This is a genomic window from Arenibacter catalasegens, from assembly GCF_002909235.1.
Classification (GTDB): Bacteria; Bacteroidota; Bacteroidia; order Flavobacteriales; family Flavobacteriaceae; genus Arenibacter; species Arenibacter catalasegens.
The window spans coordinates 1-57,671 of record NZ_PHQQ01000003.1 but is presented as its reverse complement, the minus strand read 5'-3'; the positions used below and the strand labels follow the sequence as shown (position 1 = coordinate 57,671).

General features: G+C 37.5%; 53 protein-coding genes (1 of these 53 running past the window's edge). 23 read left to right on the top strand and 30 right to left on the bottom strand.

Going from position 1 to position 57,671, the window contains the following annotated elements; all coding sequences use genetic code 11:
• On the bottom strand, positions 1-735 hold the 5' portion of the coding sequence (locus tag CWD90_RS03975) for an SAM hydrolase/SAM-dependent halogenase family protein (protein WP_103474635.1). 96 nt of this gene lie to the left of the window's left edge; only the first 735 of its 831 coding nucleotides appear in the window; the start codon lies at positions 733-735; its stop codon lies beyond the left edge, outside the window.
• 129 nt (positions 736-864) lie between these two features.
• Here CWD90_RS03975 and CWD90_RS03970 point away from each other — a divergent pair, with 129 nt between their 5' ends.
• Both CWD90_RS03970 and CWD90_RS03965 read left to right on the top strand, forming a co-directional pair.
• Positions 865-1,818: a PhoH family protein gene (locus CWD90_RS03970; RefSeq protein ID WP_103474634.1), complete on the top strand. Its 954-nt coding sequence runs from the start codon at positions 865-867 to the stop codon at positions 1,816-1,818.
• A gap of 10 nt (positions 1,819-1,828) precedes the next feature.
• The gene (locus CWD90_RS03965) at positions 1,829-2,785 is read left to right on the top strand and encodes a phosphoribosylaminoimidazolesuccinocarboxamide synthase (protein WP_103474633.1); all 957 of its coding nucleotides are present in this window, start codon (positions 1,829-1,831) and stop codon (positions 2,783-2,785) included.
• Here the strand turns inward: CWD90_RS03965 and CWD90_RS03960 are convergent, their stop codons facing one another.
• Together CWD90_RS03960 and CWD90_RS03955 are read right to left on the bottom strand one after the other, a co-directional pair.
• Positions 2,786-3,451 (bottom strand): 3'-5' exonuclease, encoded by a 666-nt coding sequence (locus CWD90_RS03960; RefSeq protein ID WP_103474632.1) that lies wholly within the window; start codon positions 3,449-3,451, stop codon positions 2,786-2,788.
• Positions 3,448-5,370, bottom strand: a complete 1,923-nt coding sequence (locus tag CWD90_RS03955) for a DUF294 nucleotidyltransferase-like domain-containing protein (RefSeq protein WP_103474631.1) — start codon at positions 5,368-5,370, stop codon at positions 3,448-3,450. The genes CWD90_RS03960 and CWD90_RS03955 overlap by 4 nt, the downstream gene beginning before the upstream one ends.
• 873 nt (positions 5,371-6,243) lie before the next feature.
• Between CWD90_RS03955 and CWD90_RS03945 the strand changes: the two genes are divergently transcribed.
• Both CWD90_RS03945 and CWD90_RS03940 read left to right on the top strand, forming a co-directional pair.
• Positions 6,244-8,022, top strand: coding sequence for an SLC13 family permease (locus tag CWD90_RS03945; RefSeq protein WP_239986450.1), 1,779 nt, complete (start codon positions 6,244-6,246; stop codon positions 8,020-8,022).
• A gap of 173 nt (positions 8,023-8,195) precedes the next feature.
• Entirely contained in the window at positions 8,196-9,773 is a 1,578-nt protein-coding gene (locus tag CWD90_RS03940) for an FG-GAP repeat domain-containing protein (protein ID WP_103474629.1), read from the top strand.
• 116 nt (positions 9,774-9,889) lie between these two features.
• Here CWD90_RS03940 and CWD90_RS03935 read toward each other — a convergent pair whose 3' ends face one another.
• Positions 9,890-10,486: a YdeI/OmpD-associated family protein gene (locus CWD90_RS03935; protein WP_103474628.1), complete on the bottom strand. Its 597-nt coding sequence runs from the start codon at positions 10,484-10,486 to the stop codon at positions 9,890-9,892.
• A 58-nt stretch (positions 10,487-10,544) separates the two neighbouring features.
• Positions 10,545-11,768 (bottom strand): peptidase T, encoded by a 1,224-nt coding sequence (gene pepT, locus CWD90_RS03930; RefSeq protein ID WP_103474627.1) that lies wholly within the window; start codon positions 11,766-11,768, stop codon positions 10,545-10,547.
• A gap of 211 nt (positions 11,769-11,979) precedes the next feature.
• Between pepT and CWD90_RS03925 the strand changes: the two genes are divergently transcribed.
• Together CWD90_RS03925 and CWD90_RS03920 are read left to right on the top strand one after the other, a co-directional pair.
• Positions 11,980-12,396: a hypothetical protein gene (locus CWD90_RS03925; protein ID WP_103474626.1), complete on the top strand. Its 417-nt coding sequence runs from the start codon at positions 11,980-11,982 to the stop codon at positions 12,394-12,396.
• Positions 12,397-12,478: 82 nt separating this feature from the next.
• Positions 12,479-13,522 carry a quinone-dependent dihydroorotate dehydrogenase gene (locus tag CWD90_RS03920; protein WP_103474625.1) on the top strand — a complete coding sequence of 348 codons (1,044 nt, stop codon included), beginning with the start codon at positions 12,479-12,481 and terminating at the stop codon, positions 13,520-13,522.
• Between the two features lie 131 nt (positions 13,523-13,653).
• Here CWD90_RS03920 and CWD90_RS03915 read toward each other — a convergent pair whose 3' ends face one another.
• Positions 13,654-14,076 (bottom strand): Dabb family protein, encoded by a 423-nt coding sequence (locus CWD90_RS03915; protein WP_103474624.1) that lies wholly within the window; start codon positions 14,074-14,076, stop codon positions 13,654-13,656.
• A 782-nt stretch (positions 14,077-14,858) separates the two neighbouring features.
• Here CWD90_RS03915 and CWD90_RS03910 point away from each other — a divergent pair.
• The 6 genes from CWD90_RS03910 to guaB all read left to right on the top strand — a co-directional run bounded on the left by CWD90_RS03910 (position 14,859) and on the right by guaB (position 20,513).
• Complete coding sequence (locus CWD90_RS03910; protein ID WP_103474623.1) at positions 14,859-15,485, top strand: LysE family translocator; 627 nt, start codon at positions 14,859-14,861, stop codon at positions 15,483-15,485.
• A 30-nt stretch (positions 15,486-15,515) separates the two neighbouring features.
• Positions 15,516-16,382, top strand: a complete 867-nt coding sequence (locus CWD90_RS03905; RefSeq protein ID WP_103474622.1) for a hydroxymethylglutaryl-CoA lyase — start codon at positions 15,516-15,518, stop codon at positions 16,380-16,382.
• Between the two features lie 162 nt (positions 16,383-16,544).
• On the top strand, positions 16,545-17,723 hold the full coding sequence (locus CWD90_RS03900; RefSeq protein ID WP_103474621.1) for a hypothetical protein: 1,179 nt from the start codon (positions 16,545-16,547) through the stop codon (positions 17,721-17,723).
• Positions 17,724-17,938: 215 nt separating this feature from the next.
• Entirely contained in the window at positions 17,939-18,475 is a 537-nt protein-coding gene (locus CWD90_RS03895) for an FMN-binding protein (protein ID WP_239986449.1), read from the top strand.
• On the top strand, positions 18,475-18,975 hold the full coding sequence (locus CWD90_RS03890; protein WP_103474620.1) for a hypothetical protein: 501 nt from the start codon (positions 18,475-18,477) through the stop codon (positions 18,973-18,975). Before CWD90_RS03895 ends, CWD90_RS03890 begins: the two co-directional genes overlap by 1 nt.
• Before the next feature lie 65 nt (positions 18,976-19,040).
• Positions 19,041-20,513 carry an IMP dehydrogenase gene (gene guaB / locus CWD90_RS03885; protein ID WP_103474619.1) on the top strand — a complete coding sequence of 491 codons (1,473 nt, stop codon included), beginning with the start codon at positions 19,041-19,043 and terminating at the stop codon, positions 20,511-20,513.
• 113 nt (positions 20,514-20,626) lie between these two features.
• Here guaB and CWD90_RS03880 read toward each other — a convergent pair whose 3' ends face one another.
• Positions 20,627-21,088: a thioredoxin family protein gene (locus CWD90_RS03880; RefSeq protein WP_394335817.1), complete on the bottom strand. Its 462-nt coding sequence runs from the start codon at positions 21,086-21,088 to the stop codon at positions 20,627-20,629.
• A 133-nt stretch (positions 21,089-21,221) separates the two neighbouring features.
• Complete coding sequence (lysA, locus tag CWD90_RS03875; protein WP_103474617.1) at positions 21,222-22,463, bottom strand: diaminopimelate decarboxylase; 1,242 nt, start codon at positions 22,461-22,463, stop codon at positions 21,222-21,224.
• Between the two features lie 155 nt (positions 22,464-22,618).
• Here lysA and CWD90_RS03870 point away from each other — a divergent pair, with 155 nt between their 5' ends.
• The gene (locus tag CWD90_RS03870) at positions 22,619-23,257 is read left to right on the top strand and encodes an LON peptidase substrate-binding domain-containing protein (RefSeq protein ID WP_103474616.1); all 639 of its coding nucleotides are present in this window, start codon (positions 22,619-22,621) and stop codon (positions 23,255-23,257) included.
• A gap of 235 nt (positions 23,258-23,492) precedes the next feature.
• Positions 23,493-24,686, top strand: a complete 1,194-nt coding sequence (gene sucC, locus CWD90_RS03865; protein WP_103474615.1) for an ADP-forming succinate--CoA ligase subunit beta — start codon at positions 23,493-23,495, stop codon at positions 24,684-24,686.
• A 218-nt stretch (positions 24,687-24,904) separates the two neighbouring features.
• On the opposite strand, the gene CWD90_RS03860 is transcribed toward sucC, so the two are convergent.
• Positions 24,905-25,273: a DUF1456 family protein gene (locus CWD90_RS03860; RefSeq protein WP_103474614.1), complete on the bottom strand. Its 369-nt coding sequence runs from the start codon at positions 25,271-25,273 to the stop codon at positions 24,905-24,907.
• A 125-nt stretch (positions 25,274-25,398) separates the two neighbouring features.
• On the opposite strand from CWD90_RS03860, the gene CWD90_RS03855 reads away from it, so the two are divergent.
• Together CWD90_RS03855 and CWD90_RS03850 are read left to right on the top strand one after the other, a co-directional pair.
• Positions 25,399-25,800 (top strand): hypothetical protein, encoded by a 402-nt coding sequence (locus CWD90_RS03855; protein ID WP_103474613.1) that lies wholly within the window; start codon positions 25,399-25,401, stop codon positions 25,798-25,800.
• Between the two features lie 125 nt (positions 25,801-25,925).
• Complete coding sequence (locus CWD90_RS03850) at positions 25,926-26,351, top strand: Hsp20/alpha crystallin family protein (protein ID WP_103474612.1); 426 nt, start codon at positions 25,926-25,928, stop codon at positions 26,349-26,351.
• A 146-nt stretch (positions 26,352-26,497) separates the two neighbouring features.
• On the opposite strand, the gene uvrB is transcribed toward CWD90_RS03850, so the two are convergent.
• The 3 genes from uvrB to CWD90_RS03835 all read right to left on the bottom strand — a co-directional run bounded on the left by uvrB (position 26,498) and on the right by CWD90_RS03835 (position 30,497).
• Positions 26,498-28,486: an excinuclease ABC subunit UvrB gene (uvrB, locus tag CWD90_RS03845; protein WP_103474611.1), complete on the bottom strand. Its 1,989-nt coding sequence runs from the start codon at positions 28,484-28,486 to the stop codon at positions 26,498-26,500.
• Positions 28,487-28,735: 249 nt separating this feature from the next.
• Positions 28,736-29,569, bottom strand: coding sequence for an ABC transporter permease (locus CWD90_RS03840; protein WP_103474610.1), 834 nt, complete (start codon positions 29,567-29,569; stop codon positions 28,736-28,738).
• Positions 29,570-29,597: 28 nt separating this feature from the next.
• The gene (locus CWD90_RS03835; protein WP_103474609.1) at positions 29,598-30,497 is read right to left on the bottom strand and encodes an ABC transporter ATP-binding protein; all 900 of its coding nucleotides are present in this window, start codon (positions 30,495-30,497) and stop codon (positions 29,598-29,600) included.
• A 77-nt stretch (positions 30,498-30,574) separates the two neighbouring features.
• On the opposite strand from CWD90_RS03835, the gene CWD90_RS03830 reads away from it, so the two are divergent.
• The gene (locus tag CWD90_RS03830; RefSeq protein ID WP_103474608.1) at positions 30,575-31,654 is read left to right on the top strand and encodes a hypothetical protein; all 1,080 of its coding nucleotides are present in this window, start codon (positions 30,575-30,577) and stop codon (positions 31,652-31,654) included.
• Positions 31,655-31,814: 160 nt separating this feature from the next.
• On the opposite strand, the gene CWD90_RS03825 is transcribed toward CWD90_RS03830, so the two are convergent.
• The 8 genes from CWD90_RS03825 to CWD90_RS03790 all read right to left on the bottom strand — a co-directional run bounded on the left by CWD90_RS03825 (position 31,815) and on the right by CWD90_RS03790 (position 40,432).
• Positions 31,815-32,873, bottom strand: a complete 1,059-nt coding sequence (locus CWD90_RS03825; RefSeq protein ID WP_103474607.1) for a nucleoid-associated protein — start codon at positions 32,871-32,873, stop codon at positions 31,815-31,817.
• Between the two features lie 136 nt (positions 32,874-33,009).
• On the bottom strand, positions 33,010-33,507 hold the full coding sequence (locus tag CWD90_RS03820; protein WP_103474800.1) for an IS1096 element passenger TnpR family protein: 498 nt from the start codon (positions 33,505-33,507) through the stop codon (positions 33,010-33,012).
• A 26-nt stretch (positions 33,508-33,533) separates the two neighbouring features.
• Positions 33,534-34,568, bottom strand: a complete 1,035-nt coding sequence (locus CWD90_RS03815; RefSeq protein WP_103474606.1) for a COX15/CtaA family protein — start codon at positions 34,566-34,568, stop codon at positions 33,534-33,536.
• A gap of 115 nt (positions 34,569-34,683) precedes the next feature.
• Entirely contained in the window at positions 34,684-36,108 is a 1,425-nt protein-coding gene (locus tag CWD90_RS03810) for a CCA tRNA nucleotidyltransferase (RefSeq protein ID WP_103474605.1), read from the bottom strand.
• Positions 36,109-36,110: 2 nt separating this feature from the next.
• The gene (locus CWD90_RS03805; RefSeq protein WP_103474604.1) at positions 36,111-36,680 is read right to left on the bottom strand and encodes an L-threonylcarbamoyladenylate synthase; all 570 of its coding nucleotides are present in this window, start codon (positions 36,678-36,680) and stop codon (positions 36,111-36,113) included.
• Positions 36,681-36,689: 9 nt separating this feature from the next.
• Positions 36,690-38,510 carry a CDP-glycerol glycerophosphotransferase family protein gene (locus CWD90_RS23635; protein WP_103474603.1) on the bottom strand — a complete coding sequence of 607 codons (1,821 nt, stop codon included), beginning with the start codon at positions 38,508-38,510 and terminating at the stop codon, positions 36,690-36,692.
• Positions 38,507-39,193 (bottom strand): phosphocholine cytidylyltransferase family protein, encoded by a 687-nt coding sequence (locus tag CWD90_RS03795; protein WP_103474602.1) that lies wholly within the window; start codon positions 39,191-39,193, stop codon positions 38,507-38,509. Before CWD90_RS03795 ends, CWD90_RS23635 begins: the two co-directional genes overlap by 4 nt.
• A gap of 438 nt (positions 39,194-39,631) precedes the next feature.
• Complete coding sequence (locus tag CWD90_RS03790; protein WP_103474601.1) at positions 39,632-40,432, bottom strand: glycosyltransferase family 2 protein; 801 nt, start codon at positions 40,430-40,432, stop codon at positions 39,632-39,634.
• A 334-nt stretch (positions 40,433-40,766) separates the two neighbouring features.
• Here CWD90_RS03790 and CWD90_RS03785 point away from each other — a divergent pair, with 334 nt between their 5' ends.
• Positions 40,767-41,405, top strand: coding sequence for an adenylyltransferase/cytidyltransferase family protein (locus tag CWD90_RS03785; RefSeq protein ID WP_205161198.1), 639 nt, complete (start codon positions 40,767-40,769; stop codon positions 41,403-41,405).
• Here the strand turns inward: CWD90_RS03785 and CWD90_RS03780 are convergent.
• The 3 genes from CWD90_RS03780 to CWD90_RS03770 are packed head-to-tail and all read right to left on the bottom strand — an operon-like array spanning position 41,402 to position 43,201.
• Complete coding sequence (locus CWD90_RS03780) at positions 41,402-41,986, bottom strand: LicD family protein (RefSeq protein WP_103474600.1); 585 nt, start codon at positions 41,984-41,986, stop codon at positions 41,402-41,404. The two genes, CWD90_RS03785 and CWD90_RS03780, sit on opposite strands and share 4 nt — an antisense overlap.
• Positions 41,987-41,994: 8 nt before the next feature.
• A complete protein-coding gene (locus CWD90_RS03775) occupies positions 41,995-42,375 on the bottom strand; it encodes an HAD family hydrolase (protein WP_103474599.1) in 381 nt (126 codons plus the stop codon).
• 10 nt (positions 42,376-42,385) lie between these two features.
• Positions 42,386-43,201, bottom strand: coding sequence for a 2,3,4,5-tetrahydropyridine-2,6-dicarboxylate N-succinyltransferase (locus CWD90_RS03770; protein WP_103474598.1), 816 nt, complete (start codon positions 43,199-43,201; stop codon positions 42,386-42,388).
• A 102-nt stretch (positions 43,202-43,303) separates the two neighbouring features.
• On the opposite strand from CWD90_RS03770, the gene ruvX reads away from it, so the two are divergent.
• From ruvX to CWD90_RS03750, 4 genes are all read left to right on the top strand, one after another.
• Positions 43,304-43,714: a Holliday junction resolvase RuvX gene (gene ruvX, locus CWD90_RS03765; RefSeq protein WP_103474798.1), complete on the top strand. Its 411-nt coding sequence runs from the start codon at positions 43,304-43,306 to the stop codon at positions 43,712-43,714.
• A gap of 4 nt (positions 43,715-43,718) precedes the next feature.
• The gene (gene def, locus CWD90_RS03760) at positions 43,719-44,309 is read left to right on the top strand and encodes a peptide deformylase (protein ID WP_103474597.1); all 591 of its coding nucleotides are present in this window, start codon (positions 43,719-43,721) and stop codon (positions 44,307-44,309) included.
• 57 nt (positions 44,310-44,366) lie between these two features.
• Entirely contained in the window at positions 44,367-44,795 is a 429-nt protein-coding gene (locus CWD90_RS03755) for a DUF5606 family protein (RefSeq protein ID WP_103474596.1), read from the top strand.
• Positions 44,796-45,000: 205 nt separating this feature from the next.
• Complete coding sequence (locus CWD90_RS03750; RefSeq protein WP_239986448.1) at positions 45,001-47,580, top strand: carboxylesterase family protein; 2,580 nt, start codon at positions 45,001-45,003, stop codon at positions 47,578-47,580.
• 78 nt (positions 47,581-47,658) lie between these two features.
• Here CWD90_RS03750 and CWD90_RS03745 read toward each other — a convergent pair whose 3' ends face one another.
• The 5 genes from CWD90_RS03745 to CWD90_RS03725 form a co-directional block, all read right to left on the bottom strand.
• Positions 47,659-49,164, bottom strand: a complete 1,506-nt coding sequence (locus tag CWD90_RS03745; RefSeq protein ID WP_103474594.1) for a S10 family peptidase — start codon at positions 49,162-49,164, stop codon at positions 47,659-47,661.
• 111 nt (positions 49,165-49,275) lie between these two features.
• Positions 49,276-50,895 carry a family 20 glycosylhydrolase gene (locus tag CWD90_RS03740; RefSeq protein ID WP_103474593.1) on the bottom strand — a complete coding sequence of 540 codons (1,620 nt, stop codon included), beginning with the start codon at positions 50,893-50,895 and terminating at the stop codon, positions 49,276-49,278.
• A 46-nt stretch (positions 50,896-50,941) separates the two neighbouring features.
• Positions 50,942-51,592, bottom strand: coding sequence for a GDSL-type esterase/lipase family protein (locus tag CWD90_RS03735; RefSeq protein WP_103474592.1), 651 nt, complete (start codon positions 51,590-51,592; stop codon positions 50,942-50,944).
• Positions 51,593-51,698: 106 nt separating this feature from the next.
• Positions 51,699-52,586, bottom strand: coding sequence for an alpha/beta hydrolase (locus tag CWD90_RS03730; protein ID WP_103474591.1), 888 nt, complete (start codon positions 52,584-52,586; stop codon positions 51,699-51,701).
• Between the two features lie 11 nt (positions 52,587-52,597).
• A complete protein-coding gene (locus CWD90_RS03725) occupies positions 52,598-53,848 on the bottom strand; it encodes a serine hydrolase domain-containing protein (RefSeq protein WP_103474590.1) in 1,251 nt (416 codons plus the stop codon).
• Between the two features lie 113 nt (positions 53,849-53,961).
• Here CWD90_RS03725 and CWD90_RS03720 point away from each other — a divergent pair, with 113 nt between their 5' ends.
• Entirely contained in the window at positions 53,962-56,172 is a 2,211-nt protein-coding gene (locus CWD90_RS03720; protein ID WP_103474589.1) for a DUF5916 domain-containing protein, read from the top strand.
• 22 nt (positions 56,173-56,194) lie between these two features.
• Here CWD90_RS03720 and CWD90_RS03715 read toward each other — a convergent pair whose 3' ends face one another.
• Together CWD90_RS03715 and CWD90_RS03710 are read right to left on the bottom strand one after the other, a co-directional pair.
• Positions 56,195-56,518: an EthD family reductase gene (locus CWD90_RS03715; protein ID WP_239986447.1), complete on the bottom strand. Its 324-nt coding sequence runs from the start codon at positions 56,516-56,518 to the stop codon at positions 56,195-56,197.
• A 126-nt stretch (positions 56,519-56,644) separates the two neighbouring features.
• On the bottom strand, positions 56,645-57,541 hold the full coding sequence (locus CWD90_RS03710) for an SMP-30/gluconolactonase/LRE family protein (RefSeq protein WP_103474588.1): 897 nt from the start codon (positions 57,539-57,541) through the stop codon (positions 56,645-56,647).
• Positions 57,542-57,671: the final 130 nt, after the last annotated feature.

The window sequence follows — 57,671 nt, the reverse complement described above, 5'->3', positions numbered from 1 at the left end:
TTCCAAATAGCCGGAAGAGTTAAAAAGTGCCACCAACTCCCCAGGTGATTTACGTTGACTTTTTTCTAGTTTGTAATCTATAATGTCCCCGTATTTATTGTGGATTTCCCGTATTTTTTTATTTCTGGCCTGTAGTTCAAACGTTCTTCCCTTGCCAATAGTCTTGAAAATGTTCTGTTGAATGTTGGTGACCACATTACCATAGTTGTCAATATAAATGACACTGCCTGAAATAGTATTTTGGTTATCGGAAATTCTAGGATTAAACTCCCTAAGGTCTTTCAGGTCCTTAAAAGGTCTGCCTATGACCTCCAATTTTCCGCCACGAGCAATGTGACTTGCTGCCTTGACAAAAACATCCATTTCCGGAAACGAACTATCTAATGTATTCGGCAATTGTATTTCCACCACTTTTTCTGGAACTATTTCAGAAATTATGAGTCCTATTACGCCATTGTTGGCCATAATGAAATAGTGGTTGTCCACTAAAACAGCAATGTGCTGGTTTTCTGGGGATAATTCAGAATCCACACCAACTATATGGATACTGCCCTCTGGAAAATTTTTATAGGAGTTTTTTAGTATATAGGCACATTCTTGAATATTGAAAGGGGCAATGGAATGTGAAATATCAACAATACTTACATCTGACAATTCCTTGTGAATTGTACCTTTTATGGCGCCTACAAAATGATCTTTATGTCCAAAATCAGTAGTTAAAGTAATTATTGCCATAGAGGACTGTTGATATGTTTTTAAGTTGGTAAGTTATTTTTTTACTTAAGTTTGTTAAACAAAATTACGCAAAAAATTAGCGTAGCAAAATATATATTTTATATCTAAACCTAATAACACCTCTCTTCTTTGAACGAACTTATAATAGAACTTACAGATATTAGCCCAAGGGAATTTTTTGGACAGAATAATGAGAATATAGATTTATTAAAAAAACATTTTCCTAAGCTTAAGATTGTTGCCAGGGGCAACAAAATTAAAGTCTATGGCGATGAAGACTTATTGGACGAATTCGACCGAAGATTCGATCTTTTAACGTCCCACTACGCCAAGTATAATAAATTGGATGAAAATAGTATTGAACGACTTTTGGCTAGTAATGGTCAGGAAGAAATTCAATCCTCCGAAATTAGCGGGGAAGTTTTGGTCCATGGCGTTAGCGGAAGACTAATAAAGGCCCAAACCGTAAATCAACGAAGACTTGTAGATGCTTCAAGAAACAGTGATATGGTTTTTGCCGTTGGACCGGCAGGTACTGGAAAAACATATACTGGGGTAGCATTGGCCGTAAAGGCCTTAAAGGAAAAACAGGTAAAACGGATTATTTTAACCAGACCCGCTGTTGAGGCCGGTGAAAATTTGGGCTTTCTTCCAGGTGACCTCAAGGAGAAGCTGGATCCCTATATGCAACCTTTATATGATGCCTTAAGGGATATGATCGCGCCGGAGAAATTGGTCCATTATCTGGAAAATGGTACCATACAGATTGCCCCAATGGCTTTTATGCGGGGAAGGACCTTGGACAATGCATTTGTGATTTTGGATGAAGCGCAGAACACTACCCATGCCCAGATGAAAATGTTCTTGACCAGAATGGGAAAAAATGCAAAATTTTTAATCAATGGAGACCCAGGACAAATTGATTTGCCCAGACGTTTGATTTCTGGATTAAAAGAGGCTCTTTTGGTTCTGCAAAATGTTGAAGGTATAGAGATTATATATTTGGACGATAAGGATGTGATCAGACATAAACTGGTTAAAAAAGTTATAGAAGCGTATAAAGGAATTGAGCATAATAATTGAAAGTTGCAGAATGAGTAATACAATAATTGATACAAATTTTAATTTTCCGAAACAAAAAAGCCTTTACAAAGGAAAAGTGAGGGAAGTATATCATCTTGAAAATAATATTTTGGTGATGGTAGCTACAGATAGGCTATCTGCTTTTGATGTGGTCATGCCAAAAGGGATTCCCTTCAAAGGGCAAATTTTAAATCAGATCGCTACAAAAATGATGGCGGATACTGCAGATATAGTTCCCAATTGGTTGATGGCTACCCCAGATCCCAATGTCGCCGTTGGATTTGCTTGTGAGCCATTTAAGGTGGAAATGGTTATTAGAGGATACATGTCCGGACACGCCGCAAGGGAATATAAGCTGGGAAAAAGAGTGCTTTGTGGGGTTGCCATGCCGCATGGAATGAGTGAAAATGACAAGTTTCCTTCCCCAATTATTACCCCTGCCACCAAGGCTGAAATGGGCGACCACGATGAGGATATTTCTAGGGAAGCTATTTTGGAAAGGGGAATAGTTAGTGAAAAAGATTATTTGGTACTTGAAGCCTATACCCGGGCACTCTTCCAAAGAGGTACGGAAATTGCTGCAAAAAGGGGACTGATTTTGGTGGATACCAAATATGAATTTGGGAAAACCAAAGATGGAAAAATCGTACTGATCGATGAAATACATACGCCGGATTCTTCCCGCTATTTCTATGCTGAAGGCTATGGAGAACGTCAAAATAAGGGTGAAGCCCAAAAACAATTGTCCAAGGAATTTGTTCGCCAATGGCTTATTGGCAATAATTTTCAAGGTTTAAAAGGGCAGGTGGTTCCTGAAATGACCGACGCATATATACATACTGTTTCGGAACGATATATTGAGCTCTATGAAAACATTACCGGGGATAAATTTATCAAAGCTGATATTTCGGATATACAGAATAGAATTGAAAAAAATGTTTTGGGGTACCTATCATCTTTAAAGTAATCACCTCATTTTCAACAAGTCTTTTAATCTTATTTGGCCTTTGCCCTTTAAGCGACTTTTTATTTTCAGGAAGGCTATGGCAGTGATATAAGCATCACCAATAGCCGTGTGCCTATCCTTCTTGGAGATATCAAACTTTTCGGCCAACTCATCCAAAGAATAATGTTCCTTCTTTTTAAACACATTGGAGGTAAGGAGTGTTTTTTTATAGAGAGTGGAAGTATCAAGTACCTTGTTCCTTAGTTTTGGAAGCCCATTTCTCTCCAGGGCCCTGTTGATCATGGTAATATCAAAAATGGCATGGTGAGCAACGATTATGGCATTTTTTAAATACCTCAAAAGTATTTCTAAGGCTTCGATTTCACCGATACAAGAGGCTCCTCCGTTTTTAAGGATACCGTGAATTTTGGCGGTTTCTGCATTGTAATGCTCCTGTTTTAAAAACAGTTCCAAACTTTGGCTTACCGCAATGTTTTTATCAACCAAACTAAGGGCGCCAATGCAAAGAATCCTATCATTTAAATAGTCGAACCCCGTCGTTTCCGTATCCAATACCACGAATCTTACCACACTAAGATCATCCGATAACTTTTCTTTAAAACTATTCTCATATTCCTGCCAAAATTCAGGATAGTCCTGTACTTTTCTTTTGAATAGATTTATCATCGAAGCAGGTTTGAAACTTTGAACCTAATACTTACCAATTCCTGTATTTCCTTTATCGTTTTAAAAGTTCTTTTTAATTTAATTTTTTCCTCTTTGGTTAATTTATCTATGGCAATATATCTGCCCGAATCATTATGGAGGAGTCCTTGTTTGGTCCTGAACTTTAACAAAGCCCTAGTGGCGTAGGAACAAGCCATAAAAATTTCCTCGTTGTTGGGTTCCAACTCTGCCAATTTTTCAAACCGTTCCGCAGTGCTGTTAATGGATTTAACGGAGTGGGATAAAATCAATACTCTTGCCGCATCGGTCAATGGCATTAATGCCCTTCTTTTTACGTCGAAAGAATCTTTATGTTCCCCGTCTTCCTCTACCAATAGTTGCCTGAAAAAACCAGTAGGAGAAGGGTTTTGAAGCGCGCCACTGGCCAAGTGCAAATAGAAAATTGGATATTTTTTGGTGGCTTCAAAAATGTGCTCCGATAATTCGTTCACTAAACTTACATCACCATAGGTAATGTTGTAATCAAAAAATATGGAGGACAGTAACACTTCATCAGTCCCAGGATTTATGATCCATTGGGAAATGGTTTTTTTCCATTCATCCAAGCTCAGGCACCAATTGGGATTGGAAGCCATCATTTCTGCAGGACAATAATCGTAACCTATATCAAACAGCCCTTTGTTTATAAGTTTTGATAATTCTAAGAAATAAGCCGTTGTTTCAATAAGTTTGTCCTCGGGAACATTTTCAAAGACCATGGCATTGTCCTGATCGGTCTGTAAGAGTTGTTCACTACGTCCTTGGCTACCAAGAGCAAGCCACGCAAATTTAACCGGAGGCTTTGAAGGCATTTCTTCCAAAGAAATTTTAATAATTTGTTTAACACAGGCATCATTCAGTTCCGAAATTATTTTAGTAGTCAATTTTATTGGAATATTTTGATCCAAATAATCTTGAAGTAAATGTGTAATGCTTTTTCTAATCTGCTTTATGGATTTTATTTTCTTAGATCTTTTTATGGCCTTGATCAATACTGCCGGATTGTTTCCTAAGGCAACCATAACGTCATGTTTGGAAAGTATTCCAATGGCCTTTGAGTTGGGTGTGCCATCCTTGGTGATACATAAATGACTGATGTTACTTTTCATCATTGCCATCTGCGCCTGGGTTATGGTCAAGTTTTTGCTATAGGTAATTACGGGAGAAACCATTATAGCTGAGGCTTTGGTAGTGATGGGGAATTTACCTGTAACAATATTGTTTCTTAAGTCTTTGTCCGTTATGATTCCGATAGGTAGCTTATCTTTTACCACCAACATGGCACCAACATTTTTTTCGGTCATTTTACTAGCAATCGCTTTAACAGAAGTATTGGGCGTACAGGTCACCAATTTTTTGGAATATTGTACGGATTGTAAATCCAATATCTGGGAGTTGGGTCCAACAGCATTTATTTCTACCACCTCGTCGTACAACTTGCCACGATGACTTTTCGAATATGGATTTCTGGTGTTAGAGGCAAAACTTTCAATTAGAAAATTACCCACCGCCGTATTTTTTTGGGCGTAGGGTTTAAATATATTGATAGGAATCGCATATAAAATACTTTCTTCATGTGCTTTAGCGGTCATTCTGTAATTCTCCTGGGCCATTAAGGGTCTAAGACCAAAAATATCGCCTTCATCGCACATGTCCATGATGCTTTTGTCCGTTCCTTTTTTAAGGGCAACAGCCCCCTTGTTAACCACGTAGAAATAGGGATGCGGTTCATCGTTTTCGGCAAAAATAATATTATCCTTTTCCTTATAAATAATGGTGATTTCTTCTGAAAGGGTTTCAAGTTCTTTTTGATCCAAGACATTGAACGGGGGGAAATTTTTTAAAAAATCGGCAACTCTATGCGAAATGGTATTCTTCATTATTCTTAGTTGGACTAATATTACTTTATCGGGTAATTTAACCTTTTTTCAATCAAAAGAAAAGGGTATTGACATTTGTCTTATGAAACAACAATACTTGGCAAAAACCCTTTGAGTAAGGGTTACTGGACAAAGATAGGTTAGAAATTGAGATCATACCATTTATTTCAATAACGAATTGAAGGTCCAAGCAAACATTTTTTCAAGTTGGTTTCTCAAAGTGAAGTTTAATGGGAAACATACTTCCTCAAAAGCAATTATTTCATTTTTTTTTTTTCATTTGGAGATTTTTTGGTATTCATTTGAGTTCATTAATTGTCTGTTCGAGCCATCCTTTGAAATGGTAAAGGATTAATTTTAATTAGAATTCTAAATGTTCTATTATGGAATCTGTTTATATGGATGCTATTGAGGCTTGTCGGAAATGTATTCAGGATTGTGAATATTGTCTAATACAAATGGCTGGGAAAGAAAGTAAAAATGACTGTCCCTTGTGCTGTATTCTGTGTATTGAATCCTGTACAACTACTTTGAAATTTTTAATGGCCGAAAATGACTTAGCTAAGGATTATTGTGCTCTGTGTGCAGATGTATGTCAATGGTGTGCTGAACAATGTGGACAATACGACCATAAGCATTGCGAGGATTGCGCTAATTCATGTGTGAAATGCATGGAAGAATGTAGGAAGGTCGTTGAGGTTGTTTCCTAGATTAAAATAGATTTTAAATACTCTTATTTATATTGATCGAGCCACATGAATAGGCATTTTTATATTGAAAAGCCGAAGATCCTGGGGGTTATTTTTATTTCCGATTGATAAATACTTTTTTGGGATGACACTGGATATGGGCCTCGTATTTTTGGTTTTAATTATGACCATAATCTTATTTGCTCTGGAAATTTTTCCGGTGGATAAGATTGCTTTTTTTATAATAGTTTCGCTAACCTTACTAGGGCTGGTTACCCCTGAAGAGGCCATTAGCGGATTTTCTAATAGTGCAACCATTGCCGTACTTGCATTAATGATTTTGGCCGTTGCCATGGAGGAGAATGGAGTTATTGTTTGGATTACTTCAGGTTTGGGTAAAATGAAGTCGCTCCCAATGTTTTTGTTAGCTCCCATTTTTATGATCGTTACTGCAAGTATTTCTGCTTTTATAAGTACCACAGCTGTGGTAATCGTTTTTATCAAAATAGTAAATCAACTTTCCGAGCGATTTAATATCTCTAAATCCAAATTATTACTGCCCATTTCTTTTGCGGGAATTTTAGGCGGGTCCTGCACATTAATGGGAACGTCAACGAACCTTATCGTTAATTCCGTTGCCAAGAATTTAGGAGCACCCGCTCTAGGTTTTTTTGAATTTAGTGGTATTGGCATCATTTTTTTATCGGTATCCATTGTATACCTCACTTTAACACTTAGGTGGTTGCCCTGGAGTAAAAATAAAGATTTGGGGGACGATTATAGTGTCGGTAATTATATTACGAACATCCGTATCAAAGGAGAATCGGAATTGGTGAATAAAAAGTTAGAGGACACTTTTTTATTCAGCAATCCTGAAATTTCCATTTTGAAATTAACTAGGGGCAACAGAATCCACAATTCCCCGGGAAAATATGTTACCCTAAAAGAAAATGATGAGTTACTGTTAATGTGCGACATAGAGAATTTGTCCAAACTTCAGGATTCCCAAAACCTAGGCATTAATGAACAAAACTATTGGATCAAGACAGGGAATACTGAAGGCCAGGAAAAAAAGATTTCCAAATTGGAGGAAAGGGTATTTGTAGAACTTTTAATGCTTCCTGGAGCGGCACTTTTAGGAAAGACATTAGGAAACTTAAGGGGATATATGCAGCAAGATATATTACCAATTGCCATTAAAAAACGGAAAACACTGACCAATATGCGTGAGCGTTTAATTAGGAGTAGTTCTGAGAAATTGGCCCTTAAAACAGGGGATAGGCTGCTGGTAGATGTGGGTAAGCAAAACTTAAAATCTTTGGAAGATATAGAAAATGTTGTGCTTTTACAGGAATTTGGCTCTCCAAATGTCCATTCAGATTTTGGTAAGTATTTTTCCTTATCAGTTCTTTTTTTAGTGGTTATTTTGGCGGCCACGGGTGTACTGTCTATTATGGTCAGCGCGCTTACCGGCGTTTGTTTACTACTGCTTACCAATAACTTGAACTTGGATAGTGTTTACAAAAAGGTAAACTGGCAAATTTTCTTTTTATTGGCAGGAATGATTCCTTTAGGTATTGCCATGCACAATAGTGGGGCCGATAGTTGGGTCTCCAAACAATTATTGGTTTTCCTGGAGGGACAATCTGAAATAATAATAATCGGAACCTTATTTTTGGTAACTATGATTATGAGCGGTGTAGTAAGTAATAATGCCACGGCTATTATTATGACCCCTATTGCCATAGCCGTTGCAAATGGACTGGGTCTGGATTTCAAGCCTTTTATTCTGGCGGTCATGTTCGCTGCAAATTTTAGTTTTTTTACCCCTGTGGGGTATCAAACCAATACCCTGATCTATGGCATAGGAAATTATAAATTCAAACATTTCTTATTTATAGGTGGTGGTCTGAGCCTTATTTTATGGATTTTGGCTACCCTACTTTTATCTAAAATGATATAATAATAAGTTTGAACTTGTTAATGAATAATTTTTAATACTTGGACATTGCTGTGTTTTTATAATTTAATGGCTTGTTTAATGTTTTACCTAAACTTCAAAATACTGTAGTATCTTCGTGAATTAGGTTCTGAACTCGGGGATATAAGTGATATCCCTTACCAATTGAAAACCCTATGAAACAATTTATTGCCTTGTATCTTCTTGCCGGCCTAGTACTTTCCTGTTCTGGAAAAAAAAAGGAAGCACAGGCGGTGGAATACAAGGATATACCGGCCACAAACCTTACCGGAAATCGATTAGCTGAAATTCATTGTTCCAGTTGTCATCTTTTTGTGAAACCGGAATTGTTGTCAAAATCCAGTTGGAAAAATGATGTATTACCTGCCATGGGAAATAGATTAGGGATTTATAAGGAAAATGTAAGGCCGAATAGTCTGTTTGACGCTGGTAGAAGTGGGGCAGTGGTAAAAGAAGCCAATATCTTTCCTGAAAGACCTCTTTTGGCCAAAACAGATTGGAATAAAATTGTGGATTATTACGTGAGCAACTCCCCAGATACTATTTTACCCCCAAAACGAGCCAGCAAAATTAAAATTGGCCTAAAGAATTTTAAATATAGGGAGTCGGCTTATTCGCACATTCCGGCACTCACCACTATGGTTAAAATCCTCCCGAAAAATAGGGGAGTGGTGTTTTCGGACAGTAAGCAAAATATTAATAGCCTAACGTTTCTAACCTCAAATCTTGAAAAGGATTTTGTTCTAGGGCTAAAGACAGCTCCTATCCACTATTATGAAAGGTCAGATACCATTTATTTGACATCTACAGGGAAAAATATCTTTCCTAACGATGTGTCGGATGGGTCTTTACAAAAATTATTTACCAAGGGAAATGCGGAATCATATACCGCCAAGGAAGTGATTCCTAATTTACAAAGGCCGGTAAATATGGCTTATGGCGATTTAAATAACGACGGTCGTGAGGATATTGTTGCCTGTGAATACGGCAATGAGACAGGAAAACTGGTTTGGTACGAAAACACGGGGGGCGATAATTACAAGATGAGGCCATTGGATAACAGATCGGGCGCCATCAAGGCCGTAATTAAAGATGTCAACGGGGATGGACATTCTGATATTATTGTGTTAATGGCACAGGGGGATGAAGGTGTTTTCTATTACCAAAATCAAGGAGATGGAACCTTTTCGACAAAAAGATTGCTTTCTTTTCTTCCTCTTAATGGATCCCAGTATATGGAGTTGGTAGATTTTAATAACGATGGTTTTGATGATATCCTATATGTCTGCGGGGATAATGCCGACAAAACTCCCATTTTAAAAGATTATCATGGCATTTATATATTTTTAAATGATGGAAATTTAAATTTTAAGCAATCCTATTTTTATCATTTGAACGGGGCCTATAAAGCTATGCCAAGAGATTTTGATTTGGACGGAGATCTGGATATAGCGGCCATCTCATTTTTTCCTGATTATGCCAGCTATCCGGAAGAAAGTTTTGTGTACTTGGAAAATAAAGGTGATCTGAAATTTGAGGACTACTCTTTTCCAGAATCGACCCGCGGGCGATGGATAGTGATGGATGCCGAGGATATGGATGGGGATGGTGATATTGATCTCGCCTTAGGCTCTTTTGTCTATTTTCTACCGGCAGGTGATACAACAGGTTTAGGCCAAAAGTGGTTATCCAAAGGACCATCAATTGTAGTGCTGGAAAATACCACTAAATAGGTCATTTTACATTGAGAGATAATTGGTAAGTCCAGTAGAATTATTTTTTTTGCCTACTGCCTACTGCCTACTGCCTACTGCCTACTGCCTACTGCCTACTGCCTACTGCCTACTGCCTACCCATTCCTATATTTATCATGTAGCCCAAGGCCTTGTAGTAACAGTGCGATACTTTTATCTAATCGGGACTGTTTTGTTTTTTCTTGTTTGGCTTCAGAAATATATTCACAATATTCCCTCTGTTTGTAAGCTGTTAAGCTACCATAATTCATTTTTACGGCCTCATTATCTGCTAAGGCTTTCTTCAATAATGGCGGTATGGAAACCGGCTTGTTTCTTTCGGGGACCAGCACCAATCCTTTTTTTTGGTTGGCAATGGATTCTTGGAAATAGGACAACACGGCGGCTTTATCTATGTCGGCAGTTGATTGGAATTTCCAATGTCTCATGGCCTTTGTTTTACCTTCTTGGGCATTTTCAAGAACTTCTTTTGGGTCTTTTAAAAATACGCCATTATAGAACCAAATACCGAAATGATGTTTAAAGGCCAGAATGCCCAGTACATTCTTATTATCTATAGTATAGATAGGGATGCCCCATTTGTAAGTTTCATCAAGTTCGGTTTTAAGTGCCAATTCCCGTAAAAGTCCAATGCCCCTCTTGAAGGGTTGTTCTTTTGCATAATAGGCTTCTATTTTTTCCTGATTTTTCATGTTTCTGTGTCAGCAGATATTTAAAACATTCGGATCAGATCGGTACACTTTTAAATCGCTATCTTTTAGCTGTAAGTTCGCAAATTTTTACGATAACATCAACGGCTTTTAACATGCTTTCCACAGGAACATACTCATATTTACCATGAAAATTATGACCGCCTGCAAAAATATTGGGACAAGGTAGTCCCATATAACTTAATTGGGAACCATCTGTTCCTCCACGAATGGGTTTAATAATAGGTGTAATATTTAGGCTTTCCATAGCTTCTTTGGCAATAGCTACAATATGCATTACCGGTTCAATTTTTTCACGCATATTAAAATATTGATCTTTTATATCAAGAAGAACACAATCCCCATATTCAGCATTCAATTTATCGGTAATGTATTGTAATAATTCTTTACGTTGTTGAAACTTCTTAAGGTCATGATCCCGAATAATCAATTCTATTTCGGCCAGCTCAATTTCCCCTTTTATATGGTGGACATGATAAAAGCCTTCTCTTCCAGTAGTTTTTTGCGGGACTTCATGTCCGGGTAATTGTGATATAAAATCGTTGGCGATCAAAATAGCGTTTACCATCTTTCCTTTGGCATAACCTGGATGTACGCTTTTTCCTGAAATGGTTACCTTGGCACCAGCGGCATTGAAGTTTTCATACTCCAATTCCCCAATTTGGCTTCCATCCATGGTATAGGCCCAATCTGCCCCAAAAGTAGCTACATCAAAATGATGTGCCCCCCGACCTATTTCCTCATCAGGCGTAAAGCCTACCCTAATCTTACCATGTTTAATTTCTGGATGTTTTATTAAATACTCCATGGCTGTAACTATTTCTGTTATTCCCGCCTTATCGTCTGCACCTAATAAAGTCTTGCCATCAGTAGTGATTAGGGTGTTGCCCTTGTATTGCACTAGGTCATCAAAATAACTGGGAGAGAGTATTATATTATCCGCTTTATTTAGAATAATATCTTCACCATCATAATTTTTGATTATTTGTGGGTTTACGTTAGTAGCGGTAAAATCAGGAGAAGTATCAAAATGGGATATAAAACCAATCGTAGGCACCTCTTTTTTAATATTGCTTGGTAAAGTCGCCATAATGTAAGCCTTGTCATCTATGTCTACATCCTGCATGCCAATTTGTTTTAATTCTTCAACCAATTTATGGGCAAGCGTCCATTGTTTTTCCGTACTGGGAGTGTTGGTTGAATTGGGGTCGCTTTGAGTGTCTATAGTAATGTAACTTATAAATCGGTCTATAATATGTTGCATAAAACTAAATTTTAATCAAAAATACAGCTAATTATTTTTTATCAAGCTTTCATATAGGAACAGTCTTATAATACTTATGTTCTCCTAAATGATGAAAGCATAATTAATGGGATTCCAACTAGGCATTAGTAAAGAAGGTTTACCTATTAATGGCAGTACAAGTGGTTAGATTATTAACTTATATTTGTATTTTAATTAAGCAATTAGATTTATGCGCATAAAAGCTTTTTTACCCTTGTTACTGTCTGTCGGATTTTGGATTTCCGGACAGGCACAACAGGATTGCAGTTTGGGAATTGGAGCCACCGAATCCGATACGATTATCCAAATTTTTCAACTTAAGGAAGAGCAAATAACAAAATTGGAAGAGTTTAAGGCCGCTCTGGAAGTTGAAACCAGATTATTGGATGAAGAGCGTAAAAATCTTTTTGATAATCACCCTCAAAGTACTCCTGAAGATTTAACTACTTTGGGTACCAAGTATAAGGTTATTGAGGAGAGAATGAAGCAAGTTTTTGTGAAATATGACTATAAACTTTTGGCAATCTTCAATGAAAAGCAGTACGAAAGGTATGTTTCACTCTGCCAGGAAGTTTCTAGACAACCTTTAGAGGTGATACCCGAATAAGTCCAACTTAAATGTTAATAAAAAGCGAGCTTATAAGCTAGTTTAGCTGAGGTAGTTTGTATTTTTGCGAAAAATAAGTTTCATGTACAAGCTGATTATCCGCCCCATCCTTTTTCAATTTGATCCAGAGAAAGTCCACCATTTAATTTTTAATACCCTTCGATTTTTCTCCAAGATCGGATTCTCAGGAATATTCAGGGCAATATATTCAGTCAACGATCCTAGATTGGAACGTGAATTATTTGGATTGAAATTTAAAAATCCGGTTGGTTTGGCTGCAGGTTTCGACAAAGACGCCAAGTTATATAATGAACTATCCGATTTTGGGTTTGGGTTTATTGAAATAGGGACATTGACTCCTAAACCTCAAGACGGAAACCCGAAAAAACGCTTGTTTCGCCTCAAGAATGACCAGGCCATTATCAATAGAATGGGGTTTAATAATAAAGGGGTCTTTGATGCGGTTGAAAACCTAAAGAAAACTCATAGAGTTTTGGTCGGAGGCAATATAGGAAAGAACAAGGTGACCCCCAACGACTTGGCAGCAAAGGATTATTTAATCTGTTTTGATGCCCTTTTTGACCATGTGGATTATTTTGTGGTGAACGTAAGTTCACCGAACACCCCTGGTTTAAGGGAACTTCAGGATAGGAAGCCTTTGACGGCGTTATTGAAGGAACTGAAAAAGGAAAACACCAAATTGGCCAAAGCTAAAAAAAATAAAGAAAGGCCTATTCTATTAAAGATCGCCCCAGATTTAACAGATGATCAATTAATGGATATTATAGGCATTGTTAAGGATACGGAAATAGACGGGGTTATTGCTGCCAATACAACTATTGCCCGCGACAATTTGAAATCGAGTGTAGCTTTAAAGGAAGAAGCTGGAGGTTTAAGCGGTAGACCTCTTACCAAAAGAAGTACGGAAGTAATCCGGTTTTTATCCCAAAAAAGCAATAGGGCGTTTCCAATTATTGGTGTAGGTGGAATTCATTCTGCAGAGGATGCCCTTGAAAAATTGGAGGCCGGTGCCGATCTGATCCAGTTATGGACAGGTTTTATATATGAAGGCCCAGCGCTTATCAAAAAAATCAACAAGGCCATTATTAAAAAGGCGCACAGTTGAAAAAGATAGGCTGACTCTTTTACTGTTTATAGTGCATCCAAAAAAAACCTGGTTATCCAATTTGTTGGGTAACCAGGTTTTTTTACAACTCCTTGGATGTAGTGTTGTTTTTTATCCTTTGTAGTCTATTTTTATTTTGTCCAATAATCCACCACGGTAACATCATCCAAATGAGGAGAAAGTACGACAACGAATGCCTTGTGGTCTGGGTGTGGAAGGTAGATAGCGCGATCTTCCTCACTATGGAATGTCACGAAAAAACAATGTGTCAATCCTTTGTTCAATCCCTCCGGACTATTGTTGATTCCCCATTCATAATCTGCAATTTGCGGTATTTTGGAAGGTAAGGCACTAAAAGCGTTCTCTACTTTGGCGATATCGGCTTTAGAAGTATTCTCTTTAAATTTAAATAGCACAACGTGTCGCAATACGCTATCCTGTGTTTTTGAATTCTCCATACTTAAATCCTCTTTTATATTGTTAGTGTTGGGAACGTTGGAACTCATAAGTAATATGGCAGCCAATAGACTGATGGTGTAAAAAATAGGTCTCATATATTAATTTTTGTGGAAGATATAAAAAAGTTGGGTAAGGGTGATTCAATGAACGGATATTTATGAATCAATCTCAAAAGTTGTGTGTAAATTAGAAAAGATAGAATGAACTTTCCTAGATTTCGCGTTCTGTTCATTTTTTGCATCGCCCAAAAAACGAACCAAAAAACGCTAGGCTGATTTTAAATTTCTTTAAATCCACGCACTTTCCACGGCCGCACCGTCCAGGCCGCTTTCACTTGGGTGAAATGCTCTATGGACGCCTTCCATAGCCCAATGTGAAAACCACTTGATTTAAGACGAAATTGAAAATAGGCCGTTTCTTTGTTCCGTCAACCTAATAGTTGCTAAAAATTATTGTCCGTTATTGAGTACCATTAAACATTGTCTTCAAAGTCTATTGTTAGGTAAATCTTCTTCCGTAGTGGAGATGGCATGGCCGTAAAGAATTATTGAAGCCTTGGAAATAATTTAGGCCATGGCATCGGTCCATAAAATCCCAATATTTTAGGGGCCACCTAGTGAAGAAGGGTCTTTTCTTTTGTTTCGTTTTCTTTGGACAAGCAAAGAAAATGAAAGAATAATTTCAACATAAATTTTATTCGATTTTTATCAATAAATAAAACGGACAATCTAAAAAATGCCTTACAATTCATCTTAATCGTAATTTGTGCTTAACAAAGCAATTGGTCATGACCCATATTTATCCAGCCATGTTTAACTAAAAGGTGACAATTAATTGGTAATTTCAGACTTTTGTAGTTTATAAAATATACTAGGATTTGAATTACGACATATTATTGACATTTGTTTTGGCCACAGCCGCTCTGTCGATTTCTCCAGGACCGGATAATATTTTTGTGTTGATACAAAGTATAACCAATGGCAAAAAATATGGTATAGCTACGGTCGCGGGTCTCATGACGGGCTGTTTGGTACATGCAACTTTACTGGCTTTTGGTGTTTCGGCCATAATTAAGCAGAACCCTAATTTGTTTTTTGTTATAAAATTATTTGGTGCGATCTATCTATTTTATTTAGCGTTCAAGGTATTTAATGGGAGTGGTGATCTGGAAATATCTAATGGAGATGTTGCTAAAAAGTCATTGGGCGCACTATATAAACAAGGTTTTATAATGAACGTACTCAACCCCAAAGTTACCATTTTCTTCTTGGCTTTCTTCCCTGGGTTTTTGTTCAGTGATTCTATAAATATAGTTATTCAGTTCTATGTTCTGGCAGCCATATTTATAGTGGTTTCCTTTACCATTTTTAGTACCATTGCCATCCTTTCAGGAACTATTTCCAAATATATAAGAGAAAATAAGCATTTGGGTAAAATTTTAAAATGGCTTCAGATTATTGTTTTTGTGGCTATTGGTGTTTATCTATTATTATCTGATAATTAATAGTAATTTTGAAACAGCTATAGCAAAGGAATGTCCAACACCGTTAAAATCATAGAATGTCCAAGGGATGCCATGCAAGGCATTAAGACTTTTATTCCCACAGAAAAAAAGGTTAAATACATTCAATCCTTGCTGAATTGTGGGTTTGACACCATCGATTTTGGGAGTTTTGTTTCGCCACGGGCCATTCCTCAAATGGTGGATACGGCTGATGTTCTTTCTCAATTGGACCTGACCAAGACCAATAGTAAACTCTTGTCTATTGTAGCCAATGTAAGGGGAGCAATGGATGCCTCAGAACATAAAGCCATTGATTATTTGGGATATCCTTTCTCCATATCGGAAAACTTTCAAATGCGGAATACCCATAAAACTATTGCTCAATCCGTAGATACCCTAGAAGAGATCTTGAGCATTGCTAATGATTCTGGTAAGGAAGTAGTTACCTATATATCTATGGGATTTGGCAACCCTTATGGGGATCCATGGAGTGTTGAAGTAGTGGGGGAATGGACCACAAAATTGGCCGGGATGGGGGTTAAAATATTATCGCTTTCCGATACAGTGGGATCTTCCACTCCGGATGTCATAAACTATTTGTTTTCCAACCTGATTCCTAAATTTCCTGAGATAGAATTTGGTGCCCATTTGCATACCACTCCATCCAAATGGCATGAAAAAGTAGATGCCGCCTATAAGGCAGGTTGTCGTAGATTTGATGGCGCAGTACAAGGTTTTGGAGGTTGTCCTATGGCGAAGGATGAACTTACTGGAAATATGCCTACCGAAAAAATGCTATCTTATTTTACAACTGTGAAAGCTGATACCAATGTTAATTGGATGGCTTTTGAAGCAGCATTTAACAAGGCAACGGATTTATTTTCAGCTTACCATTAGTGTTTAAGGCAAGGGTCGCCTGTAATTCAGCTCCACTTATGTTAAATTTTTAATTTTTATTTAGATTTAGTTTAAATAAAGTTTGTGAATTTGGTTACGGCTATTATATTTGCACTCGATTTTTAATTATTTACAATCAGTCTAAATAAAAACACCGTACTAATGAAACATTATTTTTACTTAATTGCATTCTTTTTTTCTGCTTTTTTAGCAGCTCAGACAGCCACAGATAGTATCACCCTTGATCCTCAAAATCAACTTAATTCTGCCCAGAGGCTTTTATCGGGAACTTATGGTTCAGCGGTTACTATAGGGGCCTATGGCGAAATGTTGTACAACCAGCCAGAAGGCGATAACGGGGAATTGGATGTGCAACGATTAGTTCTTTTGCTAGGGTATAGGTTTAATGATAGAACTCAATTTTTTACGGAAATAGAGTTGGAGCATGTTGAGGAGGTATATGTAGAACAGGCTTTTGTGAACTATAACGTTGCCAATAATGTAAATTTAAGAGGTGGATTAATGTTGGTTCCTATGGGTATTATTAATGAATTTCATGAGCCTACTACCTATAACGGAACTGAAAGGCCCGAAATGGACAATGTTATTGTGCCAACCACTTGGAGAGAATTGGGTGTTGGGGTCAGTGGAAGGTTCAATAATATTTCTTTAGGTTATCAAGCCTATGTTTTTAATGGTTTTAAATCTACCGAAGCAAACGGTGAAGGTGGGATTTCCGGATTTTTACAAGGGTCTAACGGCTTACGTGGAGGAAGACAAAAAGGGATTCAATCTACAGTGGATAGTCCCACTTTGGCAACTAAATTGGATTATTATGGCATCCGTGGATTGCGCTTAGGGTTTTCAACTTATTTTGGTAAAACACAAGCTGCCGACAATATAGAGGATTTGGACGGTGCCAACATCGGGATTTCCATGTTAGGCTTAGATGCGCGATACGCTTATGAGCGTTTTACGGCACGTGGGCAGTTTATTTATGCCACCCTTTCCGATACGGATAAATATAACACATTGGCCAATAAGGATTTGGGTAGTGCAATGCAAGGTTATTACGTTGAGGGAGCTTACAACTTATTACCTAGCCAGAACGAACAAAAATTATTTGCTTTTGTGCGCTACGAAAATTATAATACCCATGCAGACACGGCGGGTAGTTTAATTCAGAACGAGGCTTATGATAGAACTGATGTTACTACAGGTTTAAGTTATCATATTGCGCCTGGAGTGGTTATAAAGGGAGATTACCAATTTAGGGACAATGCATTACAGGGTGATGGTGTTAAGGACCGATTAAATTTTGGAATAGGTGTTTGGTTCTAACATTGAAACCAATAGAGGGTAGATTCATGATATTGACAGTTCCAATTAGATAAACTCCAATCATGGCCTAATGTAGGTTTGTTATTGGAGTTTTTCTATTTTATCGAATTGAATTCGTTACTGCAATGATGCATTTAAAGGGGCGATGTTAAAAAATTATCAGTTCCAAGTTTAAAATATTATTAAAAATGATTCTAAATTAGTACTTTTGCCCTATGATGCACGGAAAGAAAATTACGGGTTTTATACTTGTTTTAACGGTAATGTTATTTGGCTTTGGTATACCTGAAAAATTACAGAAAAAGGTGGACAAGGAAATTGAGAAGGTTTTTGGTTCCACTGATTTTGTCATGGAATCAGTTAGTGTTCCAAATTCTTTAAATGCCCAATTGCCAGCAAAAATAACGGCTCATAATTTTTTTAAATTGATTAAAGGCTCTGAAATAAAGGGTTATATCTTTGTAGAGAATGCACCTAGTAAGACAGCAACTTTTGATTATTTGGTGGTGTTCGATGCTAAATTAAGCGTTGTGCATTCCAAAATTCTAATTTATCGAGAGGAGTATGGGGGTGAAATTGGGAGCAAAAGGTGGTTGCAGCAATTTATCGGTAAAACTGGTGTAGATAGGGTAGACCATGAAACTAATATAGATGGTATTTCTGGTGCCACAATTTCGGTGCGATCTATGACCACCTCAATGGACAACCTATTGCAAACCGTTGGAATTCTTCAAGAAAAAAAGCTGCTTTAATGGTTTATGATGGTCTTTTATTGGCATTGCCCAAGGGAATAAAATGGTTTGTCGCCACTTTTGTTATAGTGATGAGTATAGGTTTTTATACGGGTCTTTTGTTTGTTTCCGAAACCAGTACCTCCTCCCCAATGGGAATTGAGGAAAATTATCTGGGAAATGAGGAAGATGTAGAGGCCGAGATTATGAAATTTAAAAAGGGAGAGCGTGAAATGTTGACCATAATCCACACCCATATTCTTTCCATGTCGCTAATATTTTTTCTTTTGGGGGGCTTAGTTTGGCTTGCTAAACTGCCGCAAAAATTAAAATTGTTTCTTACCATTGAGCCCTTTTTATCCGTTATTTTAACTTTTGGAGGTATATATCTAATGTGGTCCGGGGTATTGTGGATGAAATATGTGGTTATTTTTTCCGGATTCTTAATGACACTTACATACAGTATTGCAGCGATAGTGGTAGTTTATCAATTGTGCCAAAAAAGGGTAACAGTCAATTAACATAATAAGTATTACCCAATTCTTATAAATGTAGTATATTTGCACGCAATTAATCTTTAATTGCTATGCAAGCTCACCTAAATAAAATAGTTGGCGAAGGTCTTACGTACGATGACGTACTTTTAGTTCCAGCTTTTTCAGAAGTACTTCCAAGGGAAGTCAATATTCAAACAAAATTTACTAGAAACATTACTATCAATGTTCCAATTGTTTCCGCAGCTATGGACACAGTTACGGAATCTCGTATGGCCATTGCTATTGCCCAAGAAGGTGGAATAGGTGTTTTGCATAAGAACATGACCATAGAGCAGCAGGCCCTGAAGGTGCGTAAGGTTAAACGCGCGGAAAGTGGAATGATCATGGATCCTGTTACTTTACCTTTAAATTCCAAAGTCAAGGACGCCAAAGCAAATATGAAGGAATTCAGCATCGGCGGGATACCTATTGTAGATGACAAAGGCATGCTAATTGGCATCGTAACCAATAGGGATCTTCGTTTCGAAAAAAATAATGAACGACCTATTTCGGAAGTGATGACCACTAAAAATCTTGTAACTGTAAGTGAAGGGACCTCCTTGGAACAGGCAGAGGATATTTTACAGGAAAATAAAATTGAAAAATTACCGGTAGTAGACAAGGATTATAAGCTTGTTGGCTTAATTACATTTAGGGATATTACAAAACTGACCCAAAAACCAATAGCGAACAAAGATCAATACGGTAGATTGCGTGTTGCCGCTGCTCTAGGAGTTACGAGCGATGCTGTGGATAGAGCTGAAGCTCTGGTAAATGCAGGGGTAGATGCAGTCGTAATAGATACGGCCCATGGACATACCAAAGGTGTTGTCTCCGTTTTAAAGGAAGTAAAAAAGAGATTTCCGGAGTTGGATGTTATAGTAGGTAACATTGCTACTGCGGAAGCAGCCAAATATTTGGTAGAAGCTGGTGCGGATGCCGTAAAGGTTGGAATTGGTCCAGGTTCAATTTGTACTACAAGGATAGTCGCAGGGGTAGGATTTCCTCAATTTTCAGCCGTTCTGGAGGTAGCTGCCGCTATAAAAGGTAGTGGAGTGCCGGTTATAGCCGATGGGGGAATTAGATATACTGGGGATATACCGAAGGCAATTGCTGCTGGTGCAGATACAGTAATGTTAGGCTCCTTGTTGGCAGGTACCAAGGAATCTCCTGGTGAGACCATCATTTATGAAGGACGTAAGTTCAAATCCTATCGTGGAATGGGTTCTGTGGAGGCTATGAAACAAGGTAGTAAGGATAGGTATTTCCAAGATGTGGAGGACGATATTAAAAAATTGGTACCGGAAGGAATTGTAGGACGTGTTCCTTATAAAGGTGATCTGGAAGAAAGTATACATCAGTTCATTGGAGGTTTACGTGCAGGAATGGGGTATTGCGGTGCAAAGGACATAGCAACCTTACAGGAGACAGGTAGATTTGTAAAGATTACGGCAAGTGGAATCAATGAGAGTCACCCACATGATGTTACCATTACTAAGGAATCTCCAAACTATAGCAGATAATAAAGTAATTAAATTTAATAATTCAGGAGCCCTATAGGGAACTTAACAAACAAAAAAAAGACGGTTAACCGTCTTTTTTTTTGTTTTCTGTACTGAAATAATTTCAAATAATTCTATTTGCTTTCACTATCGTAGGTGTTCCAATCTTTCTCTTTGTGGATGTTGTCACCAAAATACTTGGCTATCTTAAGGAAAGGTTCGGGCTTTTGATAACCTGGCACGGGGGAAAGCATATTCATTTGTTCATCCAAAAATATAGTAGTAGGATAACTCAATTTACCTTGCATCAAAGCTGCAGCAAATTCGTGGTAGCCATTTCTGCCAGAGGCAACAAATTTAAAGGTCTTTCCCTTGAATTCAATGGGTTCCTTCCCTTCCCCATCCAATTTTACCATATAATAGTTTTTGGACATATATTGGGCAACTTCAGGGTTCTGAAAGGTGTCCTTGTCCATTTTTTTACACCAACCACACCAATCGGTGTATACATCTATAAAAATTTTCTTTGGATTTTTCTCTGTTTCCACAAGTTTGGCCGCTTCAGCCCAGCTAAGCCATTTTACTTCCTGGGCCATACTGCCCAAAGGAAGAACTACCAATCCAAATAGAAAAGCTAATTTGTAAAATGACTTGGCCACTAATTTCATACTTCAGGTTTTTACGGATTAGTCCGCTAATTGTAATAAAACTAACGAAATTCCGTATATTTTATTTTGCTATTGCATTTTCTTTAACAGGAGCAAATAAATCTTTGGCATCAATTTGGTTTTTGATTAGGTCGTCAAAAGTCTCCCTTTCCCTTATCAAAATTGCTTTTCCATTATGCCATAAAACTTCTGGTGGTCTAAATCTTGAGTTATAATTGCTGGCCATTGTAAAACAATAGGCACCCGCATTTTTAAAACATAGAATATCGCCCTCGGATATTTCATTGATACGTTTGTTACTGGCAAAAGTATCCGTCTCACAAATATAACCTACAACGGAATAATAACGTTCACGTCCTTCCGGATTGGAAATGTTTTCTATACTGTGGGTGGCACCATATAACATGGGGCGAATTAAGTGATTGAATCCAGAATCAACACTTGCAAAAACCGTGGAAGTAGTTTGTTTAACAACATTAACCTTGGCTAAGAATGTTCCGGCTTCGCTTACTAAGAATTTGCCAGGTTCAAAAGCTAAGGTTAACTCCCTACCATATTCTTTACAAAAGGCATTGAATCGGCTGGCCAATTTCTTCCCCAACTCCTCAATATTAGTTTCAATGTCCCCTTCCTTGTAAGGCACTTTAAATCCGCTTCCGAAGTCGATAAACTCCAAATCAGGAAAATTTTTGGCCGTTTCAAAAAGAATTTCGGAGGCATAAAGGAATACATCAATATCTAAAATGTCACTTCCAGTATGCATATGTATTCCATTAACATTCATGTTCGTTAGGTTAACGATACGTAATAAATGCGGAATTTGATGAATGCTGATACCGAATTTGGAATCTATATGTCCTACAGATATTTTAGAATTTCCACCGGCCATTACATGTGGGTTTATTCTAATGCATACGGGAATATCCGGATGCTTGCTGCCAAACTGTTCCAGTATGGATAAGTTGTCTATATTGATACGAACACCTAATTTGGCGGCCTCTTCAATCTCCTCTAAAGAAACGCCATTTGGAGTAAATATAATTGAGCTAGGCTTAAAACCTGCCATTAGTCCCAATTGTACCTCTTGTATGGAAACCGTATCCAAGCCGCTTCCCAAGCTGTTCATTAATCTTAAAATGGTAATATTTGAAAGTGCCTTTGTGGCGTAATTTAATTGTAATTTCTTTACGTCTTTAAATGCATTGGTCAATCTGTGAAACTGGGAAATTATTTTTTCAGAATCGTATACATAGACCGGGTCACCATAAGTTTTTGCTATCTTTAATAAATCAGTGTTGCGCATTTTTTAAAATTTTATGCAAATCTAGGTTACTTATTGTCTTTTAGCAAAAATATATAGCAATAATTGAATAATGTAACATATTGTTATTTTTATAACAATCTATTTTTTGTCTAGTCTGTTTTTCGGTATGGTCCTTTTATCTTTAAAGAAATCTTATGATGTTACCCATGTTTCCTTTGCCGTCCGTTTTTTTTACCGGTGAGGTGGTTGCCCTGCATATTTTTGAGGAGCGCTACAAACAATTGATTGCTGAGGTTCGGGATATACCTATGACTTTTGGTATACCGGTATATATGGAAGGGGAAATTGCATATGGGACCGAAATGGAATTGAAACAGGTGGTTAAGACCTACAAAACTGGGGCAATGGATATAATTTGTATAGGCATACGGAGCTTTAAAGTAAGTGCATTTCAACAGACAATGGAAGGTAAATTATATCCCGCAGGGGAGGTTGAGTTTATATCCTATTATAATGACAGTGTGGCTTCCTTGAGAGGAAATGTCATTAGTCTGGTCATTGAACTGTATGATCTTATGGATGTTTCTTTTTTCGATATCACCACAGGGAACTTTGATATTTATAAATTAATACATAAAATTGGACTGTCGCTTGCCCAAGAATACAAGCTCTTAAAAATGACCTATGAAAGCGAGCGATTATTATTTATAAAAGGACATTTAACCAATACCATCCATGTTTTAAGGCAGGTGAACCAATCTAAGGAAATGATAGGGATGAACGGGCATTTTAAAAATTTTGACCCTATTGATTTTAAGAATTTTAAAATTTAATCGATTGGCCATTGTGCAAACTTCCTAGCGGAGCAAAATTTGTCCTTAACATTTGGTTGGAAACTAGTTTTAAATATTATTCTAATTGGAATATAGGGAATGCATTTGTTTATTTTTAATATGCTATACCGACTTTTTGCTATTAGTAGCCCTTGCGATTTTTCTGTTTTATTTAATTAGGGTAAATCCGCTGTGTTTCCTATTTTTGCAACTCAACATTTAGAACCTTCAATTTATGAACCTTCACGAATATCAAGGAAAAGAGATTTTAGCGAGCTTTGGAGTACGCATTCAACGCGGTTTAGTGGCATATAACGCTAAGGAAGCAGTAGATGCAGCCAAACAATTGACTCAGGAAACCGGAACCGGTTGGCATGTTATAAAAGCCCAGGTTCACGCAGGTGGACGTGGAAAAGGAGGAGGAGTTAAAATTGCCAAGAACTTGCGTGAAGTGGAAGAAATTGCAGGATCTATAATTGGAATGAATTTAATTACCCCACAAACTTCGGCGGAAGGTAAGAAAGTACATAAAGTTTTGGTTGCTGAGGATGTATATTATCCAGGCGATAGTGAAACCAGTGAATTTTATATGTCCGTATTATTGAATAGGGCCGTTGGAAGAAATATGATCATGTATTCTACCGAAGGTGGAATGGATATCGAGGAAGTGGCAGAGAAAACACCACACCTTATTTTTACAGAAGAAATAAACCCTGCAACCGGCTTATTGCCTTTTCAGGCTAGAAAAATAGCTTTTAACTTAGGGTTGTCGGGGACGGCTTTTAAGGAAATGACCAAGTTCGTTACCAATCTATATAAGGCATATGTGGAGAGCGATGCTAGTTTATTCGAAATAAACCCAGTTCTTAAGACTTCCGATGATAAGATTATGGCAGTTGATGCCAAAGTCTCCATAGATGATAATGCTCTTTATAGAAGAAAGCAATATGCTGAAATGCGAGATTTGTTGGAGGAGAATGCTATAGAGGTAGAAGCAAGAGCCGTTGGACTTAATTACGTGGATTTGGATGGTAATGTTGGATGTATGGTAAATGGGGCCGGATTGGCTATGGCTACTATGGATCTTATTAAAATGGCTGGTGGAGAGCCTGCCAACTTCTTGGATGTTGGAGGAACGGCAGATGCCAAAAGGGTAGAAGAAGCTTTCAGGATTATCTTGAAAGATCCTGAAGTAAAATGTATCCTGATAAATATTTTTGGTGGTATAGTTCGCTGTGATCGTGTAGCGCAAGGAGTTGTGGATGCCTATAAGAATATGGGAGATGCAATAAAAGTGCCTATTATAGTACGATTGCAAGGTACCAATGCCGAATTGGCAAAGGAAATTATTGATAATTCAGGCTTGGCTGTACATTCCGCAGTACAGTTCCAGGAAGCCGCCGATAAGGTTAAAGAAGTATTGGCATAACAATAGAGAAATTATAAATATTCAAAAGGCAGTGCTGTAATGGTGCTGCCTTTTGTTGTTTAAAGCATGTTTGGCTAGATTTATTGAGAAGTCTAAGGTTGGCCTAATGTTATTTTATGAGCGTATCTTGAAATATATTCCGACACATATTCGCGAATATAAATTCGGTGCCGCAGGGAAGGGAGTTTAAAAATCAGTCATTAAAGTCTTGAAATAAATCAAGACTTTTTTTTGTTTTTATATTTCACAGGACTAAGATCATTATCCATGTTCTTCTTTTGTTGGTCCTTAAATCTGGGTTTTTGATGTGTTTTGGAATCTAATTCCTTTTTTTGTTTGGGCAAAGTTATTTTGGGGTCTTTTGGTTTCTCCTTAGTTCCTCGGTAATGTATTACCAATCCGTTCAAAAAATTCCGCAATATTTGATCGCCACATTCTACATAATTCGGGTGGTCTTCCTTTCTAAAAAACGCTCCCAACTCACTTTTGGTAATCTTAAAATCGACAAGTTTTAAAATTTCTACAATTTCATCGTCCCGTAATTTTAAGGCGACCCTCAATTTTTTAAGAACATCATTATTGGTCATAGGATAAATTTTTTGGCAAGATATTACAAAAAACTAGGATGTAATACTAGTTTAGCAATACTTTCCCTAGAAGTAAGACATTAAATGATTGCTAATTAACGTAACTTGGTATTAAACTGAAATTTATGAGTACGTATTTGGAGAAGTTGGGTATTCTTTCCCAAATGATTTCTTTTGCAAAAGTAGATAATGAAATCAAGGATTCAGAGTATGATTTCTTACTTGGCGTGGCAAATCAACTAGAAATCGATAAGGAAACATTCGATTCCCTTTTTCATCGTAAGGTAGAAAAGGTTTTGCTTAAATCTGAAGCAGAGCGGATTCTTCAGTTTCATAGGTTGGTGCTCCTTATGAATGTTGATAACGAACAGCGATTGGTGGAGATTGAACAACTACATAATATAGGACTTGGATTTGGACTTCCACAGGCCGCCATTGACCAAGTACTTACCGTAATGCACCATTACCCGGACAAAGTGGTTCCGCCTACAGTCCTTCTCAACATATTTAAGGCATACAACAATTAACCAATTACGACACAATGGCAGTGTGTGATCGCAGTTAAGTGACATGTTGTCGTATATTTGAAATCGGTATAGGATTTGCCTTTTAGCTCATGAGAATTTAAAGTTTAATTTAAAATATAAAAGTCATGAGCCTAGTAAAAAGAAATAATGTGCTGTTTCCTGCCTTAATGAGCGAATTTTTAAGACCGGATTGGTTTGGTGGAGTGGATAACTTCAAACAGAATGTTCCAGCCGCCAATGTCAAGGAAACCGATAGTGAATACGTATTGGAATTGGCAATACCCGGAAGGAAAAAGGAGGATTTTAATGTTGAAATCGACAAGGATATCCTTACCATTTCTTCTGAAGTTAAAAATGAAGAACATAAGGAGGATGATGGATATACAAGAAGGGAATTTGTTTTTTCTTCCTTCAAAAGAGTTTTTAGTTTACCGGAAACCATTTCCATGGATAAAATTAATGCCTCCTATACAGATGGTATCTTAAAGTTCGTATTGCCCAAAAAAGAAGAGGCATTGCCAAAACCCAAAAGATTAATTGAGATAGCGTAAGCTTAAAAGTAGTTGTGAATCCATTGGGATTCATGATGGTTTGGTTAGTTGGTTATTTGGTTAGGAAAGCGCTTCGAGAAATCGAAGCGCTTTTTTTGTGGAACGTGTTTTTTGATTTACCTTTTCTAAAATCGCCTTTTTGTAAATTATTCTTGCTCCTGTAGAGATTTAATTTCGTCCCTTAATTTGGCCGCTTGCATAAAATCCAGTGCTTTGGCCGCCTTCTCCATAGCTTTCCTTTTATCCCGTATCATTTTTTCCTTTTGCTCTTTGGTAAGATACATTAGATCTGGCTCTGCGGCATCCATTTCCGCCTTCTCAAAATGATAGGTGGATACAGAATTTTTGGACAAGACACTGTCCAAACTTTTATTTAGTGCGGTGGGAGTTATATTGTTTTCTGTATTATAAGTGGCTTGTTTTTCACGTCTATAATTAGTTTCGTCCATTGTTTTTTGCATGCTGTTGGTAATTTTATCCGCATACATAATGGCTTTACCATTAAGGTTTCTTGCTGCACGACCCACGGTCTGGGTCAAAGACCTTGCGCTTCTAAGGAAACCTTCCTTGTCCGCGTCCAAAATTGCTACCAAGGAGACCTCTGGTAGATCCAAACCTTCCCTTAATAAGTTGACCCCTATGAGAACATCAAAAACACCTTTGCGCAGGTCCTGCATTATTTCCACCCGCTCCAGAGTATCTACATCACTATGTATATATCGGCAGCGCACATTTATCCGGGTTAAATATTTGGCCAACTCTTCTGCCATTCTTTTGGTCAAGGTGGTAACCAAGGTTCTTTCATTTTTTTCCACCCTTAGATGAATTTCCTCGATAAGGTCATCAATTTGGTTTAGGCTGGGACGCACCTCAATTATCGGGTCCAATAGCCCAGTGGGCCTTATCACTTGCTCTACAAATACTCCCTGGCTCAACTGCAGTTCATAATCTGCAGGAGTCGCACTTACATAAATTACCTGATTTTGGAGGGCTTCAAATTCCTCAAATTTTAAAGGACGGTTATCCATTGCAGCGGGCAATCTAAATCCGTATTCCACCAAATTCTCCTTTCTGGATCGGTCACCACCGTACATGGCGTGTACCTGGGGAATAGTGACGTGACTTTCATCGACCACCATTAAATAGTCATTTGGAAAATAATCTAACAAACAAAACGGACGGGTTCCCGGTTCACGACCATCCAAATACCTGGAATAATTTTCTATACCTGAGCAATATCCCAATTCCCGGATCATTTCCAGATCAAAGTTGGTTCTTTCTTCCAGACGTTTGGCTTCCAAATGCTTGCCTATTTCCTTGAAATACGCCACCTGAAGTACCATGTCCTCCTGTATTAGGTGTATGGCATTCTGGAGTATGTCTGGTGAGGTCACAAACATATTGGCCGGGTAAATATTAAGCTGTTGGTACTTTTCAAGTACTTTATTCTTATAGGGATCAAAGGCTTCTATTTCCTCGATTTCATCCCCAAAAAAATGAATTCGAAAGGCATGGTCGGCATAGCTAGGAAAAACATCCACAACATCCCCTTTTACCCTAAAATTGCCATTTCTAAAATCGGCAGTGGTTCGGGAATATAGACTTTGAACCAGTTGATGTAAAAATTTGGTTCTAGGTATCACTTGGTCTTTTTGAATTCCGATGACATTTTTTTGAAATTCAACAGGATTTCCAATACCGTATAAACACGATACAGAGGCCACTACTAAAATATCCCTCCTTCCGGATAAAAGGGATGAAGTAGTACTCAAACGCAGTTTTTCTATGTCCTCATTAATAGACAGATCCTTTTCAATGTAGGTGCCGCTCGAGGGTATATAGGCCTCTGGTTGATAGTAGTCGTAATAAGAGACAAAATATTCCACCGCATTCTCTGGAAAGAACTGTTTAAATTCAGAGTATAATTGTGCAGCAAGGGTTTTATTGTGGGCCAATACCAGGGTGGGTCGCTGTACCTGCTCTATGACATTGGCTACTGTAAATGTTTTTCCTGAACCCGTTACACCTAAAAGTGTTTGGTAACGTTCATCCGCTTCCAGACCTTCTTTCAATTGTTTTATGGCTTGGGGCTGATCACCAGTAGGCTTAAATTCGGAAACAACTTTAAATTTCATATGCTAAATATTTCTTGTAAAAAATGCTACAGAAAACTTGTAGCACATTCAGGAACTCCCATAAAATTTCTTGATTAATCGCTTAGATTAAGAGAATAGTTGATCAAATAGGGCCATGTTTACTTTAAGACCTAAAATTAACAAATAGAGAGCAATACTTAGTTCATTTGGGATTTAATTATGCCTTATATAGGTAGGTTGGAAGCCATTAGTGATAAAGGGAACAAGAATTATTAAGAAAAAGGAGATCTATAAGTCGCGTTTTTTAAGCAAGACATAGGAAAGGTAAATAAAAATTGAGGTCCAACAGATCACTATTAGAATCTCATGAAAATGGACAGCATAATCCTTATGAAATTCTTCCCCTACTTGTTCCACCATACTTTGTACCGCTTTAAATCTAGAGATAGGTTCTTTGATCAAGTTGCCCATAGACTCCAAGGGGAGGAATTTCATAACTGAGGCAGAGGCCTCCTTTCCGGCCAACCACCAGACTAAAAATCGGATACCTAGATTTTCTATGGCAAACCATATAATTAAGAAACCCAGTGCAAAGGCAGACCGTTTAACCAATATTCCAAGGAAAAGACAGAAGGAAAAGAAGCCTGTTAGCTTAACAAAATAAGCCAATAAGTATTCTAATTCTGAAAATATAATAGAAACCTCGGTGAAATCGGAATAAAAGAGGCCCAATACAAGGGAAACAAGAAAAACAAAGAGGGTGGAAATAACGGAAAAGGCAAAAACGGTAAGAAATTTAGAGGCAATAAATTCCTTTTTACTAAGGCCGTCGATCAAATTTTGTTTTAAGGTCTTGTTGCTGTATTCATTTGCCATCATGGAGACGATAATGATGGCAAAAAAAAGTTTTAGACCACTGGCAATCCATGTGTTCAAATGCCATATGTATGGAAAATTGAATATGCCCTGCTCGGCTACATTGAATTGAATGGGTCCTATGTCAAACTTGATGGCAGCAATTAATGCCATACATAGGATAAGGACGAAATAGGAAATAATAAGGACCCTACTGGCATTATTATTCCATAATTTTATAAATTCTATCTGTAATAAACGTAACATAATTTTATGCGGTTAGAGGTATTCTGGTTTAATTGATTTGGTTTGTCAGATTAAGGAATTGTTCCTCAAGGCTTTCTTTGCGTTTTACTAAATGTGAGAGTTCTATGCCGTTTTTAAACAATTCCTTATTTAGGCTGCTCGCATCTAATTCTTCTTTTAGGATAGCGGTAATTATACCATTTTCATTTTTTATGGAACCGAAACTTGCATGATTACTAAGGAAGGTAATCAAGGCAGCTTCATCTGATGACTTAAGTTCGAAAAAGCCATAGCTGGTCAACATTTCGTCTACTGGCCCAGAATAAAGTTTTTCTCCTTTCAGGAGGATAACCACGTGACTACAAACTTTTTCTACTTCGTCCAGTAAGTGAGAGGCTAAAAGAATGGTAGTGCCTTGTGAGGCAATTTTTTTTATAATTTCTCGAATTTGGTGTATACCTTGTGGGTCTAGGCCGTTAGTTGGTTCGTCCAGAATTAAAATTTCGGGATCGTTGAGTAGGGCGGAGGCTATGGCCAATCTCTGTTTCATTCCTAGGGAATAGGTGCGAAACTTACTGTTTTTGCGATCTAGTAGTCCTACCATTTCCAGTTTTTCATCAATTTTGTCCTCAGGCACTTCCTTTATCTTACAGACCAATTTAAGATTTTGAATCGCCGTCATATAGGGGTAGAAATTGGGGCGTTCAATAATGGCCCCCACTTTCTTTAAAGCGGCGTGGGTAGAAATAGTACCTCCAAACCAGGCAAAGTCACCTGCTGTCTTGTTGACGACATTTAGCACTATGCCCAAGGTGGTGGACTTTCCACTGCCATTCGGCCCTAAAATACCATAAACATTACCTTTTTCAATATTAAAGGTAAGATCTTTAACTGCAGTTAGGTATCCAAACTTCTTGGTGAGATGGTTTACGGTCAGTATAGTTTCCAAAATGAGATAGTTTTTTTGATTGTTTGTACTTACTTGACGAAGAAATCGTTATTTTGTTACAAATTAATGTTTTTTCCATGTCCGAAAGATTAATGTCCAAGAAAAAGCCTGCCTATCCGGTTAATAAAAAACTGGATGCCTATTTGAAGCACTATAGTAGAAAAATAGAAATCCCAATTTTCTACGATGACCTTTTACGTTTTTCCGGGTCTATAGTGGTATACGATTCTAAAGATGAGGATACACTCTGGGTACGTGTTTATTACAACGAGTATGATAGGATCGAGATTGATATCAGTTTAAAAAAAGTATATTCCATTCTTCATTCCGATGGAAGTGACAGTATATTTCCATTTTTAAATGTAGACGCGGTTGATTACTGCACCTTTGGGAATTCCAAACCTTTTCGTATCAAGGTAAGGAATATATTGAACGACAATTTCACCTATTTCTATGTAAAAAAGACTGATGCCTCCAGGATTTATGGGTTGGAATTGGAGCATATGTTATCCCCATATAACCTTAACTTCTTGGTCTATGGCGATACTTTGATAGAAGAACATATAGCGGGTATACCTGGAGATGTTTTTATTAAGGACTTTTTACCAAAATGTACGGAATCGGAAAAATCCCAATTGGCGAAGGAATTTGTCAAGTTTAATGAACGCTGTATGATCCGACTTTTGGGAGATATGCGATCTTACAACTACGTAATTGTTCCTACACATGATTTTGACCATGTTGTATACAAAATAAGGGCAATAGATTTTGACCAACAGTGTTATGAGGGAAAATTAAAGGTGTACAGGCCCCAATTCTTCAAAGAAAACTATCACATGGTTATGTTGGTCAAGGAAAAGTTACAACGTAATTCCGTGGATCAGTACAAGATAGAGGAGCGTTCCATTGTGGCAAAAAGAATTTTGAGTTCTGGAAATCGCATTAAGCGATTAATTTCTATCGGTAAGACAGATCATATTTCCAATAAGGAGAATACTGCTGCCTTGGCAGCACATATTCAAGACTTAACAGGAGATATCGACTTTAAAACCTGCAAGACCATGGGAGAGGTATTGGCCCTTGCATTGGATTTTGTTAAAAGGAATTATCAGGACGTTAGTATGAAGCAGATTATTGAGAACAGGATAAATATTTAAGTTTGTTCTAAGGGATTTATATTCATATTCCTTTTATGATTTTCATTGATTACTAAAATTTAATTAGGCCTTAGACTATTAATAGTCTAAGGCCTAATTAAATATAAATGGCCAAGTTATAGTTTCAATTTCCTTGCCCAAAGGAGTCAGTGTTTCATGACTAACTTTTCTGTTCTTTATTAAAATAAACTAGGTAGTAATACATTTGCCGATCTTCATCCCAACCTTTTTCTACAAATTTCTGTGCAGATTCCGGGTTGATGAAATCCAGTTTGATCTGAATGTTGGTGTCCAGATTAATAACGTTCTTGATTTTTTTTCTAGCATCGGAAACGGCTTTGTTGGCAATGTCAAATGTGGAAACATCTTCAATACTATACTTAGGCCCTTTTTCTACTTTGTAGTTTTTGAATTCTGGTATCAGTTCCGGATTTTCCATTACTTCGTTCAAAAAATTGGTTTCTTCAAAGGCATCATTTTTAGCAAAATGATTTACTGCCCTGTTCATAAACAAAACCTCTTGTTGTTTGTCCTCGGCCGGTAAAACCACATCCTTGGCAAAGTTCTGACAGAATTTTAAATAGTTTTTAGTTTTAAAATTATCATCAGATAGGGCTTCTACTCCTAAGAAATTTTCCAACCAGTATTTAGTGTCGTATCGATTGCTGTCTACAGAAAGCACTTTAAAACCCTCTTCTTTAGCCGTATTAAAAATCAAACAACCCTTATCCAATTTATTAATATTGATACCTTGTTGAACTAAAATATCCAAGCTATTTCCTTTTTCCTGAAATTGAAGGAAATCGTGCTTAAGCTCACTTTTGAATATGCCAACGGCATTCACCTTTACATTGTCCAACATTAGGTCCGTAAGATATGCAATGTACACTTCGCCACTCTTGATATGTGGATGGTTGGATTGGTCGAATAATTGGGTTGCTATCTTTTTTGAATTAGCATGAAGACTGCTGGGTTCATCAAAAATATCGCTAACAATCTTATACACTTCATTAAATTCAACATCTGCCTCATTGGAGAAATAATAGTAATTTTCCTCCTTCTCCCTAAAGGGTTTAAAAAAATACTCCTTTAAAAGCCCAGTGGTTTCATCGTTCAGTGAAAACGGTTCTTCGGAGAGAAAAACACCTTCACTTTTATTTTTGTTGCCCACACGATGTATGGATATGGTTTCAATTTGGGTAGGATATAAATTGATCATGGATCTTGGAAAAATATTAAGGGTTATTTTGTGCTTAAGCTATAATTTGAGGACTAAGTTAGTTGTTTGTTCTGTTGAACAGGTAATGCGGCAATCAAATTTATTATACTACTTCCGACAGAAGTAACAGGAAGGGTTAATTCCAATTCTCATCAAAATCCAAATCTTCGTAATTGTCCAAAGTGTTGTCAAAATCGAACTCGTTTTCATCAGCTTCAAACTTTTTCTCTGGAGGAGAATCGGGAACTTCGCCAAAACTAAAAAGTGTATTGGGATAGGATTGCCCGTCATCTTTCTCAACAATATCGGCCAATTCCACGAAGAAGGTCCACATGCTTAAAAAGTCATAGACATAGATAAGCTTGGGTGAATGCTGGGTAATAATGTCCTGCAAGAGAATCGCGTTCATCAAACGGACATCGGAGCCACTTTCACTCATGTCGAACAAGGCAATTTCCTCGTCCTGTTTCCACTCTTCATCACAGGTGTAAAAAGAGGCCATTTCATTTCCCAAAAAACCAAAAGCTTGCGTAATGGCATTGTGAAGGTCTTCCATGGAATTGCTTTCCTCTATTTCAATATCCCTAAAAATATCTTCCTCTGCATCTAGAATGATCCTTATTTTGTATATCATTGGGTCCTTTTTTTGTGGAGGCAAAGTTACAAAGTTTTGATGGTTTTAAAAGCATTTATAGCTTCCAATACCAAATAGAACTGAAAACCAAATAAAATGGATGCCAATACAAGATGTAAAGGTTGGGTAGTAAAGGGAAAATCCAGATAATACATGGCCATTCCGGAAATTATTTCCAAAAGTAAGAGACCTAAGACCCAATTTATTTTGGAATAACCAAGGTTCAATTTGTAAATCCTAATGGCCAAAAACAAGTTTAAAAGGACTACGATTATAGAAAATGTACGATGAATGTAAAAAGATAGCGTTGCATCCGTTAACCATAAGTTAGGAGCATTTTCACCATAAAGATCGGTTTGCACATCTACAAACTGCCTTACTTGAGTTCCCAAGACTATTTGAACCAAGGTAGTTGTTAGCACTAAAATAATGAAGTTCCTTGTTATTTTATCCGATTTTTGAGATTTGATCTTATTGCCCGTGACATTTATCAAATAGAGGATGAGCGCAACTATAACTAAAGCCATAACCATATGGATGGTTATTTTGGCCGGAGCTAAAACGGAATACACTACGGTGGCCCCGAGCCATGCCTGGAATCCCATTGCGAATACTACTACCCACGAAAATATAGTGATGGACTTTCTTTTTTTCCAATAGGAAAAGGAAGCAATGGCCATTATTAAGGTTCCCAGTCCCGCTAGGGCACCAAATAGTCGATTAATAAATTCTGTCCATGTATGAAAGGGATTAAAAATGGCGTAGTCGTGTTTTGTGTAACGCTCCCAGTGGTCTGCATTATATTTTGTAGCTGTGCTAAAATTTTCCTTGGCAACCCATAAGGCTTCGTCAACAATAATTACTTGGCCTTTTTTAAATTCCTTTTCTGGCTGCCATTGCAATTCTGAAATATCTGTAGGGGGGATATAATATCCGAAACATTTGGGCCAATCTGGGCATCCCATACCACTGCCGGTCATTCTTACTACAGCGCCGGCCACAATAACCAGGTATACCAAAACCAAACTGACTTTGGCGATTTTTGTAAATTTATTTTGCATTTGGTTGTTTGAAAGAACAGTGCAAAATTACCACTCTTTTACCAAAAATACGCCCTAGATAAGGTCGAATTATTTAGATAGGGTCATTTATTAAAACTTCTTTATCAATATGGCTTTAAGCTAATTTTAGTCCCAATTTCTTTCCTTTTTGAATCATCAGTTGGTAGGCAGCGTCGTATTCATTAGGTATCTCTCCTTCTAGTATGGCTTCTTTTATAGCTTCTTTGATCATGCCTATTTCCTTGGATGGTTTAAGGTTGAAAGCTTTCATTATTTCCTCGCCACTAATGGGGGGTTGAAAATTTCTTACATGATCACGCTCTTCTACCTCTTCGATTTTTTGACGGACTATTTTGAAATTGTTCCTATACCTTTTTTGCTTTTTAGGATTCTTGGTAGTAATATCTGCCTCGCAAAGAGTCATAAGATCTTCTACATGATCTCCTGCATCGAAAATTAGCCTTCTAACGGCAGAATCGGTTACAAAATCTTCGGAAAGGACTATAGGTCTGGAACTCATGAGTACCATCTTCTGAACAAATTTCATTTTTTCGTTTAAGGGCAATCTAAGGCGTTTAAAAAGTCTGTAGACCATTTTAGATCCCAGAAATTCGTGTCCGTGGAATGTCCACCCTATTTTTTTGTCAAATTTCTTGGTAGGTGCCTTGCCAATATCATGTAATAGGGCCGCCCACCGTAGCCAAACATTGTTTGTATTCAGGGAAATATTATCCACTACCTCCAGGGTATGCCAAAAATTATCCTTGTGGCGTTGCCCTTCAATTTCCTCGATACCTTCCAAGGCAACCAATTCAGGCATTATAAAGGGCAAGAGAGCTGTTGCGTGAAGCAGGGAAAACCCAAGTGATGGTTTGGTACTGGCCAATATTTTATGTAATTCGTCAACGATGCGTTCATTGGAAATAATTTTAATTCTTTCCTTATTGTCGGCGATAGCTTGTAAAGATTCTGGATGGATAATAAAGTTTAATTGAGTGGCAAACCTTATAGCACGCATCATTCGTAAGGGGTCATCGGAATAGGTGATAGTTGGGTCTAAAGGCGTTCTAATTAATTGTCTTTTTAAATCCCCAATACCATCAAAAGGGTCCAGGAGTTGCCCGTAGTTTTTTTTGTTGAGTGAAATGGCCAGGGCATTAATGGTGAAATCCCTACGTTTTTGATCGTCTTCCAAGCTGCCGTTTTCCACAATAGGTTTTCTGCTATCCCTTTGGTAACTCTCCTTTCTAGCCCCAACAAATTCGATCTCAATATCGTGAAATTTGATCATTGCGGTTCCGAAATTCTTAAAGATGCTCACCTCAGAGCTTCCGGGTAATTTTTTGGCAACCAATTTGGCCAAATCTATTCCACTGCCAATGGCAACAATGTCTATATCTTTTGGGGTTCCCTTTTGTAACAGATAGTCCCGTACATAGCCTCCAATAACATATGAATCCAAAGAGAGTTCCTTAGCTGCATCTGAAATGGTGGAAAATATGGGGTTCTTTAAGGCTTCTTCGTGTGTTGTGTTTATCATTCTTATTCTCGGATCACTTTTACGGTGCCATCATTACGGAGCATAATAATGGAGGATGGGGTACTTTTAATTTTATCGCGGTCCAAATTTACTATATACGATACACCTTTTAAAATCTCTTCGTGTATTTCTTTGAAACTATTGGGAGTTGGTTGCCCGGCAATATTAGCAGAAGTGGATACTATGGGTCTTTTAAATTTCTTTATAAGATATTGACAAAATTGATCCGTAGCCACCCTAATGGCCAAAGTATTGTCCTGTGCTATTAAATTTTTTGCAATACCCTTTGGAGATTCATAGACTATAGTAGTGGGTTTTGAAGCAAGATCAATAATGTCATACGCTAGTTCTGGTACCTTTTCAACATGTTGCTCCAACATAAAATCATTGGCCACTAAACAGATCATTGTTTTAGTATTGGCCCTTTTCTTTAGGGCGTAGATTTTTTCTACAGCCACTTCGTTTGTGGCATCACAACCAATGCCCCAAACGGTATCCGTAGGGTATAAAATTAGACCTCCTTTGCTAAGAATATCAAAACATTGGTTTACCTCGGAAAGAATATCTTTCATATTTACTAGTTACCTTAAATTTCTTAATCGTTTTAATTCCTTATATCTGGAATATACTCCTAGTGCATTTAGATAGCATATGATTAAACCTTTTTTACCATCGAGTACGCCGAATCGCAAGATGTAATGGTTGAAAAATTTATAAAACGGACGAAAGGCAAAATGATATAAATTAGGGGAGTAATCTTTCTTAAATTCCTCAACAGCCTTCATTTGCCCATATTTTACCATCTTTCCCTTATAATCTTCATAATTTTTATAGGAGTAATGAATCAATTTATTTTTAAGAATGCCCGACTGTCCGTCCACGACCAAGGTTTCATGAACTATCCTATCTTGGGTAAAATGTACTTTACTCTTTTTAAAGAGCCTATAGTTTTTATCCCTTTGCCACCCACTAAAGCGTAGAACCTTATTTTTGAACATAAAGATCCTATAAAAATAGTAGGCATCCGCAGTGGGTTCTGAAGAATTCACGGTTCCCAGGATTTCATTTCTTAAGCGATCAGGAACACGCTCATCCGCATCTAAAAAAAGTACCCAATCATTGGTAGCCTGATCTAGGGCATATGATTTTTGATCCGTATAATTAACAAATGGACGTTGGATCAACTTAACATTCGGACGTTCCTTAATTTTTTCAATGGTGCCATCAGTGCTGTAAGAATCCACTACAATAATCTCATCGGCAAACTTTACATTTTCTAAAACTGCATTAATATGTATATCTTCATTGTAAGTAATAAGGATTGCAGAAATCTTATTAATTTTTTTACCGGTAAAGGGTTTCAATGTTGGCTTCCCGAACATGGAATTGATTTTCAGCTTTCGGGCTAGGGATAGTTTTCTTTTTTCGGGCACCCCATTCGTTTCAATGTAATTTTTTGCCGCATTTACCATACGCAGGGCCGACATTCCATCCTGGTAAGGGTGAAACTGCATATTTATATAGGCTCTTTCCGGAGCATGAGGATCTATATTAAAATTATCCAAAACTTTCTTGGTAAGTCCGGTGTAGGAATTTGAATTGTCCCATAAGACTTTTTCGGCTATGTTCTTATACGATATTACCGGCTTGTTTAAAAGGATGAATTCGTAAATTACAGATGAGGTGTCGCTTACCAATATATCGGCTTGGAGAAGTGATTTAATGATGTTTTTGTCCTCTTTGAAAAGTATGTTAGGAATCTCAAAGGACAATGTTTTGTAGGCCCTAATCCATTTGGGATCCATAAGATCATGGAACTTAATTAAGATTACGTAGCCTGTTTTCTCCGCAAGGTCTTTAATTTCCTTTAATAAAAATGGGGCAGAAGTAAGGCTAGGAGAGAAGGTTGGGGCATAGAGTACAATCTTGTCCGTATTATATTGCTGCAAGATGGCCTTCTTTTCAAAATCGTATTTGTTTTTTTCCGAAGTGTAAACATCCAATTTTGGCCAACCAGTCTCTATGACATCAAAGTTTCGATGTATTTTCTTTAATTCGTTGAATTTATCTGTAAAATATGGTCCTTGGGTAAGATAGAGATCAAAGTAATGGCGTATCCTGAAATGTCCTTTTTTTTCACCGGCCAATCCGTGAAAGACCTGGACTTTGAGTCCGCGAATATAATATGGTACTTCATTGCCTGGAGCAAAAATGGCATCACTTTTAAAGAGTTGTAAATCTAAAGTACTTACAGTGTAATTCTCATTTTTATATGGAAAATTATCTAAAAGTTTTCCGGATATATACCAAAGAAAATCATGATCTTGTTCCAGAAGAATATCCCGAATAGGGGCAAGAATGCCAAAGGCATATGCATTTTGGCAAAATAAAATTACTTTCATTTCTGGAAAAGTGTATTGGCATTTTCCAAATCTTCCTTAAAGTCAACCTCCATACAATTATATGCAGAAATGTCCACTGCACTAATTTTTAAACCATCTTTTTCTATTGACATTTCTAGACCTCTTTCAAAATAATCATTGTCATCACATTCTTCAAGCCTGTCTATAAAGCTATTGATATCCGTAGCCGCAATGAAATTAATGCCCACTGCTTCTCCAAGGCCATTTTTTACGGTCTTGGACAATTTGTCTATATAGTTGTCCCTTAAAGTGTATTTTACCTCCTCATCAGCAACTTTACTGGTGTTTACCGCTACAAATGATTGATCTTTATCAATATAGGGCTTTAAAACAGACAATAGTTTTACATCAAAAACAACATCGCCATTAAGCCAAAGAACTGATTTGTCCCTGTTTTTCCTTAGGGCTTTTAAAAGGCTTTTGGAAGTATTGGTCTGATCAAAAAATGGGTTGTAAATATAAGTAAGTTCAGGAAAGCGTTCCATTATTAGATCCTTCTTAAAACCAACAACAACATTAATGTCATGAATATTAAAGGTTTCATCCAGGTTGTTTACCTGCATCTCCATGATACACTTTCCATTTTTTAAGGGGGTTAGAGGTTTCGGAAATGGGTTTCCCAGTCTTGATCCAATACCTGCAGCTAAAATGACAATTTTCATGAGTTTTATTATTTATTTAATGACTAATCCAGAACAAGACCGGTCCTATATTTTTTTAAACATAACCTCATGCAAAGATAAGGGAGGGGGCAAAGATATATAAATAATGGGTTATAATTTTTTAAGGAGAGGAACTGTGCACTATCAATACCTTTTAATTACCTGTACTTATTATCCCCAAGATTGTTGGATAACGGTACGTCGAATAGCGCAATAACGTAGCTGTGAGTACCTAAGTATAATAGGTGGTGATGGTGGTTAACAGTTAGCCAAGGAGTTGATAGAATTGGCCAAGGTGTGGATAGCGTACGAAAAGGGGATGAAGGTTTTCAAAAATCTAAAATATTGAATAAGCCTTTAACAGCCGTTATTTGGAACAATAATGAGGTAGTAAATAGGGGTATTAGTACAACGCCATATTTTGTGGTAGCAAATCGATTACAACTTTGATTCGACCAAAAAATAAGCTAATTTCTCCTTCTTACCCAAACGTTGAAGCTCCTTGTACCTTTCAAAATCGCCCAAGGCATTTAAATAGCATATGGTAATTCCTTTCTTGCCATCTAATATTCCCAACCTAATAATATAATGATTGAAAAATTTCCAAAAAGGCTTAATAATTAAAAGAAGATAGTTGAATTTTTGTTCTTTTTTATGAGCTTCCTTGGCCTTTAAACGGCCGTATTTTAGCATTTTATATTTATAATCCTCATAGTTCTTGTAACAAAAGTGCACTAGTTTATGTTTTAATATTCCGGAGGAACCGCTGACTATAAGGGTTTCATGTACTATTTTCTCCTTGGCAAATTGTGCTTTACTTTTTCTAAAAAGGCGATAATTTTTATCCGTTTGCCAACCACTAAATCTAAGAGGACTGCTTTGAAACATAAATTTCCTGTAAAACCAGTAGGCACAATGCTCAGATTCTTTCCTTGCTTTACACTTGATCTCTTTTTTTAATTTATCGGTAACCACTTCATCGGCATCCAAGAATAGGACCCAATCATACGTAGCTTGTTTTAGTGCAAAGGATTTTTGTGCCGTATAATTTTCAAATTCATGTTGAATAACTTTTACCTTGGGATGATTGTTCAGATATTGGTAAGTACCATCCGTGCTATACGAGTCAACAACTATAATTTCATCCACAAATTCAATGGAGTCAATACATTTTTCAATATATCCCAATTCATTATAAGTGATGATTAAGGCAGATATTTTTTCTCTTTGATCTAGCATGTAATCTGTTTTTTTACCACTTATTAGATAGGATTAATAGAAATAGTTGCGTCATCATTGTAGGAATTTACACCCGCTTGCCATTATATAACAAAAAATATACAATTAAAGTATCTCAATATTAGGAAAGGTTTTTAATGAGCCATGAATTGTGTTTTGAATTAATAGTTCCTTATCAAGTGATGGTATGACTAATTAAAACGGTGTTTTTTAAGGTTTCCTTAGTTTTTGGGTGATTTTATACCAGTTGAATTATTTTTTTATAATAAATTCTGGCATCCAAGCGTTTTAGTATCTTTGCTGGTTTTAGACTAATCCCCTGATTTAAAACATTATGACCGAAGCATACCTAGACATTCTATCTTCAAAATATGCAAAATGGAAATTTAACGTTGATCCCAATGAAAAAGTAAGGTTATCCATAAGCTGTAAATCTGATTTTGATGATGCCCTGGTGGAGATGCTGGAGATCGTTAAAAATATCAGTGTTTTTTTTGACAATAAAGATTATGTCATTAAACTAAAAAAAGGAAATACGCTAGGTATAAAAGTAAAGCATAGCAAAAGAACCAAAAAGTATAAAAAGATGTATACCTCGGGTTGTTTTGATATATTTCATTATGGACATCTGAATATACTAAAAAAGTCCAAAGAAATGTGCGGTCATTTAATTGTGGGAGTTTCAACTGATGAACTTATTGAAAGGGAAAAAGGCAGGTTACCAGTTATTCCATTCGCGGAAAGGGTGAAATTAGTTAGGGCCATTAGTTATGTTGATGAAGTTATTCCCCAAACCGATAAAAACAAACAGCGAATAGTGGATGAATACGACATAGACGCCATTTCCGTGGGAGACGATTGGAAAGGTAAGTTTCCAAAAACCACTTGTCCTGTGGAATATGTGACTTATACGGCCAGTGTTAGCAGTACTATTTTAAAAGAAACATTGCAGTTGCAAGAGGTAGTGTCTTAGGCTATCGCATTATCATCCTTAGAAGTATCCCAATCCTTCACCGCTGTTTGCCAATCCCCATACCTATAGGTAAGATACTCATCTGTTAGCGCTGGAATTTTGTAAACAAAACCTTTAAACGCTAGGTTCCCAAAAGATTGGTAGAACTTGCTAGGTACAAATTTTGTTTTATTGTCAATTTGCCAGTAGCTATTCCCGTCTAAAGAATATTTTATAAAAACATCCAAACAAACCGCCCCTTTCAATAGTCCAAAAAAGCGCTTTTCCCTTATTTTTATCATTCTAATAGCACCCTTTTTAAAGAACTCATTACCACTTTCAAAGTGTCTAGTCCTTACTCTATAACCCGCGTTCTTTAATTCGGAATAAAAATCGTCCAGCTTTTCTATCTGATCATGATTTATGGAGACATCAATATCATTATCCCAAGGTAAAAGTCGGTTCTCCCGTCTTATCCCCAATAAAGTGCCTCCTTCAATCCAATAATCAATATTACAATTGTTAAAGATGGTGGCTACACTTTGGAGCATTCTTTCGGCTATAACTTTATTAATTCCTTCAAGTGTTATGTTATAGGCCATGATGGGAGTTATTCTAAATTATTTTTGAGAAATGACCGCAATTCGGTGAGATCGTCCTCTTTTTTATAATGATATGTTTTTATGCCTACAGAAATTGCAGAATTTACGGCCTCTATGTTATGTTCAAAATATACAACATCACCTGACTCTAAATTGTAATATTTCAACATTTTAAGGTAATATGCCTTATCGGTTTTGTTGGGATTATGTTCCAAACTAAAAACCTCATAAGGCATATTGACAATTCCATAGGTAATACATTCTTGTTGGTTGGCATTTGTTAAAATTATTTTATGATTTGGAAAAGAGTCCAATAATTTTTTCAAATCGTGATTCATTCCATTTTCAGTAACAAATGTATTCCAAGCGTCTACAAGAATCGATTTCATTTTTTATATATTAAACAGCAACATCATATTCCCTTAAGGCATCATTAAGGGAAGTTTTTTTATTGGTGCTTTCTTTTCTGGTACCAATAATCAAGGCGCAGGGTACTTGAAATTCTCCGGCTGGAAATTTTTTGGTATAACTACCAGGAATAACAACCGATCTGGCAGGTACTAAACCTTTTCTTTCTACCGGTTTGTCTCCAGTAACATCTATAATTTTTGTTGAGGCTGTTAGTACCACATTGGCACCCAAAACGGCCTCTTTTTCTACGCGAACACCTTCAACAACAATACATCTTGAACCTATAAAGGCATTGTCCTCTATAATTACTGGAGCCGCTTGTAATGGTTCTAATACTCCTCCTATTCCAACACCACCACTAAGATGAACATTTTTTCCAATTTGGGCACAACTACCAACAGTTGCCCATGTATCTACCATTGTCCCTTCGTCTACATATGCCCCTATATTTACATAACTTGGCATCAAAATAGTACCTGCGGAAATATAGGCTCCATGCCTAGCAACTGCATTGGGAACAACGCGTATGCCTTTTTCAGCATAACCTCTTTTTAAGGGCATTTTATCGTGGTATTCAAAGATCCCTGCTTCAAGGGTTTCCATTTTTTGAATTGGAAAATATAGTACTACCGCTTTTTTTACCCATTCATTTATCTGCCAACCGTCAGTGGTAGGTTCTGCACAGCGCAATTTTCCGTTATCCAAAAGATCTATGACTTCACGAATTGCATTTTGGGTTGGGATTTCTTTTAGTAGTTCACGATTTTCCCAAGCGGTTTCTATTGTTTTTCTTAGTTCTTTCATCTTTAATAATTCAAATTTTAGCAAATATAAGTGCTAGTAGGTAATTAACCTTTTGTTTTTGCACATATAACAATTTATCTCTTATTTTTGCAAAAAATTTATGTGGGAAGGATTTTAGCATTGGATTATGGGAAGGTAAGAACGGGAATAGCTGTAACGGATGAGTTGCAATTAATAGCCTCCGGCCTAACCACTGTTAATACAAAGCAACTTTTGAATTTCCTAAGGAAGTATGTCAATGACGAGAATGTTGAGATGTTTGTTATAGGCGAGCCAAAGCAAATGAACAATCTCCCTTCGGAATCAGAAGAATTAATTAAGCCTTTTTTGAGAACCTTAGAAGGTGTTTTTCCAAAGATACCAGTAGAGCGACAGGATGAGCGTTTTACTTCTAAAATGGCATTTCAGACCATGATAGATAGTGGCCTTAATAAAAAACAAAGAAGGGATAAGGCCCTAGTTGATGAAATTAGTGCCACAATAATCCTTCAGGCATATTTAAATAGAAAATAATAGTATGATATTACCTATAGTTGCATATGGAGATCCGGTACTCAGGAAAGTAGCCGTAAATATAGATAAGGATTATCCGAAATTTGGTGAGTTGTTGTCCAGCATGTGGGACACTATGTATAATGCCAGTGGGGTGGGTTTGGCTGCTCCCCAGATAGGACTTCCTATTAGATTGTTTTTGGTGGATACCACGCCATTTTCAGATGATGAAGACCTTACCGAGGAAGAACAAGACGCGCTTAAAGGGTTTAAGAAAGTTTTTATCAACGCCCAGATAGAGGAAGAGACAGGAACGGAATGGGCTTTTAACGAAGGATGTCTTAGTATTCCCGATGTAAGAGAAGATGTCTCCAGAAAAGATACCATAACTATTTCCTATATGGATGAACATTTCAAATCCTATAAGGAAACTTTTGATGGGCTTTTAGCAAGGGTAATTCAACATGAATACGACCACATAGAAGGCATCTTGTTTACCGATAAATTGTCCTCCCTAAAAAAGCGGTTATTAAAGGGCAGGTTATCGAATATTTCCAAGGGAAAAATAAAAGTGGAATATAGAATGCGTTTTCCCAACATGAAAAAAGCACGTTAAAACAATTTCTTTTATAAACAAAAAGTGGCATATTTGCCGCTGAAATTAAAATAACAGATGAGTTTAAATAAAATATTATCAATTGCAGGTAAACCAGGTCTTTTTAAACTATTGACGCAGACGCGTTCGGGTTTTGTGGCCGAATCACTGTTGGATGGTAAAAAAATTACCGTTAGTTTTAAGAACAATGTTAGTGTCTTATCTGAGATAGCCATCTATACCTTGGAAGAAGAAGTGCCTTTGAGAGTGGTGTTCGAAAAGATTAAGGAAAAGGAAGAGGGCGGAAAAACTGCCGTTAGTCATAAGGATGATAAAATAAAATTGGAAGAATACTTGTTTGAGGTGCTACCAAATTATGATGAGGATAGGGTTTATGCCAGTGATATAAAAAAGATCGTTCAATGGTATAATTTACTACATGAACACGGTATTACAGAGTATGCCGATGTTGAAGAAACCGAAGAAGTTTCCAAGGAAAAGGAATAAACTCTAATACATAACAAAAAAATCACCTTCGTTTACGAAGGTTTTTTTTTGCCCAATATTTTTGGTCCTTATTTAAGAATCAAACAGTCTTGATTTAAAAATAATTCATCATTTAGCTTCAGTAGCTTGTTGTTGGTCTAAATAGTTGTGTTGGGGAAAACTTATTATAGAAATTAATATTTTAATTCCATAATCAATTATTGTCATGATAAATTTGTGTAAGAAAAGCGCTTTTGTTCTAGTGATGCTCCTTATTGTTCCATATTTCCTTATTGGTCAACAGCGAACCGGAAATATTGTAGCCTATTTTGGTAAGGAAAAGGTGGAGGATATTCATGAAGGAAAAGTGATACACGTATTTAATGAAGCCTTGGCTTTAACGCTTCCGAGTTTCGGTTTTGAATCATCAACATTTCCTGTAGACCCGGTTTTTGACCAATTCTTGATGAACCCTGAGAAGATAGTTATAAAGGGGGAGGTATTTGATATTGATTATTTGGGACATGAACTAAAATGGACCGAAATAAAGGTAGACAGTACCAGTAGTTTTTCTGGTAGGGATCTAAGGTCTGGCTATGTATATCTCACCTATAATTCAGGATCAGAGAAAACGGTTTTGTTCGAAGCTTCGGGTCATTCATTGGCATCTATTAACGGATATCCATATGAGGGCGATCACTATGATTTTGGTTGGAACCTTATCCCATTAAAGTTGAAAAAAGGGATTAATGTTTTCGTGTTGAAGGTAGGTCGTTTCCCCAGAATTAGGGCGCGATTATTGGAGCCCAAAACCGCGGTTCAATTTACTATTCGAGATTTAACGGTTCCGGACATCCTAATAGAGGAAAATAAGGATTATAAGGCCGCTATTAGGGTTATAAATGCTACTGTAAATTGGATCAAGGATTATGCTATAGTGGCTAAGGTGAACGAAAAGGAACTTACCACCGTGGTTTCCGATATTCCACCCTTTTCAGTGTATAAAACTCCTTTTTCCATCCCGTCTACAAGCTTGGATTCCACTACCGCACAGGTAGAGGTAAATCTACAGTTGAAACAAAAGAATGGACAGCTGGTTTCCAATGAAACCTTATCCTTAAATGTGAAATCCAAATTTAAACATCATAAGAGAACTTTTATAAGTGATATTGATAACAGTATACAATATTACAGCGTAGCCCCTGACAAAAGCGGAAATGCTGAAGGAGCAGCACTTTTTCTTTCGGTACATGGGGCATCTGTGGAAGCAGTGAATCAGGCAAATGCCTATAAGCAAAAAGATTGGGGAAACTTAGTTGCCCCAACGAATAGGAGACCGTTCGGCTTTGCTTGGGAAGATTGGGGACGAATGGATGCCATGGAAGTGTTGGCAGATAGTAAAAAGCTTTTTAAGCCGGACAATAATAAAATTTACCTAACTGGACATTCCATGGGTGGGCATGGCACATGGTATCTAGGTGCTACCTACCCCGACCATTTTGCGGCAATAGCGCCCTGTGCCGGGTATCCGGATTTGTTGCTGTACAGGGGTGGGCGGTCCGAAAGAATGGCCGAACTAACGGCAGAGCAAAGAACCCGATATGGAATTACACCAAAAATGTTCGAACGCATGACAGTTGAGATGGTACCTACAGCGGTGGAAAACATTATAGAAAGAGCAGGTACGCCCAGTAGGACTTTGAAATTAATTCGGAACTATCTAAATCACGGAGTATATGTGCTACATGGCGAAAAGGATAATGTAGTTCCAACATCCATTGCCCGTGATATGAGAGAGCGTTTGGGAACATTTCATCCAGATTTTACCTATTATGAATATCCAGGAGGTACACATTGGTATGGGGACCATAGTGTAGATTGGGAACCAATTTTTAACCTATTTAAACAACGAACTATTCCTGAGGCCAAGGATATTAAAAAATTGGAGTTCAGTACGGGCTCTCCTGGAGTATCATCTTCTTCCCATTTTATTTCGATACATCAGCAAAAAGTTCCTTTTGAGGTTAGTTCCTTTGACTTCACTTGGGATCCCGATTTTAAAGTAGACACGAAAAATGTGTCCCTGTTGGAAATAGATTTTTCCCAATTACCGGGTGAAATCAAAAGCATTGAATTAAACAGAAAAGAAATTAGTATTTCATCCAAAGAAAAAACATTTTTTAAAGAAATGGATGGGCAATGGAAAATGGTGTCCAATCCCTCTTTGGAAGAAAAAGGACCTCATAGGAACGGAGGGTTTAAAGATGCCTTTAGAAATGATGTGGTATTTGTATATGCTACCAAGGGATCTCAAGTTGAGAATGATTGGTACTATAACAAGGCGCGATTTGATGCAGATACCTTCTGGTATAAGGCCAATGGCAATATTGAATTGGTTGCGGATACCGACTTTTCTCCCAGGGACTATCCAAACCGAAATGTTGTGGTTTATGGTAATAAAAGCAATAATGCCGCTTGGGATAAATTATTAAAAAATAGCCCAGTGCAAGTTTTTAATAATAAATTAAATTTTGGGAGTAGAAGTATAAGTGGTAGCAATTGGGGCCTATATTTTATAGTCCCTAGAGCGGATAGCACTGTTGCCAGTGTAGGGGTTGTAACCGCTACGGGACTACTTGGAATGAAAGCAGCCTATGCCAACCATTATTTGGTGAACGGAACTACTTTTCCAGATTTGATGCTCTTTGACGACACTGTTTTGGAACAAGGAACATCGGCAGTAAAGTGTGCCGGATTTTTTGGCAATGATTGGTCCATTGAAAATGGCGATTTTGAATGGAAATAGAGCTTGGTCGTCCAAATAATTATGGCCCCAACCAAATTTAATTTAAAGGGAATTATTATTTGGACGATACTTTGTCCATTATTTTGATGCGTTTAGTATAAATTGGGAAACATCTTTATTGAATTTTTCCATGGAAGGTTTGTGGGTATACATCATATGTCCGGCCTCATAATATTCCATAGTGATATTATCTTTGATTTCCTTTTTAAGGCCTAAATGATTAATGCTATGCTCTACTCCATAGAAAACGGTAGCTAGGTCGTATATGCCGTTCAATACAAGAACTTTCATGTTGGGATCACGCGATAGGGCCGTGGCCATATCAATACCGGTATTAATTGCCGCCGAAGTGCCCCATCTTTCATTTCCTTTGTGGGACCAATCCCATTTAAATCCATCCCTTCGGCCCGCGGTAATAGAGTACAATAAATTTTTATTCACTTTTAAGTCACCGTAAAAATAATCTAAAAATCCACTGATATAGGCTGGAGAAATGGCCAAACTTTGTGGGTCATGACTACCTTCTTGGGATAAAATATCTTCGTTGATGCCTACAAATCGAGAATCCAATCTACCAACTACCTCACCTTGATTTCTTAAAAATTCTGCAAAAAATTCCGATGCTGTAACCTTTAGATCAGCTTTGATCCAGTAATCGGTATCTGTACCGGTGTAGTATGCTAATTTGGAGGCAATGTTGGCTTTTTCATTCTCGGAAATTTGATCTCCTTTAAACAGGGCAGGGGTGTACTCATCTTCAGTAAAAGATCTTACTGTTTTTAGGAACTCAAATACATCTTCCGGTTTGTCTGCTATTTTATTATGATACCAGGCTGTAGCCGCATAGGAAGGAAAATGAACAATATATGGCAAATCGTCATTCGGTGGAAATAGTAAGGTCCGAAGGTCGAAAACAGCAGATACCATTATTACACCGTTCATGGCTATGCCTTGGTTAAGTAAGGTATTCATTAATCCGGCATTCCTAAAAGTCCCATAACTCTCCCCCAATAGAAATTTTGGACTGTTCATACGGTCATTATGTATCAGAAATTGGGTAATGAACAAGGATAGGCTCCTGATATCCTGATCTACTCCCCAAAAGTCCTTAAACTTGGCTTTTCCAATAGGAATGCTTAAGCCGGTGCCTACTGGGTCTATCATTACCAGATCGGCTATATCAAGAATAGAATAGTTGTTGTTCACAATTTTATAGGGAGCGGCCGGAGTGGATTTAGTGTCCTCCACAACAATTCTTTTGGGGCCTAAAATACCCATGTGCAACCAAAAAGAGGATGATCCGGGGCCTCCGTTAAAGGCAAAAACTATAGGTCGCCTTTGTGTAGCCAACCCTCTTTTGGAGTCCCTTGCGTAATAAGTAAAGCCCATTAATGCAATGGGCTTGTTGGTTTCGTCCTTAACTTCAAAAGTTCCAGCCTTTGCGGTTAAATAAATGGTGTTTCCATTTATAGTAACACTTTGCATGGTTGTAGCTACTTCAGCTTTGGGTATCGTATCATTTTCATTCTTGGGATAACACAATTGTCCCAAGAATAAGGTAAGAACTAAAATAAGAGCTTTCATTTGTTTAGTATTTAAGTTTGGATAAATAGCTAAACAGGAAAAATCTGGTAATTAGGGCATTACAATATATTAAATATTACGCTTCTAGTCTAAAATCTTGCTAAATGAATATTAGTCTTTATCAATAGTTTTATAGGTGTACTTACTCTTTTTCCATTCAATTAGTTCGGAAGGATAGTATTTTACATTCATTTTATCCAAATACGGAGCCTGATTGCCTAACCTTACTTTATAATTTTCCCAATTTCTATTTTCTTCAGTACTCCAGCTGAGCTCGGAATAGCCTATCATCCTTGGGAATGCCAAATATTCCAATTCATCAATATTACTGATGGTTTCTGACCATAGAGGGGCTTCTACTCCTAAAATATTCTCTTTACTAATTCCTTGTACATATCGCTCTGGTGTCCAAACATATCCGGTATCCACTGGGATATAACCTGCCCAATGCAATCCATGCTTGGAAAGGGTATCATATTGCATATCCAAATAGGCTTTTTTACCTGGGGATAAAATTACTTTTAATCCTTTTTCTACGGCCAATTTAGCATTCTTTTCATTGTCCCAGAATTGAGCAATGGCAGTGGTATCTACATCAGCGTGCACAATTTCGTCCCAACCGATCATTCGTTTGCCATATTTCTTTACTATTTTATCTACTTTGGTTACAAAGTGTAGATAATCTTTTTTCCTGGTAACATGGCTTTCATCACCACCGGCATGAAAATAGGGGCCAGGGGTAATAGCCGATATCTCTCTGACTACGTCATCAATAAAGGCATAAACGGTATCTTTATTGGCATCAAAGGTGCTGAACCCCACTTGGGTCCCGGTATAAACTTTGGGAGTTTTCCCATTTCCATTTAGAATAGGATACGCTACCGATGCTGCATTGGTATGTCCAGGCATATCTACCTCGGGGACTATGGTTATAAAATTTTTGGCGGCGTAAGTTACAAGTTCTTTGTAGTCTTCCTGAGTGTAAAATCCACCTGGGCCACCACCTACTTCAGTACTGGCGCCAATCTCTGTAAGTTTGGGCCACGATTTAATTTCTATACGCCAGCCCTGATCATCGGTAAGATGCAAATGCAGCGTATTAATTTTGTAATAGGCCAATATATCGATATACTTTTTTACATCCTCTACACTAAAAAAGTGTCTTGCAACATCCAACATAGATCCCCTATATTCAAAATTAGGATTGTCGGTGATTTTACCCGTTGGAATCAACCACATTTTATTTTCGGACAGGGTGTCATTACTGGTTTCCGGAATAATTTGTCTTATGGTCTGAACACCCCTAAAAGCCCCTTCAGCTGTCTTTGCGTTAAGGATAATGGAATCTTGGGTAATATATAAATCGTAACCCTCCTTTGAAGAAATAGTGGTACTGTCGGACTGGTTGATATAAATTACCCTCTGCGTTGAAGGACTGGCGGTAGCGTTCACATGAATATCAAGATCGGTCTGCCATTTTATTTTCTCCGATAAGAACTCACCAACCTCTGTAAAACCAGTACTGTTTTGAGAGGTGAATATTATGGTGTTTTGATCCAGCCCAAAGGCACTATTGGTCGGAACAATCTTTAAAGGCCTAGGAATTAAATTTTCTGAGGACAAATCTGTCATTGGAAAGTTTATTACTTTCTTTTTTTCCTGTTGACAAGCAACAAAAGCAGAAAATACAGCTAGAACGACTAATGATTTGATAAGAATAGATTTTTTCATTGAAATTGATTGTGTTAGTGTTATTTGGGCGTACGGTTGATTAGTATTAATTCATAAAGGGTTGGATGACGGAAAACCACAAATCATAGCCTTTACTGTTCATATGAAGTCCATCACCGAGAAATATATCCTGTCTTACTTTCTTGTCGTCCATCATCACATCCCATACATTGGCATATTCCAGGGTACTTTCTTTTTTACATAGTTTTTTAAAATGCCTGTTCAATTTTTTATATTTTCTTTTCAAATGCCAACGGGAAATACTGGGTTTGGCCGCAATGATGACTATTTGGGTCATGCTATTTCTTTCCCTTACTTTATCAATAATTTTACGGGTGTTGTCAATAATCTCCCTCGTCTTTTTTTTGGAAGCAATATCATTATCGCCTTCGTAGATAAAAACCTTTTTAGGGTTGTATCTCAAAATAAGTTCATTATAATAATGAAATAAATCGGACGACTGTGAACCGCCAAAGCCTGAGTTGATGATTTGATGTTCAGGGAACATTGATTCCAAATTTTTCCACATCCGAATAGTGGAACTTCCCGCGAATACAATAGTTTGTTTAGAAGAATCCCAAAGGGTGTCATACTTTTGTTGCAAGGCCATCACCTCATTTTGAAAGGCAGGAGCTTTCTGACCGTAAGCAAAGGCCGTAAATAATAGGATTAAAAAAATTAGTTTTTTCAATTTCATTTTAATTAGAGGTTAAGTTATAATAATTATCACTCTTGTCAAATAATTTTCGACAGGGAACACTGGCAGTGCGATGTTGGGTATGACAACCGTGGTTGGTCTCCCGTTAAGGTTGTTCCATGGGTACCACGATTTTCTCGGCCAAGGACCATTCGTAAAAACGTGATATCCAATTGTCCGAGGGCAAATCTTGGGTTTTCATACCGAAACCATGTCCTCCCTTGGAGTACATATGCAATGCCGCACTCTTTCCCGACTTTGACCAGGCCGAGTATAGATCAATGCTCTCATGCGCCAGGTCGTATTGGTCGTCTGAAGCGCAGATGATCAATATTGGTGGGGCGTTCTTGGGAACACTGTAGGTGCCCAAAACTGTCATCCATGGATAAACAGGAACTATGAAATCTGGCCTATTGGTTTTGGTGTAATTAAAAGTAACGCCCATGGTTACGGCACCACCAGCAGAAAAACCCATAAATCCTATTTTGTTGGGGTCGATTCCCAGTGCCTTTGCATTACTCCTAACATAGGACATTGCATTTAAACCATCGGATGTTGCCAGTTCAAGGACCTTGGCCACTTTTTTAGTCATTGCCGAGGAAGCATTCTGATTATCCTGGGTTTCATTGGGGAGTACACCGTCATTTTCTGGCAATAATCTGTATTTAAGGACAAAGGCAGTAATTCCTTTGGTGTTTAACCACTTTGCTACATCTACACCTTCACTGTTGATGCTCAATACCCGAAGTCCACCGCCAGGTGCTATAACAACAGAGGATCCAGTATTCAGGGAGGACGCTGGTCTAAATATTTGAAGGGTTGGTGTAGAAACATTGGAAATCAATTCGGTTTGCCATTGATCGGAATAAGTTGATTTTTCACCTCCATGCCATACTAATCCGGTTTCGTTCTCATATGGTAGTATAACAATTTCCTGCGAAAATATCATTTGGGATATTAGAAGGGCAATAAGGAATAGCATAATATTTTTCATTGAAAAGTGGCTTAGTATTCTGTTATTAGGGATTGGTAAACCAACTGTCTCATTTTTTCTCCATAATAATTGCTGTAAGGTTGGAGTTGGCTCATCTGTATTACAATGAGTTCTTCTTTTGGATCGATAAAGAAATAGGTACAGTAGGCCCCGCTCCAATAGTATTGTCCAACGGACCCAAGGGTTTTACTTGCGGCTACATCTGTAGTTACACCAAAACCAAGGCCAAAACCTTGTCCAGGAGCCTGGTATAGATTGCCTACTTGGTTCATGGTCATGATATCCACGGTTTTGGGGCTAAGTAAATATTTTCCTTTAAATTCACCTTTGTTCAGTAACATCTGGCAAAATTTCATATAGTCTGCGGCAGAAGAAAAAAGACCATGGGTACCGCCATAAATAGTATTGCCCTCAGTGGGTAATTGGGCTGTAGAATTTACTAGATTCCCTTGTTTGTCCAAATTGTGGACGGGCATCCATCTAGCCTTATTTTTTTTGGAAATATTATAGCCGGTGTCGTACATTTCCAAGGGGTCGAATATCCTTTGCTTTAAAAATTCGGCGGTTGTAATACCGGAGAAATGTTCAATAAGCAAGGCCAGGACATCAGGGGAAGCACTGTAATACCATTGTTCTCCAGGATGACCTATCAGTGGTAGTTTTATCATGGAATTAACCCTGCTTTCTATATCCTTATGTGGTTCAGAGTAAAGGGCTTTTGCAATCTCGTTGTCCAACTTTGTGCCTCCCAAACCGTGTGAAAACCCAGCTGTATGCGTCAAAATATGGGAAATGGTAATTTCCTTATTGGCTGGTTCAGTTTCTCCATTTGTACCTTGATCAACATCCTTGGCTACCCTTAGGTTCTTGAAAAGCGGTAAATACTTGGAGACCGGATCGGTTAGGGAGAAATATCCTTCTTCATACAACATCATGAACGCTGTGGTTACGATGGGCTTTGTCATAGACATGATATGGAACAATTGATCTTTTTGAATTGGAGATTTGTCTTTTAAACTACTGTATCCATAAGCCACATCGTGAACAATTTCCCCTCTCCTCATGATATAAGAAACGGCTCCAGGAATTCTTCCTTCAGCTATTTCATTTTTTAAAAAATCATCATATCTATTTAATCTTTCCTTATCAATGCCCGATACTGTGACGTTCGGAAGATCATTTGAAACTGATTGCCCATAGATAGGGTTCACTAGAAATAATAGCAGGATTAAAAATGTCGGTAAATGGTATTTATTTTTCATGTTGCATATTGATTGATATTTTAAAGATAAGATTTTAAAAGTTTTCTGTTAATTCCTTAATTGTTATTATATTAGTGTAGTCATCCAAACCATACCCAACAAACTAAAACGCCATGCCCATTGCTAAATTTATTCTAGTTCTTTTCTTGGGTATATTTTTTTGGGTAAGGGGGTATTCACAAACCACCGATTTTAAAAATGACACCTCCATTAGGCCAACCGCCATGGCAGTTCCCATAGAAACTGAACCAATGATCGACGGCAATGTATTAAAGGATGAGGTATGGCAAAAGATCAAGCCGTTTGGCGGCTTATTGCAAAATCAACCTAATTTTGGACAAGCTGCTAGTGAACGTACGGAAATAAGGGTAGCCTACACGGAGCATACTTTTTATGTGGCCGTAGTCTGCTATGACTCTGACCCGGATGGGTTGGTGGTCTCGGACGCCAGAAGGGATGCATCTCTAGACAATACAGATGCATTTATTTTTATAGTGGACACTTATAAGGATAACCAAAACGGTTTTATTTTCGGCACTAATTCCTTGGGTGTAGAATACGATGCACAGGTGGATAATGAGGGACAAGGAAACCAGAATACAAACAGACAACAAGGGGGCAATATAGGTGGGTTTAACCTAAACTGGGACGGATCGTGGAAGGTGAGAACTTCGGTCCATGCGGAAGGTTGGAGCGCGGAATTTGCCATCCCGTTACGCACACTACGTTTTCAGGCCGGGAAGGATTGGGGAATTAATTTTCGCAGGAATATTAGGAAGTCCAATGAAATTGTCTACTGGTCCCCTATGCCCATTGGTTTTAATTTAAATAGGCTTTCCTTGGCAGGCACCCTAACAGGTCTAGATTTAAAAACACCAAGAAATTTAAAGGTAATGCCCTATGTTTTGGGCCAATTGGCCAAGGATTTTGAGACTACTGATCCAAAAACGAAATTTACCTCTGAGGTGGGTGGCGATATAAAATTTAGTATTACACCCAGCCTTACTTTAGATCTTACTTATAATACCGATTTTGCCCAGGTTGAGGTGGATGAGCAGCAAGTTAACCTGGATCGATTTAATTTATTTTTTCCTGAAAAGCGCCCTTTCTTTTTAGAAAATGCGGGCTTGTTTAGTGTAGGGAGCCCAGGGGAAGTAGATCTTTTTTTTAGTAGGCGAATTGGTATCGGTGACGATGGAAATATAGTGCCTATAATTGGCGGAGCCAGATTATCCGGAAAATTGGACCGAACCAATGTTGGACTTTTGACCATGTTTACCGATGAGGTTGTAGATGCCGGCATTAATAAGAATAACTTCACCGTGGCCAGGGTAAACCATGAATTTAAAGGGCGTTCTGCCTTGGGTGCAGCATTTATTAATCGTTCGGGGATAGGTATCGATAATGATTTTAACAGTACAATGGCATTGGATGGTAAACTGGGCCTGGGCCGTAAAGCTAGGATGACAGGATTTTATGCTCGCACTAATGGGCCTAGGGATACCATTAACGAACATTCTTTTAGGGTAAAAACGGATTATATTTGGAATAGTTGGGAAATAGGAGGGGGGTACACTGAAGTGGGCGAAGGCTTTAATCCGGAAGTTGGCTTTTTGCAACGCTCTGCTTTCAGAAAGCCAGAGGCCCGTATTTTATATCATTACAGGCCCAAAAATGAAAACTCGGTTATATTGGAATTACGTCCACACATCTCTTATAATAGCTTTTGGAATTTTGATGGTTTTCAAGAGACTAGCTATGTGCACATAGATAACCATTGGGAATTTAAAAGCGGGATGGAAATTCATACCGGACTAAACCTTACCACTGAAGGGGTATTAGATCCTTTTGAAATTTCGGATGGGGTTACCGTGCTACCTGGTACTTATAGACATTCAGAATCACAATTGGTTTTCTTTACCAATAGGAGCAATCCAGTTTCTGTAAATGTACGTTCCGTTATCGGTGGGTCTTTTGGTGGCAAACGATACCAGCAAAGTGGGACCTTGAGTATACGTTTGGGCGATAAATTTAATTCTGATTTTATTTATCTCTATAATAACTATCAGTTACCGGTAGGCGATTTTACTGCCAATATCTTTCGAAGTCAGTTGACTTATTCCTTTAAACCAAACTTGTATGTACAGAGTTTAGTACAGAACAATTCGGCCAATGAACTTTGGGCAGTGAACTTACGATTAGGTTGGTTGCAACGTGCCAATACTGGTCTTTTTGTGGTCTATAATTACAATGTTCGCGAAGGCGACCCATTAAATAATAGCATTATTATTAAATATAGTCGCATGTTCGATTTGATCAACTAGTTCGGAATACTATCCTCACTTTTTATAACATTACCTCACTAATTTGAACGACTGGTTCAATATTTGTAAAATTAGGAAGATCACCCATGATTTTTTCCGCATTCGGACCGAAGGAATTCTGAAAAGAATCCATAGATTCAAAATATAAATTTCCCATAGCGGCATAAGTTGCAGGTGATCCAGGGTTAGCTCCGCCAAGTCCTTTCTCAACAGTTGCAGCCTTAACAGAATCCCCTAATAATTCTCCAACCAGCCGTACATGTTGGTTACAATAATAGTCCATATCAAATTTTTTGCCTTCTCCGTTGGGATACAAAACACTAACTTTAATCATTCCTTTTTCCATGATAGTGAGTTTTAATTATTTTATTCTTTGGTATCTCAGACCCCCTTTTGTTTAGAGTTTCTGCCTAAATGTGTATTTATTATCTAAGCTATAAGATTATGGTAAACACCTATATTAAATAAGGTTTTACTTAATTCCGTTTACGTTCATCTCCAAGGTGTACAATGAATTCGAGGCGGTAATAAATAATGTTTTTTGATTTTTTCCTCCAAAGGTTACATTGGCGGTCCACTTCTGATCAATAGGAATATGTAATATTTGTTTTCCTTTGGGATCAAATACGGTAACTCCGTCACCGGTAAGGTATACATTATTTTGGTTGTCCATGGTCATGCCATCTGAGCCCATATTGGCAAATAGGGTCTTATTATTAAGTCCACCGTCGGGATTTATGCTATAGGAATAGGTCTTTTTATCGCCTATGTCCGCAACGTATAAAAGGCTACCATCTTTACTGCCAATAATGCCATTGGGCCTCACATAGTCCTCAGCTACAATACGTAAATCCTTATGGTCGGGAGTGAGATAGTAAACTCGTTGTTTTTCTATTTCTTGTTCAGTCCGGGTCCAATAAGAGCGCTTATAAAACGGGTCCGTAAAGTAAATACCTCCCTTGGGGTCGACCCATAGGTCATTAGGTCCATTTAATTTTTTACCTTCGAAATCATCAATTAAGACGGTTACATTTTTTTTGGAATCTATACGCCAAAGTTGATTTTTATCATCGGCACAGGACAATAGATTTCCTTGGTGGTCAAAATAGAGTCCGTTGGACCTTCCTGAAGGTTCCATATATACAGATACGGATTTGTCCTTTGCAGACCACTTTAGGATGCGGTCATTGGGCTGATCCGTAAAAAATACATCGCCATTGGGAGCTACTGCCGGCCCTTCGGTAAAAGTATAATCGGCTGCTACCAATTGTATTTCAGCGTCCTTTGCAATTAATGAGGTTTGCAAGGATTTGCAGGATAGGGAAAAGAAAATTGGAAGCGCTAAAAAAACATATATTACTTTTTTCATCTATTTATTTTAATCTATAGAATTCCCCGAGGCTCTGCCTCGGGTGTAGCGTAATGATATGTATTTTTGTGGGTATGAGCGAACATATTCATAAAAGCCATAATAAAAGCTTGCTTTTGTATCATTTTGT

Excerpts from the sequence above, each read along its gene's own strand:
- CWD90_RS03965 (WP_103474633.1), top strand. The coding sequence starts at position 1,829 with ATGAGTAATACAATAATTGATACAAATTTTAATTTTCCGAAACAAAAA.
- CWD90_RS03960 (WP_103474632.1), bottom strand. The coding sequence starts at position 3,451 with ATGATAAATCTATTCAAAAGAAAAGTACAGGACTATCCTGAATTTTGG.
- CWD90_RS03955 (WP_103474631.1), bottom strand. The coding sequence starts at position 5,370 with ATGAAGAATACCATTTCGCATAGAGTTGCCGATTTTTTAAAAAATTTC.
- CWD90_RS03945 (WP_239986450.1), top strand. The coding sequence starts at position 6,244 with ATGACCATAATCTTATTTGCTCTGGAAATTTTTCCGGTGGATAAGATT.
- CWD90_RS03940 (WP_103474629.1), top strand. The coding sequence starts at position 8,196 with ATGAAACAATTTATTGCCTTGTATCTTCTTGCCGGCCTAGTACTTTCC.
- CWD90_RS03935 (WP_103474628.1), bottom strand. The coding sequence starts at position 10,486 with ATGAAAAATCAGGAAAAAATAGAAGCCTATTATGCAAAAGAACAACCC.
- pepT (WP_103474627.1), bottom strand. The coding sequence starts at position 11,768 with ATGCAACATATTATAGACCGATTTATAAGTTACATTACTATAGACACT.
- CWD90_RS03925 (WP_103474626.1), top strand. The coding sequence starts at position 11,980 with ATGCGCATAAAAGCTTTTTTACCCTTGTTACTGTCTGTCGGATTTTGG.
- CWD90_RS03920 (WP_103474625.1), top strand. The coding sequence starts at position 12,479 with ATGTACAAGCTGATTATCCGCCCCATCCTTTTTCAATTTGATCCAGAG.
- CWD90_RS03915 (WP_103474624.1), bottom strand. The coding sequence starts at position 14,076 with ATGAGACCTATTTTTTACACCATCAGTCTATTGGCTGCCATATTACTT.
- CWD90_RS03905 (WP_103474622.1), top strand. The coding sequence starts at position 15,516 with ATGTCCAACACCGTTAAAATCATAGAATGTCCAAGGGATGCCATGCAA.
- CWD90_RS03900 (WP_103474621.1), top strand. The coding sequence starts at position 16,545 with ATGAAACATTATTTTTACTTAATTGCATTCTTTTTTTCTGCTTTTTTA.
- CWD90_RS03895 (WP_239986449.1), top strand. The coding sequence starts at position 17,939 with ATGATGCACGGAAAGAAAATTACGGGTTTTATACTTGTTTTAACGGTA.
- CWD90_RS03890 (WP_103474620.1), top strand. The coding sequence starts at position 18,475 with ATGGTTTATGATGGTCTTTTATTGGCATTGCCCAAGGGAATAAAATGG.
- guaB (WP_103474619.1), top strand. The coding sequence starts at position 19,041 with ATGCAAGCTCACCTAAATAAAATAGTTGGCGAAGGTCTTACGTACGAT.
- CWD90_RS03880 (WP_394335817.1), bottom strand. The coding sequence starts at position 21,088 with ATGGCCCAGGAAGTAAAATGGCTTAGCTGGGCTGAAGCGGCCAAACTT.
- lysA (WP_103474617.1), bottom strand. The coding sequence starts at position 22,463 with ATGCGCAACACTGATTTATTAAAGATAGCAAAAACTTATGGTGACCCG.
- CWD90_RS03870 (WP_103474616.1), top strand. The coding sequence starts at position 22,619 with ATGATGTTACCCATGTTTCCTTTGCCGTCCGTTTTTTTTACCGGTGAG.
- sucC (WP_103474615.1), top strand. The coding sequence starts at position 23,493 with ATGAACCTTCACGAATATCAAGGAAAAGAGATTTTAGCGAGCTTTGGA.
- CWD90_RS03860 (WP_103474614.1), bottom strand. The coding sequence starts at position 25,273 with ATGACCAATAATGATGTTCTTAAAAAATTGAGGGTCGCCTTAAAATTA.
- CWD90_RS03855 (WP_103474613.1), top strand. The coding sequence starts at position 25,399 with ATGAGTACGTATTTGGAGAAGTTGGGTATTCTTTCCCAAATGATTTCT.
- CWD90_RS03850 (WP_103474612.1), top strand. The coding sequence starts at position 25,926 with ATGAGCCTAGTAAAAAGAAATAATGTGCTGTTTCCTGCCTTAATGAGC.
- uvrB (WP_103474611.1), bottom strand. The coding sequence starts at position 28,486 with ATGAAATTTAAAGTTGTTTCCGAATTTAAGCCTACTGGTGATCAGCCC.
- CWD90_RS03840 (WP_103474610.1), bottom strand. The coding sequence starts at position 29,569 with ATGTTACGTTTATTACAGATAGAATTTATAAAATTATGGAATAATAAT.
- CWD90_RS03830 (WP_103474608.1), top strand. The coding sequence starts at position 30,575 with ATGTCCGAAAGATTAATGTCCAAGAAAAAGCCTGCCTATCCGGTTAAT.
- CWD90_RS03825 (WP_103474607.1), bottom strand. The coding sequence starts at position 32,873 with ATGATCAATTTATATCCTACCCAAATTGAAACCATATCCATACATCGT.
- CWD90_RS03820 (WP_103474800.1), bottom strand. The coding sequence starts at position 33,507 with ATGATATACAAAATAAGGATCATTCTAGATGCAGAGGAAGATATTTTT.
- CWD90_RS03815 (WP_103474606.1), bottom strand. The coding sequence starts at position 34,568 with ATGCAAAATAAATTTACAAAAATCGCCAAAGTCAGTTTGGTTTTGGTA.
- CWD90_RS03810 (WP_103474605.1), bottom strand. The coding sequence starts at position 36,108 with ATGATAAACACAACACACGAAGAAGCCTTAAAGAACCCCATATTTTCC.
- CWD90_RS03805 (WP_103474604.1), bottom strand. The coding sequence starts at position 36,680 with ATGAAAGATATTCTTTCCGAGGTAAACCAATGTTTTGATATTCTTAGC.
- CWD90_RS23635 (WP_103474603.1), bottom strand. The coding sequence starts at position 38,510 with ATGAAAGTAATTTTATTTTGCCAAAATGCATATGCCTTTGGCATTCTT.
- CWD90_RS03795 (WP_103474602.1), bottom strand. The coding sequence starts at position 39,193 with ATGAAAATTGTCATTTTAGCTGCAGGTATTGGATCAAGACTGGGAAAC.
- CWD90_RS03790 (WP_103474601.1), bottom strand. The coding sequence starts at position 40,432 with ATGCTAGATCAAAGAGAAAAAATATCTGCCTTAATCATCACTTATAAT.
- CWD90_RS03785 (WP_205161198.1), top strand. The coding sequence starts at position 40,767 with ATGACCGAAGCATACCTAGACATTCTATCTTCAAAATATGCAAAATGG.
- CWD90_RS03780 (WP_103474600.1), bottom strand. The coding sequence starts at position 41,986 with ATGGCCTATAACATAACACTTGAAGGAATTAATAAAGTTATAGCCGAA.
- CWD90_RS03775 (WP_103474599.1), bottom strand. The coding sequence starts at position 42,375 with ATGAAATCGATTCTTGTAGACGCTTGGAATACATTTGTTACTGAAAAT.
- CWD90_RS03770 (WP_103474598.1), bottom strand. The coding sequence starts at position 43,201 with ATGAAAGAACTAAGAAAAACAATAGAAACCGCTTGGGAAAATCGTGAA.
- def (WP_103474597.1), top strand. The coding sequence starts at position 43,719 with ATGATATTACCTATAGTTGCATATGGAGATCCGGTACTCAGGAAAGTA.
- CWD90_RS03755 (WP_103474596.1), top strand. The coding sequence starts at position 44,367 with ATGAGTTTAAATAAAATATTATCAATTGCAGGTAAACCAGGTCTTTTT.
- CWD90_RS03750 (WP_239986448.1), top strand. The coding sequence starts at position 45,001 with ATGATAAATTTGTGTAAGAAAAGCGCTTTTGTTCTAGTGATGCTCCTT.
- CWD90_RS03745 (WP_103474594.1), bottom strand. The coding sequence starts at position 49,164 with ATGAAAGCTCTTATTTTAGTTCTTACCTTATTCTTGGGACAATTGTGT.
- CWD90_RS03740 (WP_103474593.1), bottom strand. The coding sequence starts at position 50,895 with ATGAAAAAATCTATTCTTATCAAATCATTAGTCGTTCTAGCTGTATTT.
- CWD90_RS03735 (WP_103474592.1), bottom strand. The coding sequence starts at position 51,592 with ATGAAATTGAAAAAACTAATTTTTTTAATCCTATTATTTACGGCCTTT.
- CWD90_RS03730 (WP_103474591.1), bottom strand. The coding sequence starts at position 52,586 with ATGAAAAATATTATGCTATTCCTTATTGCCCTTCTAATATCCCAAATG.
- CWD90_RS03725 (WP_103474590.1), bottom strand. The coding sequence starts at position 53,848 with ATGAAAAATAAATACCATTTACCGACATTTTTAATCCTGCTATTATTT.
- CWD90_RS03720 (WP_103474589.1), top strand. The coding sequence starts at position 53,962 with ATGCCCATTGCTAAATTTATTCTAGTTCTTTTCTTGGGTATATTTTTT.
- CWD90_RS03715 (WP_239986447.1), bottom strand. The coding sequence starts at position 56,518 with ATGGAAAAAGGAATGATTAAAGTTAGTGTTTTGTATCCCAACGGAGAA.
- CWD90_RS03710 (WP_103474588.1), bottom strand. The coding sequence starts at position 57,541 with ATGAAAAAAGTAATATATGTTTTTTTAGCGCTTCCAATTTTCTTTTCC.